Annotated in this window: 50 protein-coding genes, 1 tRNA gene and 1 pseudogene (2 of these 52 cut by a window edge); 33 read left to right on the top strand and 19 right to left on the bottom strand. The window is 59.5% G+C overall.

Annotated elements, in window-relative coordinates; genetic code table 11:
• A protein-coding gene (locus ACZ5K9_RS16355) for a methyl-accepting chemotaxis protein (RefSeq protein ID WP_464272378.1) crosses the window boundary here: on the bottom strand, positions 1–957 show its 5' end (the start). It extends 1,059 nt beyond the left edge of the window; 957 of the gene's 2,016 nt are visible here — the first part of the coding sequence; it begins with the start codon at positions 955–957; its stop codon lies off the left edge, out of view.
• A gap of 1,124 nt (positions 958–2,081) precedes the next feature.
• Entirely contained in the window at positions 2,082–3,077 is a 996-nt protein-coding gene (gene moaA / locus ACZ5K9_RS16350) for a GTP 3',8-cyclase MoaA (protein WP_464272377.1), read from the bottom strand.
• 441 nt (positions 3,078–3,518) lie between these two features.
• Here moaA and fbp point away from each other — a divergent pair, with 441 nt between their 5' ends.
• The 10 genes from fbp to mltA all read left to right on the top strand — a co-directional run bounded on the left by fbp (position 3,519) and on the right by mltA (position 12,864).
• Positions 3,519–4,541, top strand: coding sequence for a class 1 fructose-bisphosphatase (fbp, locus tag ACZ5K9_RS16345; protein ID WP_464272376.1), 1,023 nt, complete (start codon positions 3,519–3,521; stop codon positions 4,539–4,541).
• A 24-nt stretch (positions 4,542–4,565) separates the two neighbouring features.
• The gene (tsaD, locus tag ACZ5K9_RS16340; protein WP_464272375.1) at positions 4,566–5,591 is read left to right on the top strand and encodes a tRNA (adenosine(37)-N6)-threonylcarbamoyltransferase complex transferase subunit TsaD; all 1,026 of its coding nucleotides are present in this window, start codon (positions 4,566–4,568) and stop codon (positions 5,589–5,591) included.
• 7 nt (positions 5,592–5,598) lie between these two features.
• The gene (gene rsmA, locus ACZ5K9_RS16335) at positions 5,599–6,498 is read left to right on the top strand and encodes a 16S rRNA (adenine(1518)-N(6)/adenine(1519)-N(6))-dimethyltransferase RsmA (RefSeq protein ID WP_464272374.1); all 900 of its coding nucleotides are present in this window, start codon (positions 5,599–5,601) and stop codon (positions 6,496–6,498) included.
• Positions 6,491–6,859, top strand: coding sequence for a hypothetical protein (locus tag ACZ5K9_RS16330; RefSeq protein ID WP_464272373.1), 369 nt, complete (start codon positions 6,491–6,493; stop codon positions 6,857–6,859). Before rsmA ends, ACZ5K9_RS16330 begins: the two co-directional genes overlap by 8 nt.
• Positions 6,860–7,151: 292 nt before the next feature.
• Positions 7,152–7,997: a pantoate--beta-alanine ligase gene (panC, locus tag ACZ5K9_RS16325; protein ID WP_464272372.1), complete on the top strand. Its 846-nt coding sequence runs from the start codon at positions 7,152–7,154 to the stop codon at positions 7,995–7,997.
• A gap of 33 nt (positions 7,998–8,030) precedes the next feature.
• A complete protein-coding gene (panD, locus tag ACZ5K9_RS16320; RefSeq protein WP_464272371.1) occupies positions 8,031–8,408 on the top strand; it encodes an aspartate 1-decarboxylase in 378 nt (125 codons plus the stop codon).
• Entirely contained in the window at positions 8,405–9,103 is a 699-nt protein-coding gene (locus tag ACZ5K9_RS16315; RefSeq protein WP_464272370.1) for a DUF502 domain-containing protein, read from the top strand. Before panD ends, ACZ5K9_RS16315 begins: the two co-directional genes overlap by 4 nt.
• A 2-nt stretch (positions 9,104–9,105) precedes the next feature.
• Positions 9,106–10,287 carry a methionine adenosyltransferase gene (gene metK / locus ACZ5K9_RS16310; protein ID WP_464272369.1) on the top strand — a complete coding sequence of 394 codons (1,182 nt, stop codon included), beginning with the start codon at positions 9,106–9,108 and terminating at the stop codon, positions 10,285–10,287.
• Positions 10,288–10,340: 53 nt separating this feature from the next.
• Positions 10,341–11,597 (top strand): adenosylhomocysteinase, encoded by a 1,257-nt coding sequence (gene ahcY / locus ACZ5K9_RS16305; protein WP_464272368.1) that lies wholly within the window; start codon positions 10,341–10,343, stop codon positions 11,595–11,597.
• A 43-nt stretch (positions 11,598–11,640) separates the two neighbouring features.
• Complete coding sequence (mltA, locus tag ACZ5K9_RS16300) at positions 11,641–12,864, top strand: murein transglycosylase A (protein ID WP_464272367.1); 1,224 nt, start codon at positions 11,641–11,643, stop codon at positions 12,862–12,864.
• Here the strand turns inward: mltA and ACZ5K9_RS16295 are convergent.
• The gene (locus tag ACZ5K9_RS16295) at positions 12,861–13,178 is read right to left on the bottom strand and encodes a hypothetical protein (RefSeq protein ID WP_464272366.1); all 318 of its coding nucleotides are present in this window, start codon (positions 13,176–13,178) and stop codon (positions 12,861–12,863) included. The two genes, mltA and ACZ5K9_RS16295, sit on opposite strands and share 4 nt — an antisense overlap.
• 197 nt (positions 13,179–13,375) lie before the next feature.
• On the opposite strand from ACZ5K9_RS16295, the gene ACZ5K9_RS16290 reads away from it, so the two are divergent.
• The 4 genes from ACZ5K9_RS16290 (at position 13,376) to ACZ5K9_RS16275 (ending at position 19,073) form a co-directional block, all read left to right on the top strand.
• Complete coding sequence (locus tag ACZ5K9_RS16290; protein WP_464272365.1) at positions 13,376–14,926, top strand: DEAD/DEAH box helicase; 1,551 nt, start codon at positions 13,376–13,378, stop codon at positions 14,924–14,926.
• A gap of 38 nt (positions 14,927–14,964) precedes the next feature.
• Positions 14,965–15,882, top strand: a complete 918-nt coding sequence (locus ACZ5K9_RS16285; RefSeq protein WP_464272364.1) for a hypothetical protein — start codon at positions 14,965–14,967, stop codon at positions 15,880–15,882.
• A 120-nt stretch (positions 15,883–16,002) separates the two neighbouring features.
• Positions 16,003–16,206 (top strand): hypothetical protein, encoded by a 204-nt coding sequence (locus tag ACZ5K9_RS16280; protein ID WP_464272363.1) that lies wholly within the window; start codon positions 16,003–16,005, stop codon positions 16,204–16,206.
• Between the two features lie 122 nt (positions 16,207–16,328).
• Entirely contained in the window at positions 16,329–19,073 is a 2,745-nt protein-coding gene (locus ACZ5K9_RS16275; protein WP_464272362.1) for a M16 family metallopeptidase, read from the top strand.
• 179 nt (positions 19,074–19,252) lie between these two features.
• On the opposite strand, the gene ACZ5K9_RS16270 is transcribed toward ACZ5K9_RS16275, so the two are convergent.
• Together ACZ5K9_RS16270 and ACZ5K9_RS16265 are read right to left on the bottom strand one after the other, a co-directional pair.
• Positions 19,253–21,001 carry a YcaO-like family protein gene (locus ACZ5K9_RS16270; protein ID WP_464272361.1) on the bottom strand — a complete coding sequence of 583 codons (1,749 nt, stop codon included), beginning with the start codon at positions 20,999–21,001 and terminating at the stop codon, positions 19,253–19,255.
• A 72-nt stretch (positions 21,002–21,073) separates the two neighbouring features.
• Positions 21,074–21,976 (bottom strand): ribonuclease D, encoded by a 903-nt coding sequence (locus ACZ5K9_RS16265; RefSeq protein WP_464272360.1) that lies wholly within the window; start codon positions 21,974–21,976, stop codon positions 21,074–21,076.
• A 59-nt stretch (positions 21,977–22,035) separates the two neighbouring features.
• On the opposite strand from ACZ5K9_RS16265, the gene ACZ5K9_RS16260 reads away from it, so the two are divergent.
• On the top strand, positions 22,036–22,806 hold the full coding sequence (locus ACZ5K9_RS16260; protein WP_464272359.1) for a Smr/MutS family protein: 771 nt from the start codon (positions 22,036–22,038) through the stop codon (positions 22,804–22,806).
• Here the strand turns inward: ACZ5K9_RS16260 and ACZ5K9_RS16255 are convergent.
• The 7 genes from ACZ5K9_RS16255 to ACZ5K9_RS16225 all read right to left on the bottom strand — a co-directional run bounded on the left by ACZ5K9_RS16255 (position 22,696) and on the right by ACZ5K9_RS16225 (position 29,323).
• Positions 22,696–23,730: a DMT family transporter gene (locus ACZ5K9_RS16255; protein WP_464273991.1), complete on the bottom strand. Its 1,035-nt coding sequence runs from the start codon at positions 23,728–23,730 to the stop codon at positions 22,696–22,698. The two genes, ACZ5K9_RS16260 and ACZ5K9_RS16255, sit on opposite strands and share 111 nt — an antisense overlap.
• 90 nt (positions 23,731–23,820) lie before the next feature.
• Positions 23,821–24,282 (bottom strand): ferritin-like domain-containing protein, encoded by a 462-nt coding sequence (locus ACZ5K9_RS16250; protein WP_464272358.1) that lies wholly within the window; start codon positions 24,280–24,282, stop codon positions 23,821–23,823.
• 198 nt (positions 24,283–24,480) lie between these two features.
• Positions 24,481–26,241: an adenine deaminase gene (gene ade / locus ACZ5K9_RS16245; RefSeq protein ID WP_464272357.1), complete on the bottom strand. Its 1,761-nt coding sequence runs from the start codon at positions 26,239–26,241 to the stop codon at positions 24,481–24,483.
• A gap of 9 nt (positions 26,242–26,250) precedes the next feature.
• Positions 26,251–26,751, bottom strand: coding sequence for a bifunctional nuclease family protein (locus ACZ5K9_RS16240; RefSeq protein ID WP_464272356.1), 501 nt, complete (start codon positions 26,749–26,751; stop codon positions 26,251–26,253).
• A 62-nt stretch (positions 26,752–26,813) separates the two neighbouring features.
• Positions 26,814–28,199 (bottom strand): tRNA (N6-isopentenyl adenosine(37)-C2)-methylthiotransferase MiaB, encoded by a 1,386-nt coding sequence (gene miaB / locus ACZ5K9_RS16235; RefSeq protein ID WP_464272355.1) that lies wholly within the window; start codon positions 28,197–28,199, stop codon positions 26,814–26,816.
• The gene (locus ACZ5K9_RS16230; protein WP_464272354.1) at positions 28,181–28,984 is read right to left on the bottom strand and encodes a cyclic nucleotide-binding domain-containing protein; all 804 of its coding nucleotides are present in this window, start codon (positions 28,982–28,984) and stop codon (positions 28,181–28,183) included. The genes miaB and ACZ5K9_RS16230 overlap by 19 nt, the downstream gene beginning before the upstream one ends.
• 99 nt (positions 28,985–29,083) lie before the next feature.
• Positions 29,084–29,323 carry a DUF4911 domain-containing protein gene (locus tag ACZ5K9_RS16225; RefSeq protein WP_464272353.1) on the bottom strand — a complete coding sequence of 80 codons (240 nt, stop codon included), beginning with the start codon at positions 29,321–29,323 and terminating at the stop codon, positions 29,084–29,086.
• A gap of 244 nt (positions 29,324–29,567) precedes the next feature.
• On the opposite strand from ACZ5K9_RS16225, the gene ACZ5K9_RS16220 reads away from it, so the two are divergent.
• The 14 genes from ACZ5K9_RS16220 to purN all read left to right on the top strand — a co-directional run bounded on the left by ACZ5K9_RS16220 (position 29,568) and on the right by purN (position 44,814).
• Positions 29,568–30,902, top strand: a complete 1,335-nt coding sequence (locus ACZ5K9_RS16220) for a hypothetical protein (protein ID WP_464272352.1) — start codon at positions 29,568–29,570, stop codon at positions 30,900–30,902.
• Positions 30,899–31,456, top strand: a complete 558-nt coding sequence (locus ACZ5K9_RS16215) for a CDP-alcohol phosphatidyltransferase family protein (protein ID WP_464272351.1) — start codon at positions 30,899–30,901, stop codon at positions 31,454–31,456. The genes ACZ5K9_RS16220 and ACZ5K9_RS16215 overlap by 4 nt, the downstream gene beginning before the upstream one ends.
• Positions 31,457–31,527: 71 nt before the next feature.
• Positions 31,528–31,602: transfer RNA gene (locus ACZ5K9_RS16210), tRNA-Val, on the top strand.
• Between the two features lie 239 nt (positions 31,603–31,841).
• The gene (gene thrS, locus ACZ5K9_RS16205) at positions 31,842–33,788 is read left to right on the top strand and encodes a threonine--tRNA ligase (RefSeq protein WP_464272350.1); all 1,947 of its coding nucleotides are present in this window, start codon (positions 31,842–31,844) and stop codon (positions 33,786–33,788) included.
• A gap of 49 nt (positions 33,789–33,837) precedes the next feature.
• Entirely contained in the window at positions 33,838–34,350 is a 513-nt protein-coding gene (infC, locus tag ACZ5K9_RS16200) for a translation initiation factor IF-3 (RefSeq protein ID WP_464273990.1), read from the top strand.
• A 168-nt stretch (positions 34,351–34,518) separates the two neighbouring features.
• Complete coding sequence (gene rpmI, locus ACZ5K9_RS16195; protein WP_464272349.1) at positions 34,519–34,716, top strand: 50S ribosomal protein L35; 198 nt, start codon at positions 34,519–34,521, stop codon at positions 34,714–34,716.
• Between the two features lie 69 nt (positions 34,717–34,785).
• On the top strand, positions 34,786–35,139 hold the full coding sequence (gene rplT / locus ACZ5K9_RS16190) for a 50S ribosomal protein L20 (protein ID WP_464272348.1): 354 nt from the start codon (positions 34,786–34,788) through the stop codon (positions 35,137–35,139).
• A 5-nt stretch (positions 35,140–35,144) separates the two neighbouring features.
• Positions 35,145–36,155, top strand: a complete 1,011-nt coding sequence (pheS, locus tag ACZ5K9_RS16185; protein ID WP_464272347.1) for a phenylalanine--tRNA ligase subunit alpha — start codon at positions 35,145–35,147, stop codon at positions 36,153–36,155.
• Between the two features lie 114 nt (positions 36,156–36,269).
• A complete protein-coding gene (pheT, locus tag ACZ5K9_RS16180; RefSeq protein ID WP_464272346.1) occupies positions 36,270–38,681 on the top strand; it encodes a phenylalanine--tRNA ligase subunit beta in 2,412 nt (803 codons plus the stop codon).
• Positions 38,682–38,877: 196 nt separating this feature from the next.
• Positions 38,878–39,258: a PilZ domain-containing protein gene (locus ACZ5K9_RS16175; RefSeq protein ID WP_464272345.1), complete on the top strand. Its 381-nt coding sequence runs from the start codon at positions 38,878–38,880 to the stop codon at positions 39,256–39,258.
• A gap of 55 nt (positions 39,259–39,313) precedes the next feature.
• A complete protein-coding gene (locus tag ACZ5K9_RS16170) occupies positions 39,314–39,859 on the top strand; it encodes a manganese efflux pump MntP (RefSeq protein ID WP_464272344.1) in 546 nt (181 codons plus the stop codon).
• A gap of 26 nt (positions 39,860–39,885) precedes the next feature.
• Entirely contained in the window at positions 39,886–42,885 is a 3,000-nt protein-coding gene (locus ACZ5K9_RS16165) for an AIR synthase-related protein (RefSeq protein ID WP_464272343.1), read from the top strand.
• 214 nt (positions 42,886–43,099) lie between these two features.
• A complete protein-coding gene (locus ACZ5K9_RS16160; protein ID WP_464272342.1) occupies positions 43,100–43,924 on the top strand; it encodes a phosphoribosylformylglycinamidine synthase subunit PurQ in 825 nt (274 codons plus the stop codon).
• Positions 43,924–44,814: a phosphoribosylglycinamide formyltransferase gene (purN, locus tag ACZ5K9_RS16155; protein WP_464272341.1), complete on the top strand. Its 891-nt coding sequence runs from the start codon at positions 43,924–43,926 to the stop codon at positions 44,812–44,814. Before ACZ5K9_RS16160 ends, purN begins: the two co-directional genes overlap by 1 nt.
• Before the next feature lie 247 nt (positions 44,815–45,061).
• On the opposite strand, the gene ACZ5K9_RS16150 is transcribed toward purN, so the two are convergent.
• Positions 45,062–46,228, bottom strand: coding sequence for a DegT/DnrJ/EryC1/StrS family aminotransferase (locus ACZ5K9_RS16150; protein WP_464272340.1), 1,167 nt, complete (start codon positions 46,226–46,228; stop codon positions 45,062–45,064).
• Positions 46,229–46,444: 216 nt separating this feature from the next.
• Between ACZ5K9_RS16150 and ACZ5K9_RS16145 the strand changes: the two are divergent.
• Positions 46,445–47,220: pseudogene (locus ACZ5K9_RS16145) on the top strand (enoyl-CoA hydratase).
• A 719-nt stretch (positions 47,221–47,939) separates the two neighbouring features.
• Here the strand turns inward: ACZ5K9_RS16145 and ACZ5K9_RS16140 are convergent.
• Entirely contained in the window at positions 47,940–48,689 is a 750-nt protein-coding gene (locus ACZ5K9_RS16140; protein ID WP_464272339.1) for a YkgJ family cysteine cluster protein, read from the bottom strand.
• A gap of 466 nt (positions 48,690–49,155) precedes the next feature.
• Here ACZ5K9_RS16140 and ACZ5K9_RS16135 point away from each other — a divergent pair, with 466 nt between their 5' ends.
• From ACZ5K9_RS16135 to ACZ5K9_RS16125, 3 genes are read left to right on the top strand one after another with little or no spacing between them, the layout of a single operon-like run.
• Entirely contained in the window at positions 49,156–50,160 is a 1,005-nt protein-coding gene (locus ACZ5K9_RS16135) for an ABC transporter substrate-binding protein (protein WP_464272338.1), read from the top strand.
• Complete coding sequence (locus ACZ5K9_RS16130) at positions 50,157–50,927, top strand: ABC transporter ATP-binding protein (protein ID WP_464272337.1); 771 nt, start codon at positions 50,157–50,159, stop codon at positions 50,925–50,927. The genes ACZ5K9_RS16135 and ACZ5K9_RS16130 overlap by 4 nt, the downstream gene beginning before the upstream one ends.
• A complete protein-coding gene (locus ACZ5K9_RS16125; protein WP_464272336.1) occupies positions 50,924–51,703 on the top strand; it encodes an ABC transporter permease in 780 nt (259 codons plus the stop codon). The genes ACZ5K9_RS16130 and ACZ5K9_RS16125 overlap by 4 nt, the downstream gene beginning before the upstream one ends.
• Before the next feature lie 282 nt (positions 51,704–51,985).
• Here the strand turns inward: ACZ5K9_RS16125 and ACZ5K9_RS16120 are convergent, their stop codons facing one another.
• From ACZ5K9_RS16120 to ACZ5K9_RS16100, 5 genes are all read right to left on the bottom strand, one after another.
• Entirely contained in the window at positions 51,986–52,483 is a 498-nt protein-coding gene (locus ACZ5K9_RS16120; RefSeq protein WP_464272335.1) for a hypothetical protein, read from the bottom strand.
• Positions 52,449–54,887, bottom strand: a complete 2,439-nt coding sequence (locus ACZ5K9_RS16115) for an Hsp70 family protein (protein ID WP_464272334.1) — start codon at positions 54,885–54,887, stop codon at positions 52,449–52,451. The genes ACZ5K9_RS16120 and ACZ5K9_RS16115 overlap by 35 nt, the downstream gene beginning before the upstream one ends.
• Entirely contained in the window at positions 54,884–56,698 is a 1,815-nt protein-coding gene (locus ACZ5K9_RS16110; protein WP_464272333.1) for an Hsp70 family protein, read from the bottom strand. Before ACZ5K9_RS16110 ends, ACZ5K9_RS16115 begins: the two co-directional genes overlap by 4 nt.
• A gap of 13 nt (positions 56,699–56,711) precedes the next feature.
• Entirely contained in the window at positions 56,712–57,509 is a 798-nt protein-coding gene (locus tag ACZ5K9_RS16105) for a DUF2760 domain-containing protein (RefSeq protein ID WP_464272332.1), read from the bottom strand.
• 101 nt (positions 57,510–57,610) lie between these two features.
• Positions 57,611–57,671 carry the final stretch of a DUF401 family protein gene (locus ACZ5K9_RS16100; RefSeq protein ID WP_464272331.1) on the bottom strand. 1,241 nt of this gene lie beyond the right edge of the window, so only the last 61 of its 1,302 coding nucleotides appear in the window; its start codon lies off the right edge, out of view — the gene reads right to left on this strand; it ends in the stop codon at positions 57,611–57,613.

The raw sequence follows: 57,671 nt of genomic DNA, 5'->3' as shown, positions 1-57,671 counted from the left end.
TACCGATTTCATGCGGGCTGCGAAGGACGCACTGTCATGGGCGTCCTTATGTCCGAGTGTATCTGTGACTTCCACCACCTTGTCGAGAAGAAGCAAGGCGGTATTCCCTTTTTCGCTGGCCCGTGTGAACAGCTGATCCTGATACGCGTGCATGACGGAGACCGCCTGGTCCGCGATGGCATCGATGGCATCCATGTGTCCCGCAACTTCTTGGTGAGCCGCGCGCAGTTGGTTTTCAGCGACGTGGCGGGCTTCCTCTGTTTTCCCGGAACGCACCAGTTCTTTGACCTCATGGACAGCTTCGTGGAAGCGACGATGCGGCTCAACCACAGAGGAAAGAGTTCTTTGCAGTTCCGGATTGTTGGAGGAAAACTGGGAAAGCCACGGGCCGAACCGGCACGCCGTATGATCCTCACCCCCTTCAAAGGACTCACCGGTTAAAATCACGTCCAGTATTTTGGCTTGCAGAGCGTAATGATCCGCTTTGAACATGGAAATCTTGGATTTGAGCTCATACGGATCCATAATTTCCAGGGCATCAAAGGTTTTGGCCAAATCCAACGCTTTGTTGTTTTCCACCTTCCACGCTTCCAGGGCTGTCTTGAACCGGTTCCAGACTTCGGCTTCTTCCGGCTCTTTAGGTATAGTCTCATAGGCTTTCATCGCCGCCTCATAGCCCTCTCGGCGTCTGGCGATATTGTCGTATTGGCGTTGGCGCTCCGCCGGGTCCAATCCCGAAATGGCCAAGGTGTTCAAGCTTGCCTGGATGTTTTCCAGTTTCCTGATCATGGTGAGTGAGTAGTCCATGCTGGGCAAATGGATAAAACCGACGTCCTCCAAAGCCCCCTGGCCGCGGGATGTCGTGAAATAACCCACGGCAGCAAGAAGCGCGACGATTGCACACATCACGGCAGTGCTCAACGCCAACTTTTTTCTCACCGTCCATTGTCGACTCATAGCCGTTCCTCGTTGTGTTTTGCGTCTTTTGACAGAGAAAAACCGCTGCGTGAAGTTCCACCTGCCACCAGTTTCCCGTCAAGGCATGGCCTTCCGGGTCTCACCTGCCCTTAAACATCCATCCCTACCTCCTTTCCACATCCTGCACGACGATAGGCGACACCCCATCTTGACCATGGCGCAAGGGTAAAAAGCATGGTCAGTACAGGTCAATGGATGGCACACATTTGTCACAAATCACATGGAAAAGCCTAAATTGACTTCATTTCGTTTATAGAAATATCTTAAATGATATTTATGGAGGCAGGACAAAAAGAGGGTATAGTGAACTTTTTGCGGGTCCTCTAGAGTCCCGCCCCGGCCTGATGCGACATGTCCACCCCGATGGTCATCCGAAGGTCAGAGCGGAAAAACCCTCCCTCAGGCGCCACTGTGGTTAATCGTCTTTAAATCCTTGGGATTTCTGGCATCGGTCAGTTGTGGGGTGGTCGTGACGTGGAATTCAGGCCGGTCTCGGGCGACGATCCCGCAGGTTTCCGTGCCTGCCCTGAACGGTGCGTTCCATTGAATCAGGGCGGAGCCAGGGAGGGGGGACACCACTGGGGCGCCCCGATGAGGACCACAGCCCCGGAGATGGGGGCCGGCATGACGATACTCCTGAGTCCGTGGAATGACATGGCATCAGCTGACCTTCAGACGTCCGACTCCCTGCGCCTGCCATGTGAAAATGTGACAGGAAACCCCACGACATAAAAGAGATGTCAATCCAACATGATCTCTTCAGTAGACAGTTTCATGCGTGAACGCGGACTCAGGGATCAAGGTGATCTCCCGGCTGACTGTTCGAAGACTTCCAGAGTCCGCCGTCGAGGTCCTCCGCAAGGCATCACCACCTCAGTTTGGGGTTCGGAGGAAGACGTCGATCCGATGGAAGAATTTTCCCTTTGGAGGGCTGGGGCGAGCAACGTGGGGGAACTGTCGCGTGGGGAGAAATCCATGGGCGATGTGAAGACCGTGGGGCGACATCGGCAGTCTTTTATTCGCGACAAGCTTTTTTTTGAAGCCGGGGTTGACAAAAATCGGGTGAAAGAAACGTCTTCGGCGGGATGGATGATAAACTTGGGTCAGCCCCCGATGGAGGTCATGGGTCGGGACTGGCATTTGCGGTGCACCAGGGAACCGTCGCTCATCGGATGACTTTTGGGTTTTCTTCCCACGGCATGAAGGATAACCCCGGCGATCTCCTCGTCCGAAAAGCCGCCGCGCAGCAAGCGGCGCAAATCCACGTGCCTGTCGTCAAAAAGGCATGTTCGGAGAGAACCTTCTGCGGTGATCCGGAGTCGGTTGCAGGTGGGACAAAAATGATGGCTCATGGGACTGATCAAACCGATCTTTCCCGGGGCGTGAGGGAACTGGTAATAGCGGGCCGGTCCGTTCCCGTTGCCCGAATCCGTGGGGATCAGCGTTCCCACGGCCGACAGACGCTGCATCACCATGTCCGACGAGAGGTAGCGTTCTTCATAGGCTTCCGGGCGAAAGGGCATGAGTTCGATGAACCGCACGTGAAAGGGATAGACGATGGTGAGTTGGGCGAGGGCCTCGATTTCGTCGTCGTTGACACCTTTCATGGCGACCACATTGATTTTGACGGGAGAAAAACCGAGCTCCAGCGCCGTCTGCAACCCGCGCCACACCTGCCAGAAAGCGTCAACGCCGGTGATGGCCGCATATTTTGCCGGCTCCAAAGTGTCCAAGCTCACATTGAGGCGCCGCACGCCGGCGGCCCAGATCCTTTCCGCCAACGGCTCCAACAGCACCCCGTTGGTGGTGAGGCTCACATCGTGAATCTCGGGCATGGCACAGAGGCGCGCCAGGAAATCCACAATCCCCTTACGCACGAAAGGTTCCCCCCCGGTCAGGCGGACCTTGGAAATGCCAAGGCCGGCGGCGATGTGCACCAGCCGCAACAATTCTTCGTAGCGCAAGATGTCTTGGTGGGGGAGAAAGCAAAACCCTTCCGAGGGCATACAGTAGGAGCATCGGAGATTGCACCGGTCCGTGACGGAAAGCCTGAGATAATCCACGCGCCGGTGATGGCCGTCCAAAAGCTCTTGGGGCATGCGTCCCACCCTCAGGGTTCAGGTCCAAGGCGCCAAACCTCGAGTCTAGATAAACCGCCACCCCGCGTTATGTCAAGATATGAATAACGAAAACACGGGTTGGTGGCCGTCCACTTTCGGTGCTAAGATAGCCACGCTTTCCGCCTCGGCGGCTTCCCCGACGCCTCAGGTCGTTTGGCGGGCACCCGAAGACGGAGGAAGGGGGGCAGGGCGCGGCGGTTGTGATATCCGGTTCGCTGGGGCGGACGGCCGAGAGTGCGGGCGGAGGGGTTCGAACATCGTCCTTGGGTGGAAAACGGCGTCCCCACCCCCAACGGGCAGCTCGAGATGCGTGTCCACGGTTCCGGGTGAAAGAAGGCCGGATGCGGGAAAACCATCGGTGCGCACAGCTGTAACGGGAAGGACTTTCTTGGGCAACACCTGAAAAGGGAGGCAGCGGCCATGCAAGGGAAAAAAGTGGGTGTTACAGTGACCGAGCACCTTCTTCGCCAACAGCGGTTGACGCCTCAGGCGACGGGTGCCTTCACGCTCCTTTTCAACGAGCTTGTGGTTGCAGCAAAACTCATCAACCGGGAGTTGAACAAGGCGGGCCTCAACGACATCTACGGCGTGACCGGGGAGACCAACGTCTACGGCGAACAAGTCCAAAAATTGGACGATTTCGCCCATCGCGTGCTGGTTCGGCGCCTGAGCCAATCCGAACAGTTGTGCGCCATCGCCTCGGAAGAGGATGCCGATATCATCGAGATTCCAACCCATGTTCCCCGAGGTCCCTATATTCTCCTCATGGACCCCTTGGACGGGTCGTCGAATATCGATGTGAATGTGAGCGTGGGGACCATTTTTTCGATTCGGCGGCGGATTCGTGACGTGGGCCCCGTGACTCTGGATGAAGTGTTGCGGAAAGGGACCGAACAGGTCGCCGCCGGATATTTTATTTATGGTTCCAGCACCATGTTGGTTTATACGACAGGACAGGGCGTGCATGGCTTCACGCTCCACCCGGGCCTCGGAGAGTTTTTCCTGAGCCATGAAAACATCCGCATCCCCTCGAGAGGTAATATCCTCAGCGTCAATGAAGGCAACTACAACTATTGGGATGACGGGGTGCGGCGCTACGTGGACTTTCTGAAAACCCCCGATCCGGGCAAAGGCCGCCCCTACACGGCGCGTTACATCGGTTCTCTGGTGAGCGATTTCCATCGCAACCTTTTGAAAGGGGGCATTTTCATGTACCCGGCCGACCGCAAGGACCCCAAGAAACCCACGGGCAAATTGCGGCTCATGTTCGAAGCCGCCCCCATGGCCATGGTGGCGGAACAGGCCGGCGGGGCCGCGACGGATGGAATCCGCCGCATTTTGGACATCGAACCCGAAACCCTCCATGACCGCGTGCCTCTCTTTGTGGGCAGTCAGGAGGATGTTCAGGAGGCGGCCCGCTTCCTTCAGGGGGAAAGGCCTTAGGGGGGCGCTCAGGCGAAAGGGCGTATGCTGATTCTGGGGATTGAGACATCCTGTGATGAGACGGCCGCGGCCGTGGTCCGAGACGGCCGGGTTATCTTGTCCGACGTCGTGGCCAGCCAGATCGCTGTGCACAGCCCCTATGGGGGGGTCGTGCCCGAACTGGCCTCGCGCAAACACGTGGAAACCATCTTGGCCGTGATTTCCGAAGCCTTGAGTTCTGCGGGCGTGGAGCTTCGGGATGTGGACGCTCTGGCGGTGACCCAAGGGCCGGGCCTCGTGGGGGCGCTCCTCGTGGGATTGAGCGCAGCCAAGGGTTTGGCCTACGCCCTGAAAAAGCCGCTCATCCCCGTCAATCACTTGGAAGGGCACATGGAAGCCGCTTTCGTGGACACCCGGCGGCCGGACGAACCCTTCGTGTGCTTGGTGGTTTCGGGAGGCCACACGGCGCTTTACTTCGTGAACTCGGAAGACACCGTCCGGTGCGTCGGAAGCACTCGAGACGACGCCGCCGGGGAAGCCTACGACAAAGTCGCCAAACTCCTGGGATTGGGATATCCCGGCGGGGTCATCATCGACCGTCTTGCCCAGGGCGGCAACCCGGAGGCGTTTTCTTTTCCCAAAGCGCAGTTGGACAAGGGGTCGCTGGATTTTAGTTTCAGCGGCATCAAGACCGCCGTGGCCTACTTTGTGAAAAAGCACGGATCGCCGACGGACCCGTCTTCTGCGCCCACCTACCGGTTGGAAGACTTGGCCGCGAGTTTTCAAGAGGCCGTGGTGGATATCCTCGTCGAAAAGACCATGGCGGCTGTGGAGCGTTTCGGTGCCCGCCATGTGGCCGTCGCGGGCGGGGTGGCGGCCAACAGCCGTTTGCGGGCGAAGCTTTCGGAGGAAACGGCGTACCGTCGAGTCCACCTCCATTTGCCCGCGATTCGATACTGCACGGACAACGCCGTCATGATCGCCATGGCCGGCTATCGCCTCTGGAGACGTCGGGGTTTCCACTGGGACCCCTTGCAGCTCGATGCCGTGTCCCGATGGATGGAGGGGTGAGGTCCCCATGAAGGGGTTTCTTTCCCCGCAAGAATACTTCAAAATCTCCGGAAGACGCCCCAGGAAGAGTCTCGGGCAGCACTTTCTGACCCAACCCAAGACGGCCGAAAAAATCGTCCGTGCCGCGGAGATCCATCCCGAAGACGTGGTGGTGGAAGTGGGACCGGGTTTGGGGATCCTCACCGCCTTTTTGGCCGGCGCGTGCCGACGGCTCCACCTGGTGGAAGTGGACCCGGATTTGGCCGACGTGGCCGAGGCGGCCCTCACGGACAAAGGCGACAATGTCCGGGTGCATCGGGTGGACGTCCTTCGTTTCGACTGGACCGGGCTGGCGCAGGAAGTCAAAAGGCGGCTCGTGGTCGTGGGCAATCTTCCCTATCAGATCAGTTCGCCCTTGATGTTTCACATTCTCGAACACCGCCGGTCGGTCCACCGCGGTGTTTTCATGGTCCAGAAGGAAGTGGGGAGACGCCTTGCCGCCGCCCCGGGATCGAAAGATTACGGAGTGTTGTCCGTTCTCTTGAATCTTTACGGTCGGGTGGAGACGTTGTTTCCGGTGGGCCCCGGGCAGTTCTATCCGCCCCCAAAGGTGGACTCCCTGGTCATTCGCATGGATTTTCCCGAGGACCGATGCGATTTGCGCGACGTGGATTTCGGGCTGCTCAGGCGTGTGGTCAATGCCGTATTCCAAAAGCGGAGAAAAACCATGGCCAACAGCCTGATCGGATTTCAGGGATTGAACGCCGCAGCTGCACGGGAGGTTCTTGAAGCTGCGGGCATCGATCCGGGGGTTCGGCCGGAAGCTTTGGCCCCGGAGGCGTACGCCGTTCTGGCCCGTGTCCTCCGAGCTTCCCGTCTCCCGATCCCGGGAAGCTCCATGACCCAGGGGCATTTTTCGGATGTGTGATCAAGGCCGCCCTGTGACCTCCACTCTCGAAACCCAGCGCCGCCAGGCGGCGGACAGCCTGACGATCAACGAAATTCAGCTCCTCCTGGCGGAGAAAAGAACGTACCTGGCCTTGTTGCGCACAGGGATCGCCGTCATTGCCTTGCCGTTGAGCATCATCAGTTTTCTCATTGCCACATCCCAGCATTATCGGGTGATTCAGGTCTGGCCGTTGATGGTGCCTTTGCTTTTGGCCTGCCTCGTTCTTGGGGTTTTCGGGGTCATGATGATCCGGTCCGCCGTTATGAAAATGCGTCACGCGGAGCAGTTGATCCAAAAGCTGAAAGAGAAGAACACGAGGCTTTCGGAGTTCGTGGAATGAGCCTCCAGGGGGGTCCGGCGCAAGGCCGGGTGAGCGTGGGCGCAGCTTTCGCGGAGAGGGGGTTTTTCGAAGGCGACGGTCTTTATTGACTTTGTGTCTCGAGCTTGATAGGGAAGCTGCGGCATCTGGAAAGATGCCGACGCACGCCGCTCGGATCCTCGGGGGACCGAGACGGCTGCGGTGGACAGAGGTTGCGGGCTTAGTGGGAAAGGGTTGTTCACGAAGCCTTCTGGGCATGGGTCTCGGGGGCTTTTTTTGTGAACGATCCGAAAAGCCGACGAAAGGAGAAGCCATGCGCGTCATCGACAATGTTGCCGAGATGCAGCAGCAGGCGAACCAGTGGCGTCGTGAAGGTGTTGTCATCGGGTTCGTCCCCACCATGGGGTACCTCCACGAAGGCCATCTGAGCCTCATGCGGTACGCCAAAGAAAAGAGCGATCGGGTTGTGGTCAGTGTTTTTGTCAACCCCATCCAGTTCGCTCCCGGCGAGGACTATGAACGGTACCCTCGTGACGTGGAGCGCGACCTGGCGCTGATGCGGTCCGTGGGGGTGGACGTGGTTTTCGTCCCAACGGTAGGGGACATGTACCCTGAAGGTTTCCAAACTTACGTCGAAGTGGGAACCCTCACCCAACCCCTGTGCGGTGCGAGAAGGCCGGGGCATTTTCGCGGGGTGGCCACCGTGGTGGCCAAGCTCTTTCACATCGTCAAACCTCATGTGGCGGTTTTTGGGGAAAAGGACTATCAACAGCTTTTGACCATTCGGCGCATGGTTCGGGATTTGGCCATGGACGTGGACATCATCGGGCATCCCATTGTGAGGGAACCTGATGGGTTGGCCATGAGCAGTCGCAACGTGTACTTGTCCCAAGAGGAACGCCGTCAGGCGCTCCTGTTGTCCCAAGCGTTGGCGGAAGCGTCCCGGTTGGTGCGAGCCGGGGAACGCCGCGCCACCACCTTGGTTTCGGCGGTTCAGAAGGTCCTTGGGCAAGGGTCTCGGATCCGTATTGATTACGCGGAACTGCGCGATGCCGAAACATTGGAGGAAATGAGCACGTTGGATCGGCCGGGGGTGATGGCTGTGGCCGCCTATGTGGGCAAAGCGCGCCTCATCGACAACACCGTCCTTCGACCCTAAAGTTCACGGGATCCGTCTTGGGGAGGACACGCCATGCGACGCACCATGATGAAATCAAAATTGCATCGGGCTCGTGTCACCGATGCCAATCTGAACTATGAAGGAAGCCTGACCATCGACGCCCAGCTCATGGAACTGGCCGACATTTTGCCCTACGAACAGGTGAGGGTGTACAACGTGAGCACGGGGGCACGATTTGAAACCTATGCCATCGAGGGGCCTCCAGGCCGCGGGGATATCTGCCTGAATGGGGCGGCGGCGCGCATGGGGGCGCCGGGGGATCTTATCATTATCGTCACCTATGCCGATTATGAAGACGCGGAGGCCCGGTGCCACACGCCTAAGGTGGTTCTTTTGGATGCAGTGAACAAGCCGAAGAAACCGGAGTTGGTGCAAAATTGCTATTCTTGAAAAAGCTGAGACACCGTATCCGAGGCTATTTCATCACGGGACTGCTCACCGTGGTGCCGCTTTCTTTTACGATTTACGTGATCAGCATTGTCCTGAAAAATTCCGACAAAATTTTCAATTTGTTACCAGAGCCTTACAATCCAAAGCGGCTGATCCCCTTTCCCATTCCGGGATTGGGGATTGTCGTCGTGTTGCTGATCATTTTCCTGATCGGCCTTATGGTGAAAAATTACGTGGGCAGCCGGATTGTGGAATTCGGCGAGAGAATCGTCTATCAAATCCCGCTGGTGCGCCCCATCTATTCGGCGGTGAAACAGCTTCTGGTGGCGATTTTCAGTCAAACCGGCGAAGGGTTTGAGCGCGTGGTCCTCATTGAGTATCCCCGCCGGGGAATCTACGCCCTCGGATTCGTGACGGGAGTGGCGCGGGGTGAGGTGCAGCAAATGACGGAGCAACGGGTTCTTAATGTTTTCTTGCCCACCACGCCGAATCCCACTTCGGGGTTTTACCTTTTGGTTCCGGACACTGATATCATCCCGTTGAAGATATCCGTGGAGGATGCCTTTAAATTGATCATTTCGGGAGGGCTCGTGAGCTCTCAAGAGGGTCTCGCGTGGAATGGCGCCATGATCGCCTCGACCCCACCAGGCGAGGCGCAGGCGCTGATCGCCGTTGAAAAAGGGAAGGGAGAATAACCATGTCCATGAGTCGATTTTTGTTCACATCGGAGTCCGTCACGGAAGGTCATCCCGACAAGGTTGCCGACCGGATTTCCGACTCCATCCTCGACGCCATTATCGCCGAAGACAAGAGCGCTCGAGTGGCGTGCGAGACTCTGGTGACCACAGGGTTGGCGTTCATCGCCGGCGAAATCACGACGTCCGCATGGGTGGACATGCCTCAGATCGTGAGGGAATGTATTCGTGATATCGGCTATAACGACTCGTCCATGGGGTTTGATTGGGAAACCTGTGCGGTCATCTCGTCCATCGACAAGCAGTCGCCGGATATTGCCATCGGCGTCAACGAAGGGGAAGGTCTTTTCGACGAACAAGGCGCCGGAGACCAGGGCCTGATGTTCGGCTACGCCTGCACGGAAACCCCCGTGCTCATGCCCATGCCCATCTACTACGCCCATCGGATCACTCGAAAGCTCGCCGAAGTGCGCAAGAACGGCCTCTTGGGATGGCTGCGCCCTGACGGCAAGAGTCAGGTCACCATCGAATACATCGATGGGAAGCCCGTTCGCGTGGACACGGTGGTCGTGGCGGCCCAGCACTCCCCTGATGTGACCTACAAGACCATTCAGGAAGGGATCATCGAGGAAGTGATCAAGAAGGTGTTTCCCCCTGAGCTTTTGGACGCAAAGACCCGGTATTTCATCAACAGCACGGGCCGTTTCGTCATCGGGGGACCCATGGGCGATTGCGGCATGACGGGCCGCAAGATCATCGTGGACACCTACGGCGGTCAAGGCAGTCACGGAGGCGGGTGTTTTTCCGGGAAAGACCCCACAAAGGTGGATCGCAGCGCCTCTTACATGGCTCGGTATGTGGCAAAGAACATCGTGGCGGCCGGTTTGTGCGAGCGGGTGGAAGTTCAAGTCGCTTACAGCATCGGTGTGGCGGAACCCGTCTCCCTCATGGTGGACACCCACGGCTCAAGCAAGATCCCCGCAGACGAGATTGCCAAGATCGTCCGGGAAGTCTTCAGCTTCAAGCCGGCCAACATGATTCGACACCTGAAACTGCTCCGCCCCATCTACAAAAAAACGTCCTGCTACGGACACTTCGGCAGGAACGATCCTGATTTTACATGGGAAAAGACGGACATGGTGGATGTGCTCATCGAAAGGGCGGGCCGTTACGGGGCGTCCTGAGAGCGGCCGGCGATGGTGCGGAAGGAACGCCGTGTCGAGATAGAGGAGAATCCATGGATTATCATGTGAAAGATCGAGCTCTTGCGGATAAAGGAAAACTTCGGATCGAATGGGCGGCGCGTTCCATGCCCGTCTTGCGCTCCATCCGGGAGCGTTTCGCTCAGGAAAAACCTCTCCGAGGGTTGCGCATATCCGCCTGTCTGCACGTGACCACGGAAACAGCGGCCCTGGCGCAAACGCTTCAAGCGGGAGGCGCCGAGGTGCGGCTGTGTGCATCCAACCCCCTGAGCACCCAAGACGACGTGGCGGCGTCCCTGGTGGTCCATGACGGCGTTGCCGTTTTTGCCATCAAGGGGGAGGATACGGACACGTACTACGCGCACATCCACCAGGCTCTAGCCCACAGGCCGCAGGTGACCATGGACGATGGGGCCGACCTAGTGAGCACCCTCCATGCGGACAAAAAGGATCTCTTGGTCGGCATTCTCGGGGGCACGGAAGAGACGACCACGGGGGTTATCCGGCTGCGCAGCATGGCGGAGCAAGGTGTGCTGAGGTATCCCATCATCGCGGTCAACGACGCCAAGACCAAACACCTGTTCGACAATCGCTACGGCACGGGACAAAGCACCATCGACGGCATAATTCGCGCCACCAACCGATTGTTGGCGGGATCCACTTTCGTCGTGAGCGGCTACGGCTGGTGCGGGCGTGGTGTGGCCATGCGGGCGGCCGGCATGGGAGCCAAGGTCGTCATCACCGAAGTGGACCCGCTGCGGGCCCTTGAGGCGGTCATGGACGGCTATCAGGTGATGCCCATGGCGGATGCCGCGCGGATAGGCGATTTCTTCTGCACGCTCACCGGCGACATCCATGTGATTCGCCGGGAACACTTTGAAGTGATGAAAGACGGGGCCATTGTCGCCAATTCAGGGCATTTCAATGTGGAGCTGGACTTGGAGGCTCTGGAAAGCCTGGCCGTCGCCAAACGTGCCGTCCGGGACTTTGTGGATGAATACCGTTTGGCCGACGGCCGATGTATCTATGTGCTTGGGGAAGGGCGATTGGTCAACCTGGCGGCGGCGGAAGGGCATCCGTCCAGCGTGATGGATATGAGTTTCGCGAATCAGGCGTTGTGTGTGGAACATTTGGTCACACAGGGCAGCGCCTTGGAAAACAAGGTCTATGGGGTTCCTGAAGCCATTGACCGGGAAATTGCCCGACTGAAATTGGCGAGCATGGGTGTGGCCATTGACCGGCTCACAGAGGAACAGGAAAAGTACCTCCATTCTTGGGAAATGGGGACGTAGTCGGGGCGCGGTGAAGGCGGTTCCGGCCGTAAAAGTCCAGGGGATGCAAAAAGCACGTTTTCAGGCTCTTGTGGCGGGCATGGTGTGGATTGTCGCCGCGGTATGCCTTGTGGGCGGGTGCGGCCTGTTCAAGCCCCGTCCCAAGCCCCCGGAACGGTTCGTCAAGGTGGCGCCTGGGGACATCCCTGGGCTGCTGGACGACCTCCAAGGCGAAGGGCTGGAAAAGGCCTTGGAACAGTCGTTGGTCTATGTGGACCGTGTGCGCGATTTTCGCGCCGTGGACATAAACGACCGCTCGGTCAGTCGAGACCTGGTCCGAGAGACCCTGATCCTTTTTCTCGACCGGCTTCGATCGGGCCGGCTGGATGAAGCCACGCTCTCCAAAGACTTTGACTGGTACGTGGCAAGAGATGATTCCGGCGGTGCGGGCGCCATGCTCGTCACCGGCTATTACGAACCCATCCTTTCGGCGCGCCGTCAGCCCGACGACCGATACCGCTATCCCATCTACGAGCCCCCATCGGACTTGATTCGCGTGGCTCTGGAACGATTTCCCGCGGTCAAACTGGATCCCGCGGGAGTACGGACATTGGTGGGACGTGTGGAAGGGCGTCTTCTTGTCCCTTATCATTCTCGGGAAGAAATCGACGGAGGTGGAGCGCTCCTCGGCAAAGCTTCGGCCATGGCATGGCTGGATAACCCTTTTGACGTCTTCATCCTTCATGTGCAGGGCTCAGGACTCCTCCAGTTTGAGGACGGGACGCTCCAGCGGGTGGGCTATGCGGCATCCAACGGCCACCCTTACGTCAGTGTGGGAAAGATTTTAATCGACGAGGGGGTTATCCCGAAAGAAGAGATGTCGTTACAGAGTCTGCGCCGGTATTTTGCCGCCCATCCGGAACGGGTCCCGGAGCTTTTGGGGCGCAATCCCAGTTACATTTTCTTCCGCTGGGTGGATGTGGGGCCGGTAGGCAGCTTGAATGTGCCGCTGACCGCCGGACGTTCCGTGGCCTTAGACGCCGAAGTCTACCCAAAGGCGCTTGTGGGGTTCCTGGAGGGGACGCTCCCCGATCCCAAGGATGGCCGGCCGACGGCGGCAAAACGGCTGGGGCGCTGGGTGGTTCATCAAGACAGCGGTGGAGCGATTCGGGGGCCGCTCCGCCTAGACCTCTTTTGCGGCACAGGGCTGGAGGCCGAACAGGTGGCCGGGCGGCTCAAAAACTCCGGACGGTTTTACGTTCTTTTGAAAAAGGCCCCTCGCCCCTAGGAGGAGGGCGATGGAGCGGCCTGATCCACAAGCGTGTGGAAGAGAAGCACCATCTCGTCGAAGCATCGACACAGGGTCCGGGCGGCTTCCAAAGTTTCCGGCGCCCCGCCGGCTCCTTCGCAGAGGCCTTGGAACAAAAACTGCTGGGCCGAACGAAAACGGTCCGTGGCCCTTTCGGACAAGGCAAGGAGGTGGCGCAGGAGGAGGTCCGAGGACAGTTCTCGGGCAAGATCTTCCAACTCCCGACGTTTCGTGTCGTAATCTTTGGCCAGAGCTACAAGTTCCTCAAGTGCCGCCGTTGTGACGTCCGTCATGGGAAGGCCTCCGTGAACCTGGATGTGGGCGGGCGGAGACGTCGGGGGGCTGACTGACGCGCCCTTCGTGATTAAATGACAAGAAACACAGTGGAATTGACCCGGCGCATTTCACGGTATGCGCGCCTTGCAAATTCACAGCGTTTTAGTGTAAAATCTCCGAAAATCGCTAAGATCAAGGAGCCATGGGTTTCGTGATGAGAAAAAGTTATCCTTTGCGCTATCCTGAGCATGTATCTCGTGGTCTGCAGCATGTCTTCGAAGGCGGTGAGAATCCAATGGCGGCTAAGCTCCTCAAAATCCATGTGGCCGAGCAGGTTCGCTTCCCTGTGAGCGATGTGTCGCCTCAGGTCCTTCGAAAGATACAGGATCGGCTGGTTTTTACCAATCCCGAATATGAGCAGCGGCATTTGCGAGGGGAATGGATCGGTGGGATTCCCGCGCAGATCCACTGTGTTCGCAAAGTGGGTTCCACCTATGTGGTTCCCCGGGGCTTTTTGGACCAGCTTCTGGATTTGTGCCGCAAGTTCCAGCAGCCATACAAGATCTTCGACAATCGACGGGTGTTGGACCCGGTGCCCATGGAGTTCCACGGGCAGTTGAAGGAATACCAGCTTCAGGCGGCCGAAGAAATCCTGGAACGGGATGCGGCGACACTCCGTGGAGGGTACAAGAGCGGCAAGACGGTCATTGCCCTTTACGTCATTGCTCAGCGCATGCAACCGACACTGGTGCTCATCCCCCGCATGGACCTGCTGGAGGGGTGGTTGACCAAGATTGTCAATTTCCTTCAGATTCCTCTCGAGGAAGTGGGCCTGTTCGTCCAGGGGGTTCATAAGATCGGGGAGAGAATTACGGTGGCCCACACCGCCGAAATGATGAAGGTCTGGCGGAAGGTCAAGGACAGGATCGGCTTTGTCGTTTTGGATGAATGCCAGCGGAGCCCCGCGAAGGTCTTGACACAGCTCATTCCCAATTTCGACAGTCGCTACCTTTTGGGACTGTGCAACGCGACCCAGCGCTACGATCAACTTTCTCGGTTCATTTACCTGTACATGGGCGATGTGGTCTATAGCATCAATGAACAAGACGCACGGGAAGGGCGAGGAATCATCCGAGCCCAGGTGGTGGCTCGGGCCACGAGTTTCGACTACCCATATCAGTCCCGAGACGACTACGCGCCAATGCTGGAAGCGCTGATGGCCGACAAAGGGCGCACGCGCCTGATCGCGGATGATATTGAAGCCGAGCTGCAGTCGGCCGAAGGGCCGCTGGTGGTGGTTTCCGGAGGTGCGACGCAGAATGCCGCGCTGCAATCGGAATTGAGTGAACGGGGGATCCAGGCGGTCATTCCCGAATGTCGGTGCAGCGAAGATGCCCAGGAAGATGAAGAATCTGTTCCGGCGGATGAGGATCCTGTCTCCACTGGAGTGGACAATTTTCCTCAGGGTCCCGCCGTGGTGCTCATGAGTGCGGACGATCTCCTGCGGTGCTATCGACATGTGAGCACGGGCGTGCTCTTTCTGGCCGTGCCCCTTTTCTTCAAGAAGAATGTCACCCAAGCCATCCGCGGCCTGATCGCCCATGCCGGATCCAACAACGGCAGCGGTGCGGCGGCTTCGTCCAACGGCCGGCGTGTCAAGATCTACGATTACGTGGATCACAAGATCGGCCTGTTCGAAAACTACTTCCGCATGCGCAGTTACAACTACGGGGTTCATCCTGACGTCTTGCTCAACAACAATTGATCCGGTTTGCGTCACAAAGCCGCTGCGTGGAGCACACCATGGCGCGGGAAGCCGCGGCATCCCAAAGGTGCCGCGTGCCCCCGCAGAGCTCAGAGTGCGGGTGGAGGCGGGTGGTGAGCCGTCCTCAAGCCGTGGAAACGCTTTTTGTCGCCCTCGCCCCTTTCTTGGCCCACGACCCACGGGTGCTGACCCTCGGTGTGCGGCCGACCTTGGGGGATTACTCGGAACAGGAGCGGCGTCGGCTCAGGAGGGCCGCCTGCATCTTGTTTCCCACGGTGCGGTTTGCGGACGTCCTGGAAGCCGCAGGGTGCCGTTGTGTCCCTTCGGCAGCCACATACCGATACCAAAGATGGCGGCCCCTCCAGTGGACTCTGGCCGCTTTTCTCAACGTCCCCATGGCGCCCTTCCGCTTGGGCTATGGAGGGAAGGGAAAGAAGGAGATTTCCCGGAGGTTTTGCCCACCGTTTCGGGCCTTCGGGCCTCGGGCGGACACGGATTCCATTGTCCTTGTGGAGTCATGGGGCACCTGGGACGCCGTGGCAGGATCCACCAATCCCATCATGGTCAGCGATTTTGTGCCTTACCGATGGCGGGATGAGGTATGGGTGGCGCTCGGCAGGGTCGTGGCCTGGAGGAGGGTGCCGTGGAACGGCGTTGCCGGCCCGGCGGTTGGTCCATGGATGCGCCGGCGGGATGACCCACGGTGTGGCCCGATCTGTGAGCGAAGCCTCTGGGTGTGCCGACAGGCGCAGATCGATGAGGCGGTTCTGTGCTGGGGGCGTGCCGACGGGTCTGAAGAGTTTTTCTTCGAAGGGATACGACGGCCGCCGCCGTCCGCGAACCGCCAAGGCGAACTTATCCGTCGCCATCAGGAGATCTTTTCGGCTCTGCTGGAAGACTTGGATCCCTCGGGAGGTGAAGCCCCGCGCAGATTCCCGACGGGAGAACCACCTTGACTTCCCGGGCGATGGATGTTCAAAAGGGCGGAGCAACGAGCCAGGGGATCATGAAACCCTTTGGATGAGTGCGCAACCGAATAGACAACACGGATTCGTCGGCTGAAGAGGGATACCGCAATGGTGCACGATTGGGAGAAGGAATACGAAAAATCCGCACAAATGGCGCAGCGGCATTTTCGCAAGGATGTGTCCGCCTTTCGGGAAAGAAGGCTCCTTGAACTGGAGGATCTTTTGCGAACGGAGCAGGAAAAACCGGAAGACTTGAGGGACGAAGAAAAAATCCGTTGGATTCTTGACGAATTGCAGAGCATCAAGCAATAGCTATGGAGTTCACTACCTTTCTTCGATTTACCGTCGCCCGTCAATGGGCAACCCCGCAATCCGGATCGCCCTTCCGGAAGGAATTCCCGGCGTGATCGGCATCTTTCATGAGGTATGATTCCGTGCGAGGACATTTCCTGAGTTCCCGGTTTTTTCTCTGCCTGTGCGTCCTGTGGCTTGGGCTGCAGGTTTGTGGCCCGGCGGTTTATGCCGGGCAAGCCGGAGTATCCGATTCCCAGTTCGAACGCACCCTCCCGTCCCAAGGACGGGATGTTTTTGTGGTTCTGCGGAACGGCTTAACGGTTCTGATCCGTCCTCGAGACGACACGGACGTGGTGGCGGCAAAGATCTTCGTCCGGGCGGGATCCATTTACGAAGATGTGAAAATGGGTGCCGGATTGTCCCATTATCTGGAACACGTCGTCTCCGGGGGAACCACACGCTCTTTTACCGAGCAGGAGGCTCGGGAGCGGCTGGAAAAGTTGGGGGGAGCCACCAATGCCTATACCAGTCACGATCGGACGGTTTACTACATCACCACCGGTGCGGAGCACTGGCGCGATGCCCTGGAGCTGCTCCTGTCCTATGTGACCGAATGCACGCTGGAGCCTTCGGAAGTGGCTCGGGAAAAAGCCGTGATCCAGCAGGAATTCAAGCTGGGGGAAAACGATCCCCATCGGGAGCTTTGGAAACTTTTTATGGCGACGGCCTATAGAGTGCATCCGGCCCGGCACCCGGTCATCGGTTACGAGGATGTGTTTGTGCGCACGACGCGTGAGGACCTCGAGCGTTATTACAGTGTTCGATATCAGCCGCACAACATGGTTCTGGCCGTCGTGGGCCGTGTGGATCCCGATGAGCTGCTTGCCTTTGTCAAGGAAAAGACGGCCCATGTCCCCCGAACGGCCTTGGCCGCCGTGAGCCTTCCTCAAGAACCGGCCCAGACAGGACCACGTCGTGCGCAGAAAGCCCTTCCCTTGGCGCGCATGGTGCAAGCCATGGTGGGGTTCCGATCTGTTTCCCTCGACCACCCGGACCTTTACCCTCTGGACGTCCTTGCCATTGTGTTGGGGGACGGGCGCACGAGCCGCCTCTATCAGACCCTGAAGGACCGGGATCAAAAAGTGCTTCAGATCAACGCCTTCAATTGGACGCCGGCGTATGTTGAAGGACAGTTCGTCGTGTCCATGACGCTTGCGCCGCAGCACTGGCCTCATGTCCTCGCCGGGCTCCAGGAGGAGATCCGAAAGATCCAGCGCCAAGGCATCTCCGACGCTGAGCTAGAAAGAGCGAAAAAGAAGGTAATTGCGGCCCGCGTCTTCGGCAAGGAAACCACAGAGGAAATGGCAACATCGCTCGCGTCGTCCTATTTCGACACGGGTGATCCTTACTTTGAAGACATGTACGTGGAAAAGGTGCGACGGGTCCGAAAAGAAGATGTGCAGAGGGCAGCCAAGCGTTATTTGGTGGACGGAGCCATGACGGTGGCGGCGGTCACGCCCCAAGATGTCTTTTCCGGCCCGAATCAGGGTCCATCGGGTTCCGAAGGCGCCGTCCACGGGGCGCCGCAGACGTCGGTCCGGCAGGCCAGGTTGAGCAACGGTCTTCGCCTTCTGCTTAAGGAAGATCACCGTTTCCCCTTTGTGACGCTCCAGCTTTTCGGCATCGGTGGGGTTCTGTTGGAAGAACCGGGGGAAGAAGGCTATTCGGCCATGACGGCCTCGCTGCTCACGGCTGGGACCAAGCGGCGCACGAAGCTGGAAATCGCCGACGCGCTGGAATCTGTCGGCGGGAGTATCTCCAGCGGGTCCCAACATAACTCATATTCCGTGGCGGCCAAGGTCCTGAAAGAAGATTTGCCGTTGGCCTTGGATATTTTGGCCGATGTGGTGATGCATCCTGTGTTTCCGCCTCAAGAAGTGGAAAAGAAAAAGCAGGAGACCCTTCTGGCCATCAAGAAGCAGGATGAGAATTGGCAGACCGAGCTCGTGCGGTTGTTCAAGAAGAATTATTTCCTTCGGCATCCCTATGGGCACGACATTCTGGGGACGGAAGAATCCGTTCAGGGGATCACCCGGGAGAAGCTTTTGCACTTTTATACCAAAATGGTCGTCCCGCAACGGGCGGTTCTTGCGGTCTATGGGGATTTCGACGAACATCGGCTCATGTCTCACCTTCGGAAGGCTTTTGAGCCATGGCGTCCATCCGGACCTTCGGGCATGCCCGACATCCATGAAGAGGAAAACGTGCTGCAGGGTATTCGTGTGGTGGAGAAAAACAGCGACAAGACCTCGTTGGGTCTTTTCGTGGGCACACGGGGTTTGTCTCTGGACGATCCCAGGATCGCCGCTTTGGATGTGTTGGACGCGGTGATTTCCGGAATCGGCTATCCCGGAGGTCGACTCCATACCGCACTCCGCGGGGGCGACAACAATATGGTCTACGTGGTGCACGCGTTTCCCTTCAGTGGGTACCGTGCGGGATATTTCGGCGTGATCACCCAGACGACGCAGAAAAACGCGCAACGTGTGGAATCCATCATCCATGAGCACTTGGACCGATTGATGAAAGAACCCGTCGGTGAGGAAGAGCTTCAAAAGGCCAAGGACATGGTGACGACCATGCACCTTCTCGGACTGGAAAGCTTGGAAGCTCAGGCGCGCAGTGCCGCGATCAATGAACTTCTCGGGCTGGGCTATGATTACGCGTCCCGTTATCCGGATCTCATCCGCGCCGTGACGGCGCAGGATGTGCAAAAGCTCGCCGAAGAACTTCTCCAGGCGCGGCTTGTGGTCCGAACGGTTCCCGAGAACCCGGTGGAAGTCCTACCCACACAGGAGTTGCCGTCTCCGGAGCATATCCGATAGGTTTTTAAGAGATCCATGGGTGCCGCGTTCTGATGCGGCATCCGTGCCCCACGGCGGGGACGACGTGCAGGCAATAATTCGCAAAGGCCCCCCCGGAAAGCCTCCGGAGTGCGGGGCCTATGGGGTGCCGAAGCGCCTCGAGGGCCCCCATTCACGAGGGGACCCACGTGACACGTGGCTCAAGGGGATGCGGGCGTGAGGCGTTTTCGCAGCCGTTCTGCATTTTCTCGAGCAAACTCCAAGGAAGGGTCCAGTTCCAGGGCCATCTCGTAAAGACGCACAGCTTCCTGAAAATGGCCCAGCTCGCGCAGATTGGATCCGATGTTGGCATAGTCGATGGCGGATCCAGGGTCGATCTCGATGGCTTTTTCGAACGCCTCGATGGCTTCGTCATGCCTCTTGAGCTTGTAGAGACAAAAACCTTTCAGGTTGTAAATCTCTTTCAGGGTCGGGTTCCATTGTTGGGCTTCACCCAGAGCTGCCAAGGCGGCGTCGTAGCGGCCCAATTCCTTGCGGCATGAAGCGATGTGCACGTAGATGCTGGCGATTTCGTGCCGGTCGGGATTCTGGGTGAGAGCGCGCTCGAAAAGCTCCAGGGCTTCTTCGTACCGTTCCATGCGTTCCAGACTGTGGGCGGCAAAGAAGGTGAGGTCGAATCGCGGCCCGAACAGCTCCACAAGACGCTGGAGTTGTTCCAGAGCGTCCCGGGGTTCGAGGCTTCTGAGGATCGTCCGTGCCATGTGCTGGGCAAAATCGGTGTTGCGGGTGTGCTCCAAAAAGTGGGCTCCGGGAACGATGACATAAACGCTTGGGATCTGCAGGGCTTCGTGGGTCACATTGACCGCCAGGACAGGCAGGCCGATGCAAGAGAGGCCGTGGACGGCCCGCAGGATTTCCACTCGGAGGTTGTCGTGGCTCAAGTCGGGCAAAGACCCGATGGGCACGGTGCGTTCGGATTCCATGAGATATCGGGCTTCTTCCAATGAGCTGTACTTGGGCAGTGTGGGCCTGTAAGTCGTTCGGTTTTCAAAGTCTCCGGCCAGCTGGGCCACTTCCGTCAGTGCGCGGCACAGGGATGTGGCCGGCCGGGGCGTCGTCCCCGCCGTGAAGACAATCTCACTTTTGTGGGGAAAAGTTTCGGGGTCATAGGCCAACACGCCCACGGTCGGAATGCCGGTATTCAGAGAGAAGTCGTGGGCGTACAGGCGGATCCCACACCTCCGGAACTTGTCCACGAGCTCTTTCGCCGCCGGGTCCGCGACGCTTTCGAGGTCCACGGCCGGGGTGATCCGCCGCTCGTGGGAGATGATGGAGCCCACGTGTCGTTCCACGACCTCGCAGAGGGCCTGCAGCACGGCTTCTTCCATGGTGTTGCCGGCCGCCGGACCGTTGTATTCGTTGATGAGATAAAACCAATCGATGGGAATCCACTGATCCCGGTCTTCCGTGAGGTTCCGGGCGGGAACCCAGCGCAATGGGCAGCCCTGAAGGAAACTGAGCGCACGGGCAAGCGGCGTGTGGGAGTCGTGCACCGATTGGAGCAGCAGTTCGGGGGGAATGCTGGGTCCCACCAAATCCCCCACGCGGGCGCTCAGAAACCGTTCTGAGCGCATGAAGGAAAAAAAGCTGAACCGTTCCATCAATTCCATGAGCGCACTGGCTTCCGACTGAGCCGGTGTGGCCCCTTTGCCCATTTGTTTTTTGGTGCCTGTGACGGCCGTGGCATCGGCGCCGCACAAACTGATGTAGACGGGAATCCCCAGACGTCCTGTGTCGATGCGCAGCGTCTTGGCGAGAATGTTCATCTTGAACGTTTCCAGGCGCCGACGCACCCACAGGACGGTGTCTTCCGGAGCTCGCGTCTTTTCCTGGTCATATCGAAAGGTTTTAAAACAGTCGTGGAGGATGATGCGGGAATCCAGCAACATTGGGCATTCTCCTGGTTGACTCTAACCCATCGGTCAGCCCGTGGGACATGGATTGGGTTTCCTTGGGTGAATTCATGAGGATTGCGTTTGAGGGGCGGGAGTGCTTTGGGCTTCCACCATGGAATTTTGAATGACGTCCAGAAGCTGGCGGGCGTGAAGGCCCGATTTGAAAGACTGGGGTAACCCTTTGATGGAACGAAGCTCGTCCAAAGTTTCCGGCATTCGTTGGGCGAGGCGGATGAGGGCGTCGTTGGGCAGAACGCGAAAGGGTGCCCGGTCCTGCTTTCTGGCGGTTTCGTCTCGAAAAGCGTACAAGGCCTTGAGGACGACTTTGGCTTTTCGGGTGAGACCCCGAATGCCTTGTAACCGTTGATAGCCGTTGGCGGGAAATCTCTCTCGAGGAGGCCCCTGGTCGCACACTTTGGCAAAGGCTGCAGAAGCTTGATCCCACAAACCTCGGCGGATCAATTCTTCGGCCAGCTTGTCCCTCAAAGGGATAAGGTAATGGGTGTCCAATCGGGCGTAATGGAGTTGTGAGTCCTTCAGCGGGCGGACTCCCCAGTCGCAACGTTGCCATTTTTTGTCCAGTTGGACCTGGAAGTGAGTTGCAAGGATATGAGAGAGGCCCAGTTGCTTTTCGCCGAGGATTTTGCAGGCCACGGCGGTATCGAAGACATTGCGAAAGGTGAAGTTGAAATCTCTTTTCAGAGCGCCGATGTCGTTGGAGGCGGCATGAAAGATTTTCTCCACGGACGGGTCTTCAAAAAGGTTTGACAAACAGCCCGGGTCGGCGATGCTTAATGGGTCGATGATGTAGTCGTCGTGGTCCGTGGAAATCTGGATCAGGCAGATCCGTTCGAAGTAGGCGTAGTACCCGTTGGATTCCGTGTCCACCGCAATGCGAGGGCAAGTGCGCAGGCTATTCACGGTCTCATGCAGCATTCGATCCGATTCGATAAGGATATAGGGTCGCATGAAAAGGTGTCGTGGCTCCTGCCCTTGGAATATGTGCCGAAAATCTTTGGAGTGCGGCCATGAGCCGAAGAAAGAAACAATCTTGCCCGCCGTCTCCTATGATTCCTCACAAGTCGGTGCCCGCAAAGGGGCTGGGCTTCTATACTCCTTTCTCCTGCTTGGATCAATACAGGAAGCGTGAACCCGAAGTTTCCGCGAGCGGAGATCCGGTTCGTCCGGTGGAGGCCGATAACTCACGCGCCGGGAAAGAACTGTCCGATGACACCCGCCTTTTCATGGACGCCGTCTCGGATGTGCGTCCCTTGCCCGAAAACGAAAGGCGGCGTGTGGCGCCCAAAGGACCGACCCGTGGTTTTCCTCGGTTTGCCGAACGGGAAGATTGGGAAGTGCTGACCCACTTGGCGGATCTTGTCAGCGGTGAAAGGGGTTTTTCGGTGCATTATTCGGACGAGTACATGGACGGCGCCGTGGTCGGCCTTGCCCCCAGTGTCCTCAAGAGATTGCGCAACGGGGACTACAGCTACCAAGACCACGTCGACCTGCACGGACTGACGCGCCAGGAGGCTCAGGAGCGCGTGACGGAGTTTGTCCTGCGCAGTCACACCCGAGGGGCACGGTGCGTGCTGATCATCTGCGGTCGAGGGCTGAATTCCCAGGGCAAAGAACCCGTTTTGAAACGCGAGCTCCTGGGGTGGCTGACTCGGGCTCCGCTCAAACGTTTAGTGCTGGCCTTTGCCACTGCGAGAACGTGGGACGGGGGGGCTGGAGCCGTCTACGTGCTGCTGCGCCGCCGCAAGGGAAAGGCTCCCGTACGCTCGCCGGCTCTTTAACCCAAAGTACGGCAGGCGTTTGAGCATTCGGCCGGGCAGAAGGTCACCTTCTGCGCGGGTGCTAATCCGCACTCCCACGAGAATGAGGATCGCCCCCAGCACCTGCGGCCAAGACAACGCCTCATTCAAAACCATACGGGCGGTGAGCACCGTGACCACCGGGATGACGTTGATGAAGACGGCCACCTGAGAAGCCGGCAGAGCCCTCAAGGAAAAGTTGTAAAGCCAAAATGCGCTTAACGTGGCGAAAAAAGATAGAAAAAGGAGGCTTGCCAGAGCAGGGCCCGTTGGGGGAAGCGGCCGGGCGCCCGAGTCCTCCCAAAGTGCGAAGACGGCGAAGAACAGCGTGGCGAAAACCGCTTGAATCGTGGTCAAGGTCATGGGGCGGTAGCGGGCGCTCAGTGACCGGCTGACAATGGTATAGACCGAAGCACACAGCGCCGCCCCCGCGATGTAAAGGTTCCCTTTAAGGGGAGAAAGACCAAGCGGTGGAGCCTCCAAGTCCTTTTGGACCAAAAAGGCGATCCCCAGGACCGTCATGAACACGCCGAAGCCTGCTTTCGCTCGGAGGGGTTCTTTGAGAAAAACGGCCGCCAGAATCATGACCACCACGGGAATCGCGCCGATGATCAAGGAGGCCACCGATGCGCTGGTGTAGAGAAGCCCACGGGTTTCACACAAAAAGTACAGACCTGGCTCCATAATGCCCAAAAGACAAAAAAGGCCCAAATCCCTGAGCTGGAGTCTTTCCCTCCTGAACCCGAGAAAAGCCGGGATGAGGAAGACGGCCGCAATGGCAAAGCGCAAGGCCAAGAGCGTATAAGGGGGGAAGCTCTGGAGGGCCACCTTTGTGGCCACAAAGGAAACTCCCCAAATGACGCAGGCTGCCGTGGCCGCAGCGAATCCTTTTGCCCGGTGATCCATCATGAGCCGTTTGTCGTCTAGGCACAAAAAAGAGAACCCGGAGGGACGAACGGCCCGGGTTCTCCATTCCGTCGGTGTCACTGCACGGAATCAGTCCCAACTGAGGATCTGATCGTCGTAAATTTCCTCGATTTTCCGTTTATGCTTGATCTCCTCTTGGGCAAGCATCTCGAAGACCTTGGCCGTCTTTTCGTGCATGCACTTTTCTTTCCATGCACTGTAGAACGCGTGAGCCTTTTCCTCTTTTTTCATGGCCAGGGTCAAAGCTTCCTGATACGTCATGTCTTCTCGAAAGGGGACGTCCATCAGGTAGTCGCTGATCTTGAGATCTTCAACCTTGTCGAGCTTGAATTCCTCCAGTCCTACGGGATCCAGCCCCTTGAGCAGTTCGCGATGCTTTTTTTCTTCCTCAACCATTTCGAGGAAGAATTCCTTGATGCCGGGGTTCTTGGCCTTATCTGCGCACTTCTGATAGAAATCCATGGCCGCTTCTTCTTTCTTGATGGCGAAATTCACCACGTCATCGAAGGATCGACAGGTCAAGACGGACATGATGGCCTCCTCTTTCGGTGCGGTGGTTGGCATGTTTCTCCTCGGCGTCGAGCCGAAAACCTAGATTTTCATAGCAGAATGGCACGCTGGGAAGCAACCGGTTTCACGATCCAGGGCAAGGCCCAGGCCGGGCCCCGGTTGTCTCATGGGCCATCCCCGCATTTTCCCCGGTTGGGATGGAGGTCCCTGTGCGGGCGCTTACAGGAACAGGGGGACAATCTCGAACCTTTGGACATCCACGAGGCCTCTTGAGCTCATTTTCAGGGCCGGGATGACCGGTAAAGCCAGAAACGAGAGCGCCATAAACGGGTGTTTCAAAGGCGACCCCAATGCATGCGCAGCGTTCGTTACCGTTTCCAGGGCACGACAGACCTCGGCCAGCGGTTCCGCACTCATGAGCCCGGCAAGGGGGAGGGGCATATGTGCGATGACGCCCTCTGTGGAGCTCACACTGAGTCCGCCGCGGCTCTCCACGATGGCCCGCACGGCATGGACGATGGCTTCATCGCTGGCTCCTACGGCAATGAGATGATGGGAATCGTGGGCGACCGTGCTGGCAAGAGCCCCTTCGCGCAGGCCGAATCCCCGGACGAAACCCATTGCCGGTCGTACAGGATCGTCCTGGGGGGTGTAGCGGTTGTACACCGCGATCTTTAAAAGATCCCGGGATGGGTCGCAGACGGCGAAACCGTCGCGAACGACGGCCGAAAGCACCAGCGAATCCGTGATGAGACTGCCTTCGCGGATTCCGATCACCCGAAGCTGGGTCCCTGACGCGGGTACACGGAGATGGGCCGGATCGATCGTGGTGATGGCCATGGGACTGGGGAGGCTTTCCAAAATTTCGTCTTTTTTTTGAGCTGTCGGGCGGCAGAGGCGGCCGGTGCGGGCGGCTGGCACGCCGTCTTTGAAGACGATCTCGGGTTTCCACGGATTTAACGTCGGGCTCACGGAAAAATCGGCGACATATCCCGGCGCGATGGCCCCTCGACGGCGCAGAGCGAAAGTGGTCGCCGGAGTCCAGGAAGCGAGAGCGATGGCCCTCACAGGGTCCATGCCCAAGGCCATGGCGCGATTCACGATGTGGTCCATGTGCCCCTCGTGGATCAGGGCTGTGGGATGACGGTCATCGGAGACGAAGAGGCAACGCGGCCAGGTGGCATCGGTCACGGCATGGATCAAGGCGGCAAGATCCTTGGACTGGCTGCCTTCACGGATCATCAGCGCCATGCCCTTCGCGAGTTTTTCTTCGGCCTCCTCGACAACCGTGGTCTCATGATCGGATCCGATGCCGCAGGAGATATAGGCGTTGAGGTCGAGGCCGGAAAGCCCTGGGCAGTGGCCGTCCATCAAGACGTCCTGAAACAGAACAATCTTTTCCAAGACATCGGGATCGGCGTGGAGCACGCCGGGAAAGTTCATGACTTCCGCCAGGCCGAGGACCCGAGGATGTCCGGCGAGTGTTCGGAGATCCGCGGCGCGCAGGGTGGCTCCAGATGGGTCCAAAGGCGTTGCGGGGACACAGCTTGGAAGCATAAAGAAAAAATCCAGCGGCAGTCCTTCCGTCGCTCGGATCAAGGCTCGCACGCCCTTCAGGCCCAGCACGTTGGCAATTTCATGAGGATCCAAGACGACCGCCGTCGTCCCGCGAGGCACAACGGCGGCGGCGAATTCGTCAGGGCTCAACAGTGTGCTTTCCAGATGCAGGTGGCCGTCGATGAACCCCGGCGCCACAAACGCGCCATGAAGATCCATTTCCTGCCGGCCTCGATACGGACCCCAGCCCACAACACGGCCGCGGTGCACCGCGAGATCCTGGGAAACAATGTTTCCGGTCCACACGTTGATTATCCGAGCGTTTCGCAAACACAGGTCGGCGGGCAGGCGGCCGCAGGCTACGGCAATCCATTCGGCCAAAGTCTCGGTGTCCATCATGGCGGCAGGCCACTCGGCAGGCATGGAAAAAGCTCACATCTTGTATTTCCCGAAATCTTCAGGATCGAGTTTCTCCAACAGCTCCTCCAGATTTTCCTTGTCGTCCTGGCGGAACACGGGATGGGCCTCCTTGTCCGGGACCTTTTGGGAACGCCGCAGCACGTCCTCTTTCACGTAGATCGGAGCGTTGGTGCGCAGCGCTATGGCAATGGCATCGCTCGGGCGGGAGTCGATGGGGCTGAGCCCCACCTCGGTGCGCAAGTAGATGAGCGCGTAATACGTGTTATCCCTCAAGTCACACACTTCGATCTTTTCCACTTGGACATGGAGATGGTCCAGGAGGTTTTTCACCAGATCGTGCGTCATGGGGCGCGGAAATTTGATTTTTTCCAGTTCCGTGGCGATGGATGTGGCTTCCAGCAGACCGATCCATATGGGGAGATGGTCGTCCCCTTGAGGATCGTTCAAGATCACGATGGGCGTGTTGGTCTGCGGGTCCATGACCAGACCGGCGACCTTCATCAATCGATACATGGGGTCTCCTTATGCGAGAAAAGCGCGGGCTGAGCCCTACGGTTGTCGGCATGCGCCGAGGTTCACGTTTCCGGTTCGTCCGATTCGCGCTCTGGGAAGATCAGCCGGCCTTTGAGCGAGTGTGCATAGGCTTCTTCAATTTTGACCGGAACGATTCGACCTTTCAATGCTTCGGGTCCAGGAAAATTGACGATGCGGTTTTGGGGAGTCCGTCCACTGACCAGCCCTTGTCCCGACTTGCTTGGGGCTTCCACGAGGACTTCTCGGATTCGGCCCACTTCTTCCAGATTTTTTTCCTGGGTGATGGCCGCTTGCAGAGCCTGGAGTTCAATGAGACGCCGGGTTTTGACCTCTTCGCTCACCTTATCGGGGAAAAACCGCGATGCCGCGTAAGGGCGGTCCGAATAGCGGAAAGAGAAAAGGGTATCGAAACGGACGGTTCGGATCAGGTCCAGGGTGGCTTGAAAATCAGCTTCCGTTTCTCCGGGAAAACCCACCATGACGTCCGCCGAAATCCCGATATGGGGGCACGCCGCCCGCAGAAGCTCCACTTTCCGGTGATAGTCTGCAGCCGTATAGGCCCGGTTCATTCGCTGGAGAATCCGGTCGGATCCCGCTTGGAAAGGCAAATGGATATGCGGGCACAATTGGGGGAGATCGACGAAACATTGGATCAAGTCTTCACTCAGATCTTTGGGGTGTGATGTGGTGAAACGGATGCGGGCCACATCGGTTTCCTTGGCGATCCGGCGCAGCAGGTCCGAGAAGCGCGTCTGTTCTTCCAGTCCTTTGCCGTAACTGTTCACATTCTGCCCGAGCAGGAGGATCTCACGGGCCCCTTTTTCCACCAGAAGCTGAACTTCCCGAAGAATCTCGTTACTCGGGCGGCTTCGCTCCCGTCCCCGGACGTAGGGCACAATGCAGTAGGTGCAGAAATTGTCACAACCCTGCATGACGGTCACAGGCCCGACCACATCGGTCGTCCAGGCATCGGTTTGATCAAAGAGCTCCCGCCAGCCCTCCTCATCGTGATCCGGCAGATGGGCCACCCTTGGCCCACCGTGCCGCACAGCGCGCAGCAGGTTCGGGAGGGAACCCAGTGCCCGCGTTCCCACCACAATGTCCACGTAGGGGAAACGCTCCAGTAAGGCGCGTCCCATTTGTTGCGCCACACAACCGCCGACGATGATCACCAGAGAAGGCTTTCGGTTTTTCAGCTTCCGCAGTCGCCCCAGGAGCGAAAAGACCTTTTGTTCGGCCTTTGCCCGTACCGAGCACGTGTTGACAAATATGACGTCCGCCTCCGCCGGCTCGGACGTCAGAACATAGCCGTCCTGAGCAAGCACGCGCTCAACGCGCAGCGAGTCGTATTCGTTCATCTGGCAGCCGAAAGTGTAAACGAAAAGCCCCAAGGGCCGGGCTGCCTGGGCTAGACAAAGTCCTTCCATTCTCGTGACCTGATGTCCTGTTCCGTCAATCGAATATTGGCCAAAGAAAGGCGTCGGGCCAAAGTCCCGATGAGCTTGATGGCCAGTTGGGGATTTTCCGAAATGATCTGTTCCAGCCGCTGGGGGCGGTAAACCTGCACCAGGCTGTCCCCCATGCTGGTGACTGTGGCTTGTCGAGGAGCTTTGAGAAGGCAGGCCATTTCCCCGAAAAAATCCCCCGGACGGTCAATTCTGCCGATCTCGACACCTTTCAGGGTGACCCGCAGACCGGCATCGGAGGAAATGAGCCGATAAAACTCCTGACTTTCTTCGCCTTCATTGATGACAACTTCGCCATCCCGATAGTGGCGCACTTCCACGTCGCCCGCCACGACGAAAGCCTCCTCACCGTTTGCGGAAAGAGCGGCCTCCGTGAGCTGGCGGAGCAAGGACAGCACCAGTTCCCGGAAAGCCCTGGGGCGGGAATACAAAAAGTCGTCGAAGGCTTCGGCGTCATAGGCCATCACCCGGCACGGGGTCAACGCTCTCGCGGTGTACGGTGATTTTCTTTTGAAGACGATGGCTTCGAGGCCAAAGACGTCCTTTTCCCCAAGAACCCGGATCTTGCGATCCCCTCGGGATAAACGCACGCTGCCCGAGAGCACGACAAAGAACCCTTGGACGGGCTGCTCCTCCTCGATGATGAGCTCCCCCTCCTGATACGTCCGGGCTTCCATCGGGTAAGGCTGCGCGTCTTCGGAACCGTCCGGGATGCCGCCAATGGGAGGGAAGGGTGCCTCGCTCATGGTGCCACCTTTTCCTTCATGTCGTCTTTGTTCACAGCTGTTGTCTTCCGTCGGGGCACGGGTTGGCTGAACCCCTTTCCTCTTAGACGAACGAAAGCCTTATTGCAAGCGGAGGCTGTTTTGGATGGAGCGGATTTCCAAACGTTTTTGCTCACTGTGGAGGATATGCAAAAGTTCCACTTCCCGGCCCGGGGCCGCCGCAATGCGCACAAGAGCCAGTCGGGGATCCTCTGTGCTGACCACACCGAGCCCCTCGTACGCCTCGATGATGGAGGTGAGCAGGTGGATATTGCGCGGATGAATCCAGACGTCGAAAACCGGGCACCGATCTTGGGTCATGAGGCGGAAATCCTCCCACTTTCAACTTTGTTTTGGGTGTGGGCTTATGATAGCAATGGAAGAACCGAAGAGAAAAGAGGGGATGCAGGGGGAGATGGGACTGTCTGCCGGTTCGTCTGCACCCCACAGGGTGCGCTGGGGAGCGTTTCGGCACCCGGCACCATGGCAGGGATGGCTCAAGGCTGTCGAGTCCCGCGTCCATAGGAGCGGAGGGAGAGGGCGTGCGGGGTACGGTGAGGGATCCATGAAGAGAAATCCCGGAGTGCGGTGGGCCATCGGCGCATTATGTGTGATCCTTGGGTGTGGAGGGATGGTCCGGCCGAGCGTCGCTCAGGAACCACGGCAAACCTTTGTGGCGCAAGGGACGGCACCCCTCCAGCCGACCAATCGTGCCCAGTCCCGGGCTCAAGCTTTGGAAGACCTCCTTCGTCAAGCGGTTCTTCAGGCGGTTGGCGCTTTGGTTCCAGGACAGGCGCTGGCTCAGAAAAACAAGGAAATCCGCAGAGACATCCTTTCCCAGGCCGAACGTTATGCCCAGAGCTTCAAAATCCTCGAGGAATATGTGAATGGGGATCTCTACAGAATCCAAGGGGCCGTTGATGTGGCCATGGGCCCTTTGCGGGTGGATTTAGAAAAGTTGGGTCTGGTTTCCACCGGACCATCCCAGGAAGGAGAACCTGCACGGAAGGAAACCGAAGCGGCAAGGCCGCCGGAGGAGGTGGGAAGTGCCCCCACATCGGAAGCTCAAAAACCGGCCCCGCCCGCCTCGCCCCGAGGGCTGCCCGAACGGCGGATTCTGTGGGCTGTGGCGGAAAATTGGCACGGCTCCTGGTATGCGCCCACGGGGCGAGACCCCGCTCCTGAAGGGAGCTTTGGAGCGTGGGTTGCGGAAGAAGCCGCCGACTATCCCTGGACTCTTGAATTTCCGGCCGAGGCGCCGAGCTCTTTGCCCTGGGATGGGGAAAACCAGAAACGGATCATGGAACTGGCCCGCAGACAGGGCCAATCGCATGTGGCGGTAGGGACGGCGACACGGGCGGGGGAGACCCTGGAGGTGCACCTGAACGTGATGGAATCGAACTCGGGCCGTGTTGTCGGCACCGTGGACGAGCGCCTTTCGGGGACGGGGCGCGAACTCGCTGAAGGATGGCTGACTCTTTCGGCGGTCACAGCGGCCAAGATAGACACGATCCTTTCCGGTGGAGCCGGCTCCCCGTCACCTTCTCGACAACCGAGACCGCCCTCGGCTTCCCCGCCTGCAGCGCCGGGTGATGCGTGGGAGATCATCGTCAAGGGCGATGCCTCTTATGCCGCCTGGTTGTCCTTGGAAAAGCGGCTATCCGAAATCTCAAAAGATTTCCTCGTGGATTCGATAGCCTTGGAAATGGAAGCCGTGGTGGTGCGCGCAAAGTCCGTGGACCCCAATGCGGTGCGTTCCTTGGACGGCATGCGCTTCGGTATGAACTTCGTGGTTCGGGTGGAGGGGATCGACCCATCCACCCGCAGGATTACGGTCACGGCAGGGCCCGCGGGGACGGATGCCGAGGCTCCTCCGCCTCAAGAATCGAAGGCGCCATGACCATTCCCAATCTCCTGACGCTCATTCGTATTCTGCTGACGCCGCTACTGGTCTGGCTCCTTTTGAACGAAAAGCTTACAGGGGCGTTGGCCGTTTTCTTTTTTGCCGGAGTGACCGACGCACTGGACGGCTTGATCGCCCGCCTGTTCCATCAAAAGAGCCGGCTGGGGGCCTACTTGGATCCTTTAGCCGACAAAATCCTTCTGGTAAGCAGTTTTATCCTTTTGGGACATCTCGGCCTCGTTCCCAGTTCGTTGGTGGTCATCGCCGTCAGCAGGGATGTGTTGATCCTGACAGGAGTCATGACCCTGACGTTCTTTCAGATCCCGCTGGAGATTCGACCGAGCCTTCTCAGCAAATTGACCACGCTGGCTCAGATCGTCACCGTCTTGGTCACCCTGTCCCAGCCGCTGATGAACTGGTCCTCCTGGGTGCGCACCACCTTGTATGTCATCACCGGGGTGATGACCGTGGCCAGCGGTCTGCACTATACCCTTTTGGGTTTTCGCATCTGGGAAGGTGGGCGCCCGGCAGGCTCGGACCCTTCCCTGTAAACAAAGACCGGCTTGCAGCATTTTCCTTGACACGCTGGGGGGTCATTGGCTAATAGGAAGGCCAACTTCGTAGGCACGTAGCTCAGTGGGAGAGCGCTACCTTGACGCGGTAGAAGTCGGCGGTTCAATCCCGCCCGTGCCTACCATCCAACCCATGAAAAAGGGTTCGCAGGATCGAAACAGGGCAGAGGCCGACACACCGAAGGATGGTTTAAGGCTCGCGGGTGGAACATCACGCTGTACGGATATTTCCTTCCAGCGCCCAGACAGGTTGAAATGAGTGCAAAGCATCAGATCCGTCTTGAGGCGGCTGATGCTTTTTTTATGGGATGCGCCGAGCTCGGGCGACGAGCGGCGCCATCAGGAGAAGAGGAACAAAAACATCATGGCAGAGCAAGCGGGAAGCGTTCGTGTGCGGTTTGCTGATGGGACGTCAATTGAAGTGCCCTATGGAGCGACGGTTCAGGAGGCTTTGGCGGCGTGGAAGAAAAGCCAAAACGGGTGGGTGGCCGCCCGTTTGAACGGCCGGCTTCTGGATCTACGCGCACCGATTCAGGAAAGCGGCACCTTGGAGCCCCTTGGGGCGGACACTCCCGAAGGGCTGGAAATTCTTCGCCATAGCACCTCCCATATCATGGCCCAAGCCGTCCAGGAGCTGTTCCCCGGAACCAAGATCGCCATCGGGCCGGCCATCGAAAACGGCTTTTACTACGACTTCGATGGAACCCACTCCTTCAGCCCGGAGGATCTCGAAAAGATTGAAGCCAAGATGGCGGAAATCATTGCTGCGGCACTCCCGTTTGAACGCCAGGAACTCCCGAGGGAAAAGGCCATCGAGCTGTTTCGGGAGCGTGGGGAACCGTACAAGGTGGAGCTGCTGGAAGAGCTCCAGGAGCCTTCGGTTTCCATTTATCGCCAAGGGAACTTTGTGGACCTGTGTCGAGGTCCCCACATTCCCGATACGAGTTACGTCAAGGCCTATAAGCTGCTTTCGCTGGCGGGCGCCTATTGGCGGGGGGACGAACGCAATCCCATGCTCCAGCGCATCTATGGGACCGTCTTCCCTGACCGCAAGGGCCTGAAAAAATACTTGGATTTCCTCGCTGAAGCCCAGCGGCGGGATCATCGCCGCCTGGGGCGCGAGCTGGATCTTTTCAGCTTTTCGGACGAGGTAGGTGCCGGCATGGTGATCTACCATCCGAAAGGCGCCCTCCTGCGGCATATTTTGGAAACCTTTGAGAAAAAAGAGCACTTGCGGCGCGGCTACCAGCTCGTCATGGGACCGACGCTTTTGAAGACCGATCTGTGGAAGCGCTCGGGCCACTTCGATAATTATCGTGAAAACATGTACTTTACGGAAATCGAAGGGCAATCCTACGGGATCAAGCCCATGAACTGCCTGTCGCACATGCTCATCTACAAATCCAAGGTGCGCAGCTACCGGGATCTGCCCATCCGGTACTTCGAACTGGGCACGGTGCATCGCCATGAAAAATCCGGCGTGCTCCACGGCCTCCTGCGCGTGCGCCAGTTCACCCAGGATGATGCCCACATCCTGTGCACCCCGGAGCAGCTCCATACGGAAATTCAAGGCATTGTGGATTTCGTCATCGAAGTCATGGGGCTCTTCGGCTTCTCCTATGAAATGGAAATCAGCACACGGCCGGAAAAATCCATCGGCACCGATGAAGATTGGGAGCGGGCAACCAAGGCTCTTATGGCGGCGCTGGAAGACAAGGGCATTCCGTTCCAGATCTGCGAGGGCGAGGGCGCGTTTTACGGTCCCAAGATTGACGTGAAACTGCGGGATGCTTTGGAGCGCAAATGGCAGTGCGCGACCATCCAATGTGATTTCACCTTGCCCGAACGGTTTGACCTGACCTATGTGGGCCCCGACGGCAACCGGCACCGGCCGGTAATGCTGCATCGCGTGATCCTGGGGGCCATCGAGAGGTTCCTCGGGGTGCTCATCGAACACTATGCCGGGGCTTTTCCCACATGGCTGGCCCCTGTGCAGGCTGTCATCGTGACGGTGACGGACAAACAACTGCCCTTTGCCCGCACCGTTTATGAGCGGTTGCGGGATGCGGGCGTACGGGTGGAAATCGACGAACGCAACGAAAAACTGGGCTTCAAGATTCGGGAAGCCCAGATGCAGAAGATCCCTTACATGCTGGTCATCGGGGACAGCGAGGTGGAGGCCGGAGCGGTACGGCCGAGAAAAAGGGACGGGCAACAACTGGAGCTGATGCGTCCCGAGATGGTGGTGGAACTTATCCGCGACGAGTGCCTCGAAGGCTCCGGTGGGCGGATCGGCTTAGGGGCGGTGTAATCAGGCCGCGGCGAAAGACAGGAACACGCAACGAAGGGAGGACCGGACTCTGAAGAAAGAACAAGAAAACATCAATGAGAAGATCCGCGCCAAGCAAGTGCGCGTTATAGGAGCGGACGGGAGCCAGCTCGGGATCATGTCCTTGCAGGATGCCTTGGACGCGGCTCGGGAGGAAGGGCTGGACCTTGTGGAAGTGGCCCCCAATGCGGATCCCCCGGTCTGCAAGATCATGGACTACGGGAAGTTCCGTTACCAGCAGAGCAAGCGCTCCCAGGAGGCCAAGAAAAAGCAAACCGTTATTCAAGTCAAAGAAGTGAAGCTCAGGCCCAAAACGGATGAGCACGATATTCAGACCAAGCTGCGCCATATCCGCCGCTTCTTAGCGCAGAAAGACAAGGCAAAAGTGACCGTGATCTTCCGAGGCCGGGAAATTGCCTTCAAAGACCGTGGGGAGATGGTCCTCCAAAAGGTCTTGGATGAGCTCAAGGAAGAAGTGGTGGTCGAGATGCCGCCGAAGATGGAGGGGCGGAACTTGGTCATGATCCTGGCACCCAAATCCTGAAGTGTGCCGCGACCGATCGCAAGGCCCCACATTCCGATAAAACGCTTGACACCTTTAGGGCGTGTCAATAGATTACACGCTTCGATTGCCGGAACGTCCCGGCGGCAGGCGACGTGTGCCGAATCCCCGGGGGTGTGACCCATTGACGAGGAGATTGTGGAGGAATTCATGCCGAAATTGAAAACCAAACGCGGAGCCGCCAAGCGTTTCCATCGCACAGGCGGCGGTCTTTTTGCGCGGGCCAAAGCGGGCAAAAGTCACATACTGACCAAAAAAAGCTCTAAACGGAAACGGGCTTTGCGTCAGTCCGCCCTTGTGGATGGAGCGAATTTCCGGGCCGTGTCGCGCATGCTTCCTTATGCCTGAGAAGGCCGTGTTCACAGCGCCGTACCCCGTTAGCGGCGTCCATGACGAAAGAATGAAGGAGCCGGAACCATGCCTCGAGTGAAGAAAGCGGTGAAGTCGCGAGAGCGACGGAAGAAGATCCTCCATATGGCCAAGGGCTACCGGGGGGGCCGGAGCAAGCTGCTGCGTACGGCCAAAGAGACGGTGCAGAGGGCTCTGGTCTATGCCTACAGGGATCGCAAGGCGCGGAAGCGCGATTTCAGAAGCCTGTGGATTATGCGCATCAATGCTGCTGCCCGTCAGCATGGTATGAGCTACGGTCGGTTCATGGACGGGCTCAAAAAGGCCCAAGTGCTCCTTGACCGAAAAGTCCTTGCCGGCCTGGCGGTCCATGACCCCAACGCCTTCGCCAAGCTGGTGGCTTTAGCCAAAGAGGCCGCGTAAAACCCATGGAAGACAAAGCTCGGGCCCTGCTCGCCCAGGCACAAGAGGCCGTTGCTGCCGCCGGCGCCGATCTGAAAGCCTTGGAAACCCTGCGCGTACGATATTTGGGGCGCAAGGGAGAGTTGACGGCTCTCTTTAAGGCATTGGGTCAAGTGGAAGCCGCCGCGCGTCCGGCTGTGGGAAAAACCCTCAACGAGGTCAAAACCCGCCTGGAAGCCCTTCTGGAATCGGCGATCCAAAAGGCCAAAGAAGAGGTGGCCCGGGAAGGCTATTTTCTGGATGTCACAACCCCGGGACGTCGGCCCCTTCGCGGCCGGCTGCATCCCATCACCCAGACAGCCATGGAAATCGCCGCCATTTTCAACCGACTCGGCTTCGAAACCGTGGAGGGTCCCGAGGTTGAGTTGGACTATTACAATTTCGAAGCTTTGAACATCCCCAAAGACCACCCTGCGCGGGACATGCAAGACACCTTTTATATCTCGGATGAGGTGGTTTTGCGCACCCACACCTCCCCGCTGCAAGTTCGGACCATGGAGCGGAAGAAGCCCCCCATCAAGATCATCGCGCCGGGCAAGGCATACCGCTGCGATTCCGACGTGACACATTCGCCGATGTTTCATCAGGTGGAGGGCCTCATGGTGGGGGAGGGGGTCTCGTTCGGGGACCTCAAAGGGGTCCTGACGGTGTTCGTCCATCAAATGTTCGGCCCCGATGTGGGTTTGCGCTTTCGCCCGAGTTTCTTTCCTTTTACGGAACCCAGTGCAGAGGTGGACATCCAGTGCGTCATCTGTAAGGGCGTTGGATGCCGGGTGTGTTCCCAGACCGGGTGGTTGGAGATCCTCGGTTCGGGAATGGTGGACCCGGAAGTGTTCAAGATGGTGGGCTACGATCCGGAGCAGGTGAGCGGTTTTGCCTTCGGCATGGGCATTGAGCGCATCGCCATGCTCAAATACGGCATCAACGACCTCAGGCTCTTCTACGAAAACGATTTGAGGTTTCTGCGTCAGTTCTGATTCGACGACCGTGGTGCGGTCAAATCTCCGGACAAAGAAAGGGCACGACATGGTCGTGCCCTTTGTTGTAAAAAGACCGGGACGGCTACTGAAGCTTGTAGAGAGGGGAATTCCATGATTGTCAGCGGTGCGTGGCTTCGAGATTATGTAACGCTCACCATGGACATGGAGCAGCTGGCGGAACGGCTCACCATGGTGGGACTCGAAGTGGAAGCCGTAGAAAAGCCGTACGCCTATCTGGAAACGGTGGTGGTGGGGCGGGTCACGGCCGTGGAGCCTCATCCCAAGGCTGATAAACTGAAAATTTGCCGTGTCCACGATGGTCGGACCGAACGGCGCGTTGTCTGCGGCGCACCTAACGTGGCGCCCGGACAGTGTGTGCCTCTGGCCCTCTCGGGAACCACGCTCCCTTCAGGGCTTACCCTCCAGGAAGCGACCATCCGGGGGGAAGTTTCCCAAGGGATGATTTGCTCGCAGAAAGAGCTGAATCTGGGCGAGGACGCGTCCGGGATTTGGGTGTTGCCGGACGATGCCCCGGTGGGCATGTCCCTGGGCGCATATTTGGGAGTGGACGATGTGCGTTTGGATGTCTCGGTGACGCCCAACCGGGGGGATTGTCTGTCCATGGTGGGTATGGCTCGAGAAGCAGCGGCCATCTGCGGTACCTCGGTCCGCTATCCCGTCATTGCCTTCGAAGAAACAGGCCCCCCCATCGAATCGCTGGCGTCGGTGACGTTGGAAGATCCCGTGGGTTGCCCGCGCTACGCCGCCCGGCTCATCCAGGGAGTCACCGTGGGGCCGTCCCCGGCATGGATGAAAAGACGCTTGGAATCCGCCGGTATTCGGTCCATCAACAACATCGTGGATGTGACCAACTATGTGCTGCTGGAACTGGGCCAGCCGCTGCACGCCTTCGACTACGACCGGCTGCGGGAAGGTCGGATTGTGGTCCGCCGAGCCGCACCGGGCGAAAAATTCGTCACCCTCGACGGTGTGGAACGCACCCTATTTGACGACACCCTGCTCATCTGTGACGGCCAAGGTCCTGTGGCCATTGCAGGCATCATGGGCGGGCTGGAATCGGAAATCACCGAGAGCACCACGCGGGTGTTCATTGAAAGCGCCCATTTCCAGCCGCTGGGCATCCGAAGGAGCAGTCGCAAACTGGGCCTGAAAACCGAATCCAGCTACCGCTTCGAGCGCGGCGTGGATCCGGAAGGGGTGGTGCGCGCCGCCGATCGGGCGGCGCAACTCATGCAGGAACTTGCCGGTGGATCCATTGCCAAGGGCATTTTGGACGCCTATCCGGTGCCCATTCGCCGCCCCGTCATCACCCTTCGGGTCCCCAAAGTGAATCGTTTTCTCGGGATGGATCTGTCCATATCCGCCATGGCCGATGTGCTCAGGTCTCTGGAAATGGACGTGGCAACGGTCGATGAGGAGACCCTCCGGGTGACTCCGCCCTCTTTTCGGCCGGATATCACTCGGGAAGTGGACTTGGCCGAAGAAATCGCCCGCCTGACCGGCTACGACAAAGTTCCCGTCACCCATGCTCAGGTGCCGCTTTACAGCGATCCAGCGGATCCACACGCCTTAGCCCGTCAGGAACTCAAGAGGCTCATGGAGGGCGCAGGGTTTTACGAAGTGCTCACCTTTTCCTTCACATCGGAAAAAGCACTTCGGAGCCTGCGCTTGCCGGAGAACGACCCGAGACTCCAGCCCGTCCGGCTGCTCAACCCTTTGAGCGAGGAGCAGGCGGTGATGCGCACCACCCTCATCCCCGGGCTGTTGCAGACGGCGCGCCTCAACCTGGATCGCGGCAATACGGACGTGCGGATCTTCGAATTGAGCAAAGTGTTCATTCCTCGGGAGGGCGAGCTTCTGCCTCGGGAAGATCATCACCTGGCAGGGGTCGTGGTGGGACGTCGAGACCCGCGCCCTGTGTACGGCTCAGAAGATGCAGTGGACTACACGGATGTGAAAGGCATTGTCGAGGAAATCCTCGGTGCCTGCCGTCTGGAAGAGTCCCAATACGGGTTTTCGTCCGAAAATCTTCCTCACTACAGTGATCCGAGGTTTTCTGCGACGGTGCTCGTCAAGGGCACACCCGTGGGCTCTTTGGGACGGATTCACCCCGAGGTCCAGGAAGCATTCGACCTGAAGAGGGAAGCTTACTATTTCGAGCTGGACTTTGAGGCCCTCTGGTCGTTAAGGAATCCTCATCCGGGCTTCGTCCCGCTGCCCAAATTTCCTTCGGTGACACGGGACATGGCTCTGGTTGTGGACGCCAACCTTCCTGTGGCCGATCCTTTGGCCTTTATCCGTTCGTTGCCCGAACCCCTCATGGAATCGGTATCCATCTTCGACTTGTACAGGGGCAAACCCTTGGCCGATCATCAGAAGGGTGTGGGATACCGGATTGTCTACCGGGCGCCGGATCGCAACCTCACCGATGAGGAAGTCAACGCGCTCCATCAGCGCATCACGGAGCAGGTCCTGCAACGCTTTCAGGCGACCTTGCGTTAGGCGATGCAGGAAATTTACGAGACCATCGGGCGGTGGTTTCAGCCGGGGCGCTCGGAGGCGAGCTCATCTGCCCCGGGGGTGTCGGGCGCGGGCGGGCAACCAGGATGTCCCCGGTCACCGACGAGAGGCCTTTTCCGGAAGCTCCCAAGATTGGGCGCCGAGAACGGAAGACACGAAAACCTCCTGAGGATGGGGGATGTTGGGGAACGGAGTTGCCAACGACCACGGCGAAGAAGAACGGCCCAAACCGTGTCAGGTCATCTTCGTCCACGAATCGAGAAAGGGCTCGGGGCAGGCCGTGCATTTCAATGAAATCGGCATGCTGGTGCTCTGCCGGGATCCCGCGCCGCTCTCGGCTCGAGTGCGCATAAGCCTCCATTTCCCCGGGCTCAAGAATCCCATTGAAGTCGACGCCGAGGTGGTGTGGACGAATCCTTACGGGCCGGACGATTCGGTGACACCCCGGGGCATGGGAGTGAAATTCGTCGAATTGGATCCGACTGCGGCTCGGCTTCTTGCGGACTTTTCCTTTCGCTACCGGGTCTACGGGACGCAGTACGAGATTTTTTATACCTGAGGCGCCCACGGACCGGTTTGGCGCTCTACAGAGGACCTTCAACCCAAGATCTTTCATGAATCCCTTGGAAACCTTTTTTCTCGCCGTGGCTTTGGGCTGCGATGCCTTTGCTGTGGGGCTTGGCGTCGGCACCCGGTTCTGCTCACCCCGGCAAATCTTCCGCCTGGCCTTTCATTTCGGTCTGTTTCAGTTCGGCATGCCGCTCTTGGGGTGGGCCATGGGGCTCTACCTCGTCGGGTTGGTCAAAACATGGGGGCCGTGGGTCGCTTTTTTTCTTCTTGTTTTCATCGGCGTCAAAATGGCTTATGAAAGCCTGCAAGGTGAGGACTCCCAGGAGGTCTGTGCCGACCCCACACGGGGCGTCAGCCTCATTGTGTTGTCGTTGGCGACCAGCATGGATGCGCTGGGAGTGGGATTCAGTCTTGGGATCCTGGGACGCCGGTTGTTGGGGGCGGCAGTCTGCATCGGGGTCACCGCCGCTCTGATGACGTGGGCGGCCATGCGCATCGGTAATCGCCTCTCCGTGCTTTGGGGCCGGCGCATGGGCGTCTTTGGGGGCGTCGTCCTCGTGGGCATTGCCTTCAAATTGCTCTTGGGCTGACTCGATCCACAACCGATGGGAGTGCTATGGCGGTCAGATTGGAAATTGCACTGAAGCCCCACCTCTTTGATGCCGAAGGTTCCGAACTGTGCCGGAAGATTCGAGATTATTTCGGCTGGCACGTGGGCGCCGCCCGGGTCATCCGGGTGATCATGCTGGAGACCAGCCTGACTCAACAGGAACTGGAAGCGATCCGCACAGAGATTTTTACGAACCCCGTCTCCCAAGTTTCTTCCTTTCGGCCTTTGGCTGCGGCTGCCGACTTCCAGTGGGCCGTGTGGGTCGGTTATCGTCCGGGGGTGCGGGACACGGCCGGGAGCGTCGCTCTGGAAGCCATTGCGGATTACCTTCAACGGCCTCTGCCGCGGGACGCCGCGGCTTACACCTCGAAGATTTTTCTCCTCCAGAACGCGGCCTTGGAACGCCATCACGTGGAAACCATCGCCCGTGAACTGATGGCCAACGACATCATTCAACAATGGCGGATTTACCACTGCGACGAATGGGACCCGGACGAGGGTGTGGGCATGATCTTGCCCAAAGTGGAACTGCACCACACACCCACCGTGGAAAAGATCGCCATCGGCAGTGATAAGGAATTGAAAGCTTTGAGCGATGCGCGCAACCTGGCGCTGAATCCTCGGGACATCCCCGTCATCCGTCGGTATTTTCTCCGCCCGGAGGTGCTGGAGGAAAGGGCCCGGGTGGGTTTGGACCTCCCCACCGATGTGGAACTCGAAGCCATCGGCCAGGCCCGCAGTGATCATTGCAACCACAATACGTTCCGCGGCCGGTTTGTCTACAAGGACTTGGATACGGGCTCCGAAACCGTCGTCGACAACCTTTTCAAAACCTGCATCGAAGCCCCCACTCTGGCCGTGAAAGCCCAAAAGGACTGGGTCGTTTCCGTGCTCTGGGACAATGCAGGAGCCGCACGCTTTGATGACGACCACCTCTATGTGATCACAGGGGAGACGCACAACAGCCCGTCCAACATGGAAGCCTACGGCGGCGCCCTCACCGGCATCGTCGGTGTGTATCGGGACCCCATGGGCACCGGAAAAGGATCCCGACTCGTGGCCGGGCTGTATGGCTACTGCGTCGGGCCTCGACATTACCCCGGCCCGCTGCGGCCGCACCTGCACCCCAGGCGGCTCTTGGACGGCGTTGTGGAAGGTGTGCGAGACGGGGGCAACAAGCATGGGGTCCCCACGGTCTTCGGCAACCTGCTCTATCATCCGTCGTATCTTGGAAAATGCTTGGTCTTCGTTGCGGCCATCGGGATCATGCCTCGGTTCATCCACGGCGAACCTGCGGAGCAGAAGAAACCCGAACCCGGGGATATCATCATTATGGCTGGCGGCCGTGTCGGCAAAGACGGCATCCACGGCGTCACGGCTTCCAGTGAAAGTTACAGCGAGCACACACCGGCGGGCCACGTCCAGATCGGCGACCCGTACACGCAGAAGAAAATGCACGACTTTCTCCTGGAAGCCCGCGACGAAGGTCTCATCACCTTTATTACCGACAACGGCGGGGGAGGGTTGTCGTCGTCCATCGGCGAGTCGGCTCACATGGCCGGCGGCGCCTATGTGGAACTGGATCGCGTGCCCCTGAAGTATGAGGGCCTCGATGTGTGGGAAATTTGGGTGTCGGAGTCGCAGGAACGCATGACGGTGGCGGTGCGGCCCGAAAACCTCGACCGGTTCATGGCTCTTGCGGCTCTACATGAAGTGGAATGCACCGCCATCGGCCGTTACGACGCCACAGGAAAACTCCACCTCACCTATCGGGGCCAAACGTGCGCTTACCTGGATTTGAACTTTTTCAAGGAAGATTTTCCTCAGTGGGAGTTCGAGGCCCATTGGCGTTCGCCGGAATCCAGGGGTCTCACGGAACCCGTGATGAGCGATCCCAAGGATTTTGGGAAGCTCCTCAACGAACTGCTCGCATCACCCAACCTCTGCAGCCGGGAATGGATTCATCGCCAGTATGACCACGAAGTCCAGGGAACCAGCGTGGTCAAATTTCTTGTGGGCCGGCACCGCGATGTACCCAACGACGCTGCGGTGCTCCGGCCGGTGCTCACCTCCCGGCGCGGCCTTGCGGTCACCCAGTCGCTCCATCCCACTTATGGTCAGATCGACACCTACCACATGGTGGAAGCCTCCATCGACGAATGTGTCCGCCGGCTTGTGGCCGTCGGCGGCCGCCTTGATGAAATCGGGGGGGTGGACAACTTCTGCTGGCCTTCCATCCAATACGACCCGGAAATGAATCCCGACGGCCGTTATAAAGCGGCGCAGCTTGTGCGGGCCAACTGGGCCTTAAAAGACATGTGCCTCGCCTACGGCATCCCGCTCCTTTCGGGAAAGGACAGCATGTACGTGGACGGCCATCTGCCGGGGGCTTTCGGGGAACGTCATAAGGTGTCAGGCCTGCCGACCATGCAGTTTACGGCGACTACCGTCGTCGACGACATCACCCGGTGCCTGACCATGGATTTGAAGATGCCCGGGGACTGGATCTATGTCCTGGGAACAACCCGGCACGAATTGGGGGGCTCCGAATACTACGAAAAGTTCGGTTACGTCGGGCTTACGGTCCCTCAAGCCCATCCGGAGGCGTTTCTGGACCTTTACCGTGCGGTGGCATCGGCCGTTCAGGAAGGATTGCTGGCTTCCTGCCGGGCCGTGGGGCGGGGCGGTCTGGCGGTTCATGGGGCCCTCAAGGCCATTGCCGGAGAATTGGGGATGCAATGGGACTTGGGAGCCGTACCTGTCCATGGGAAGCTCACCCCGGCCGCCGTCCTTTTCAGTGAATCTCTCGGTCGGTTTTTGGTCACGGTGGCCCCCGACCGCCGCCAGGCCTTCGAAGCCCATTTCCGGGGCCTGCCGCTAGGGCTTCTGGGGAAAGTGTGTGAAGAACCGGTATGGGAGATCCGGGACGGATCGGGCCGGGAGATCCTTCGGGAACCTGTGGCGAATCTGGGCAAAGCCTGGAGGTTGGGATCCGTCGGGTCTTAAGAGGCGGGGGACCAAGGGACAATCCCTGGGAAGAGATCCGTTCGCGGGATCGGGCCGGAATGGTGTGGCGCCGACGATCCCCTCCGACCGGACGACGGATTCGGGTCCACGACGAGGTTGATGCTCGGACGGGTTCCAAATGGCGGGATGACATGAAGTCGACCCGGGGGCCGCGCGACCCCGGTGTTCCGGGTGTTTTGGTGTGGAGGCGTTCATGACGGAAGTGCGGGCGTTGGTACTCACCGGCTTCGGGCTCAACTGCGACTGGGAAACGGCGCATATCTTGACCCTGGCGGGGGCCGCAGCCGAACGGGTGCATCTGAACCACATTGTCTCGGGAACCACACGCCTGAGCGATTACCAGATCTTTGTCATCGGCGGGGGGTTCTCCTGGGCGGACGACCACGGGGCCGGCGTCATCCTCGCCATGCGCCTCAAACACCGGCTGCGTGAGGCGCTGCTCGCCTTTGTAGAAAACGGTGGATTGGTGTTGGGCATCTGCAACGGTTTTCAGGTGCTCGTGAACACAGGGCTGCTCCCTGGGTTCGAACCCGGACGGTTGTTCCGGCACGTGGCCCTCATCGACAACGACTGCGGCCGGTTTCGGGATCAGTGGGTGCACTGCGTTTTCGAACCGTCCTCACCGTGCGTTTTCACGCGCGGGTTGACCTCCATGGACCTTCCCATCCGCCATGGGGAAGGGAAATTCTTCGCCGAACCGGAGATCCTCCGGCGGCTCGAAGAGAACCACCAGGTGGTCCTGCGCTACGCGTTTCCTGACGGCCGGCCTGCAGCCGGGGCCTTTCCTGAAAACCCCAACGGATCCTTAAACGACATTGCCGGCATCTGTGACGCGACCGGGCGCATCTTCGGGCTGATGCCCCATCCCGAAGCGTTTCATCACTGGACGAATCATCCGGATTGGACCTTGGAAAAAGAACGCCGCCGCCGCGCCGGTGTGCCTCTGCCGGAAGAAGGCGCCGGCGTGCGCCTCTTTCGCAACGCCGTGGCTTACATCCAAAACCATGGAGCGCCGTGATGAGCTCAGGCTCCCGGGATCTCGATGGAAACAGCGCCACGACCCGAACGCCGTCCTCCCGGTCCTCGGGGCGGCTGCGCGTCGCCGTTCTCATTTCCGGCGGCGGAACAAACCTCCAAGCTTTGATCGACCGGGCCAGAGCGGGGCGCCTGAACGCCGATATCGTCTGCGTGGGTAGCGATCGGGAATCCGCTCAGGGGTTGGTTCGGGCCCGGAAGGCGGGAATACCGACGTTTGTGGTCTCCTATGAAAAGTATCTAAAAGGCCACGCGGCCCACGATGTGGACGAGTCCATGGTTGCCGCGGTGGATGCCCGTCAGCGGATACTTCGGGATTTGGAGCCGGACGCCCGCCGAGACCGCCTCATGCGGCTCATTGCGGCGGAAAAAGAAATCCTTGCCCATGTGGAATCCCACGGCGCGGAACTGGTATGTCTTGCGGGCTTCATGCGATTACTGACCCCGTTTTTCTTAAGTCGTTTTCACCGGGACGACCGTCCGGGGGTCGTGAATATCCATCCGGCGCTCCTGCCGGCTTTTCCCGGCCAACACGGCTACCGCGATACCTACCGCTATGGGTGCAAGTGGGGCGGCATTACCATTCATTTCGTCGATGAAGGCGAAGATACCGGTCCGGTGATCGCCCAGGCCGTCTATCCCATCTGGGATGAGGATGCGTTTGAGGACGTGCAGCAGCGCGGCCTTTATTTGGAACATCTCATGTACGCCCAGGTGGTCAATTGGATTGCTGCGGATCAGGTCCGCCTTGTTTCTCGACCGGGGGATCGGCCGCGCGTCCGTATTGATGACCCGGCCTACCGCGAAGTGGTGGGATCGTGGATAGAGGCGGCTTTTCGATCCAAGCCCGACGTGCATTACCGGCGGACGTAGGCATGTAGGTCCAGAAGTTGACGGGTCGCGGTGCCTGGAGTCCCACGGGTAAAGAAAAGACGCCCCGGACGTGCTCCTTGATGAAAAGCCGCTGCATGAGCATCCCGCCGGCTTTTTTGTCAGTCCCTTTCCCCCAGCGGATACGCTGAGAGGACAAGGGCTTTCCGGCGTGGGGTTCGGCCTGCCTTCACTCACCCGCAAAGGTGCGGGAGGTCCACAACGATGGAGTTCCCGCGGCCGGAGAGGGTCAGCTTTCCATCGTTCGGAGATGTTCGACGATGCGGGCTTGGACGTCCGGCTCCAGGTAGGGGTGCATGGGCAGGCTGAAAATGCGCCGGGCCAAGTCCTCACTCACGGGCAAGTCCCCGGACCGATACCCGAGATGGGCGAAGACCGGTTGCCGATGAAGCGGGATGGGATAATAGACGGCGGTGGGAATCCCTGCCTTGTGGAGCCGTTCGAGGATGGCGTTGCGCTCTTGGGATGTGGGCGCCACTATGGAAAACTGAGCCCATGCGGACTCCACCCCTTCAGGGATTTTCTGGACGGTCAGGTCGGGACGGACCTTTTCCAAGAGGGCCGCATAACGTGCGGCAACTTCTCGGCGCAGCCGGCATTCTTCATGGAAGATCGTCCACTTGGCCAACAGGACGGCAGCTTGTAACGTGTCCAGACGGCCGTTCAGCCCGAGGCGCACGTGCTCGTAACGATGGCTTCCTTGCCCATGCACGCGGATGGATCGAAGCCGGTCGGCCAATGCGTCGTCATCGGTGAAGCACATGCCGCCGTCTCCGTACCCTCCCAAAGGTTTGGCCGGGAAAAAGGATGTGGCCGCCCCATGTCCGAATCGGCACGCGGGAATCCCATGGAGTGTCGCGCCGAAGGACTGGGCGGCGTCTTCCAGGATGAAAAGCCCTTCCTCCTCGGCAAAGTTTTCCAGTTCCGGGTAGTCGGCGGGCACCCCAAACAGATCGACGGCGATGATCCCTCGCGCCGTGGTTCCCAGCGCGGCTTCCGGCAAGGGATACAGGGAACGGTCATGTCTCTTCAGGGCTTCTACGGCCAACCGAAGCTTATCGGGGTCCATGTTGAACGTTTCCGGGTCCACATCGACGAATACGGGGACAGCCCCGAGAAACGCGATGACTTCGGCCGTGGCGATAAAAGTGAACGGCGTGGTGAAAACGGCGTGGCCCGGGCCCACATCGAGGGCCATGAGAAGCATCAGGAGGGCGTCCGTTCCCGAAGCGCAGCCGACGGCGTGACGGGTGCCCACGTGTCGGGCGAGCACCTGTTCAAGTTCCTGCACCTCGGGGCCGAGAATATACCGCCCGTGGTCGAGAACCCGACGGAGGCGATCTTCCAGAAGTTCCCGAATCTGCTTTTGTTGGCTTTTGAGGTCGATAAAATCCATGGGCTCCGCTCGTCTCCAGGGGGTTCAACCGGGTGCGGACACCGGTGAGCTTTCAGCGCCAATCCCGAGCCTTTTCCCTGTGGCCATGAACGGTCAAAGGGCTGTTTTCCGGCCGGAAGCGTCATCGTGCACTTATGAGCGAAGGCCGGTTCCATGTCAACGCTTTCTCTGAAACGGGGACGGAAACGCCGAGAGTAGAAAAAGGAGGAGTGGACTATGCCTGCTGTGTTTGTGGAAAAAATCGGTCCCATTGCCCACTTGGTGCTCAACAGCCCGGAAACCCGAAACGCCTTGTCCCTGGAAGTCATCCACAGCCTCATGAGTCATTTGGAGGACATTGCCCGGGATCCGGATCTGCGCGTGGTCATTTTGCGGGGAGAGGGACCGGCGTTCTGCGCCGGCCACAACCTCAAGGACATGGTCGCCGAAGGCGCGGACATCCATCTCTATCGGGAACTGTTTTCCACATGTTCCCAGATGATGCTTCAACTTCATGCCTTGCCTCAGCCTGTCATCGCCCAGGTCCATGGGATTGCCACGGCCGCCGGGTGCCAGCTTGTGGCCGCATGCGATTTGGCCGTTGCGGAAACCGGGGCACAATTTGCCACGCCGGGTGTGAAAATCGGCCTCTTTTGCTCCACCCCCATGGTCCCGCTGGTGCGCCTCATCGGTCGTCGCCGGGCTTTGGAGATGCTCATGACCGGCCGGTTGTTTCTGCCCAGGAGGCTCTGGACTGGGGCCTCGTCAACCGCGTCGTTCCCAAAGATCAGTTGGCGGACGCGACCCGGCAGTTGGCTGAAGAGATCGCCCAATATAGCCGGTACACACTCGCTTTCGGCAAAGACGCTTTCTACCGTCAGGTGGACCTGGATGAGGGGGCGGCGTACAGCTTTGCCAAGGAAGCCATTGCCGTCAATTGCCTTGCCGATGACGCCCAGGAAGGCATGAGGGCTTTTGTGGAAAAGCGTCGGCCGGTCTGGCGGCACAAATAACACCGCACCGTGGAGGGTTCCGGCATGTCTTTGTGCCGTCGTGCATGGAAAATCTGCGAAAGGATGATGTAGATTATCGAAAGTCGCCTTGCCGGACAGTGATCGGAAAGGAAACGTTTTTGAACCTCCGGGGGGACAGGCCGAATCCGGTCCCTCCGGAATGTCCGCACCATTTTTAGACGGTAAGTTTTTCCGTGCGGACGGGTGTGCCCCCGGGATTTTTCCTCTCCAGCGCTTGCCGCACGACCGCGGAAAGCTCCATGGCCCCATAGGGTTTCTACAAGAGGCCGGAAAACCCTTGGTTGAGGCCCGTCTCTTCCAGCGCCTCTTCCCCATATCCGGTAGTGAGCACAATGGGCAGATCCGGGATACAGCGGCAGGGTCGGTGATGAGAATGCCCGCATAATTGTAACCCGCTGTTTTGAGGAGTTGGAAAGAAAACGTCGGTGCTGAAAAAGGGGTCCGATTTCTCCCAAGATCTACACAAATGTTTTGAGGGTGGGGAATCGTCGGTTGCCCGTTTTTCTTCTTCAACGACCGGATCCTGCCCCCTTCGCCGGAAAAGAACCTAGGCGGGAATCTTGAGATGGATTTCGAACGATCGGCGTTGCTTTGCCTTATTCAGGGCCTCAACTGAACCTGGGCTCCCCCGAGGCCGTCGTTCACGGCGAAGATCCCCCGGCGTTTGTGGGCTGTTGGCTCGGCGTCTGTGACGGCGGTCACACCCAAGGCTCAGGCTCGAAAGTCCCCTGATGCAGAGGAACGTCTTGGCGTCGGGCGCGGCAATCTTCAGCGTCAAAGGCCCGGCAGGGGACGGGCTTGATGGGATGAATGGAGCAGAAGTGGTGCATGGACCCTGGAGACTGAAAGAGAAAAGGGCAGAGCTGCTGATTGTCCAGTTGTGTGCCTTCCAGAAAACCGCGCCAATGAGACGGGTACACCACACCTTGAGGAGGCACCGCCGGCACACCGCCGATTGCGCAACATGTGCCGCACATGCGGCACCACTGTCCCGAAGGTGGAACCAGACGTCGGCCGTCCAGGGGAGGGGCCGAGGGGCGAAGCGACGCCAGGTTGGCCAAGTCTTCTCGAATGTGCAGAAAAGCTTTTGCGAACTGGGTCAAGTCTCTCAGCAACACCGGCTGCATTTCAGGACGCTCTTTGTCGATATAAAAGCGCATGCCGGTCACGTGGGCAAAGAGGGTCTTTCGGATCATTTCGGCGGGAAAGTACGGGTCCAGAAGCGCCTGAGTGAGGATCGTCGCGTGCTTCGAAGCGCCGGGCCACTGAAGCAGGCGTTGGACAGCCTCCATGAGGGCATCCGGACAGCATGCCCGGGCACCCTCTGCCGTAAGGTCTTTTTCTCGAGGGAGCCGGGGGCGGCCGCCGCCATCCTGCTGGAAAACGGCAAGCGTCTTGCGGCGAACGGCCACAAAGTTCAGAAAAAGGCTTCGAAAAGAAAGGCTCATAAAAATCTCCAGGACCCGCAAGACCTGTCCGGCATGGACGAACCTTGGATGTGTACCACGAATCGCCCGCCGTCACCACGTCCGAAACCCGTGACATCTGCGCGTGGAGAAAAGTATGGCCCGCCGGGGATAGCCAAGGAAACACGAAAATCGGCCGTCCACGGCCCATGGGCACTTCGGGCGCAACCCTGCGCCGAGCGGGCCGTTTTCGGAGGGCCCGCGTCCCGTGAATCCACCCCGCCGACGCCGTGCGGCAGGCTCCTCGTGGGCGCCTGAGCCGCCATGTTCCGTGGAGTGCACGGCCGGCCCGCGGATGCCACGGCCTGAGAACGACTGTTGGAGACGGTCGACGGATTTACTTCACGCGGCGCCCTCGATAAACCTTGGTCGTTGACGCGGATGTGCACCTATGGCAGCTTTGCTGCGCACGGGAAAACGAAATCGGCGTCGGAGGAGGCCCACGTTCATGACACCTCGGTGCTGCACCAAAAGACCGTTGAAACACGCTCCAAATAAAGGTTTCCACCTGTTATTCCGTGGTTTTCTTCTCGGGATTGTGGCTGGGGCACTGATTTTCGTCATGGGGGTTTACCCGGCCCACACGGCGGATCCACCTATACGACTGGGCATTCTTCCCGTCTTGGATACGCTTCCGCTCCAGATCGCCGCCACTCACGGTCATTTCGCCAAGCAGGGTTTAAATGTCGAACTGGTCTCCTTTGACAGCGCCTTGGAAAGGGACGCGGCCATGCAAGCCGGGCAGCTTGAAGGCTATTTCGGCGACATGGTGAACACGGTCCTTATGGTGCGCAGTGGGGTTCCCATGCGCATGGTCACCGTGGCCTATGCCGGCCGACCGGGCCAGAGGCAGTTTGCCTTGGTGGGACGACCGGGGATAGACGCCGCGTCCGTGGATGCCATCGCCTCGGGGACCGTCGGGCTTTCCAATGCCACCATCATGGAATACCTTCTGGACCTCATGGAGGAACGGGGTCTTATCCCGCGCGGCCGTTTGGAACGTCTGGAAGTGAAAAAGATACCCGTGCGCATGCAGATGCTCCTTGGAGGTCGGCTGGATTTGGCTATTCTTCCGGAACCTTTGGTGACCCTAGCGGAATCCCAAGGGGCACGCGTCTATGCCACCGATGAAAGCCTCCAGGTGCCCTTGACCGTCGTCGGCCTGCTCCAGCGGCTTCTCACCGACGATGCCCGGACCGGCGAAAGGTTTCTGGCAGCTTACAGAGAAGCCCTGACGGCCTTATCCAGGGATCCGGAAAAGTATCGGTCGCTCATGGTGACGTCCTGCCGCATCCCGGACCAGCTTGCCGCCACGTTCCGCATCCCGGCGTTTCCGGACGCCGGTTTGCCGCCCCAGGCGGAAGTGGAACGGCTTTTGACCTGGATGCGCGCTCGAGGACTTGTGACGGACGCTCTGAGCGCCACGGATCTCATGTGGAGTGCCAGGCCGTGAGGGACGGCGCGGTTCTGGAAGCGCACAACCTGGTGAAGAGTTACCCTCATCGAGGGGTTGTGTTATCCGGGGTATCCCTGTGTCTGGAGCGGCATGACACGTGCGCCGTGGTCGGGCCGTCAGGGTGCGGCAAGAGCACGCTGTTGTACCTTCTGTGCGGCTTGACCGCTCCCGATGCCGGAACCGTGACGTACTTGGGACATCCCGTGGACCGTCCAAGGCGGGATATCGCCGTGGTACTTCAGGATTACGGCCTGCTGCCGTGGAAAACGGTCTGGGACAACGTGGTTTTGGGATTGACCATTCAGGGGGTGTCCAGAACCGAACGGCGCCGGCGCGCGTCGGCCTGGCTGCGCAGCTTGGGGCTGGAAGGCCGGGAACGATGCTTTCCGGCGCAACTCAGCGGCGGAGAACAACAACGTGTGGCCTTGGCCCGAGCGCTTGCTGCAGAACCCGGCGTCTTGCTGTTGGACGAACCGTTTTCGTCTTTGGATGCCATCACTCGAGAACGGCTGCAACACACGGTTTTGGACATGTGGCTGCGGGTGCGCGTGCCCTATGTGTTGGTGACCCACAGCGTGGATGAAGCGGTTTTCCTGGGGCGCAAGATTTGCCTCATGGCCGGGCATCCAGCCCGGTTCGTCAGCGTCCTGGACAACCCCCATTTTGGAAACCCGAACGGGCGAAGGGATCCCGCCTTTTACGGCATGGTGCAGCACGTGCGCGCCGCTTTGGATCAAGCGGTCCAAGGAGACGGCGCTTCATGAAATCCCCCGGGATTCCTTTTCTGCCTCGGCTGTTTCGGTTCGGCGCGGCGGTGCTTGTTTTGGCCTTGGGCTGGTGGGCCTTGGCCGAAAATTTCCGGGGCGGCGATCTTCTTCCTGGGCCGGGAAAAGCCGGGACGGCCTTTCTGGAAGCTTTGGCCACCAGAGCCTTTTGGGACCATTTTCAGGCCAGCGCCCTTCGAGTGGTGTCGGCCATGGCGCTGGCCTGGCTTGTCGCGTTTCCCTTAGGCATACTCATGGGAAGTTCCAAACGACTGGATGCCTGGCTGGCTCCGCTCGTCTTTCTCACGTACCCCGTCCCCAAAATCGTTCTCCTTCCGGTGGTGCTGCTTCTTTTCGGGCTTGGGGATTTTTCCAAGATTTTCCTCATTGCCTTGATCGTGGGCTATCAGGTGCTGGTGGCCGTGCGTGACGGCGTCGCCGGCCTCAACCCCAAATACGTGGATTCTGTGAGGACCCTTGGAGCCGGTCCATGGCCTTTGTTTCGTCATGTCTTTCTGCCGGCCGCTTTGCCCCATGGGTTCACGGCCCTGCGCTTGGGGACCGGGACGGGCATCGCGGTACTTTTTTTCGCGGAATCCTTCGCCACCTCCCGCGGCTTGGGCTACCTCATTATGGATGCGTGGGGCCGGCTGGACTACGGAGGCATGTTTGTGGGCATTTTGGGCATGAGCGTGCTCGGGGCGGCGCTCTTTGAAATTATCGGGGCTCTGGAAAGGGGGCTGTGTCGCTGGCAGGCCGCTCGAACCCGCGTCTGACCGGGGGAGGATCACGTTGGAGAGACGGGCGCCTGCGCGTCCGGGCCGCATCGGCGTGGGGATTGACAACCTTCGGGGATCCTGCGGCCGAACCGGCGATACCCGGTTTTTTTCATTCCTGCGGCCCGCTGGCCCCCGCGATGCCCTCATCGGCCGGAACAACGGAACCCGGGGGCCTTTGCCCAAGGGCTGCGGAACGCCGAGGACTCTCATTCCGCCGAAGCGCCCGAGAGGACCGGGGCGACGGGTGGTGTTGTCACTCTAGCGAAGTGCCGGCGCCGGTCACGATGAGCCGGACGGCGAGGGGGAATCCCCGGGAAGGAGGCTCAAGCCCAGCGGGAGACTTTCGCCGAACAGCCAGCTTTCCTCGTCGGGACGCAGCGCACTTTCAGGCCGGTGCAGGCGTTCCCGGGACGCCTCCGCTCCCGGTCCCAAACCAGCCAACCACCGGTCGATCCTCTGGAACAGATCTTCAGGAACGTCCCTGGCGCGGTCTCCGGTTTTTCTCGCCAAATGCACCACCGTTTGTGCGACGGGTTCCGTAGGTTCTCCATGGACGTCCAGGATCCTAGACACCCACTCCGTGACCGTCTCCGGGGGCACCACCCGATCGGCAGGCCCGTAAAACGGCCTGCGGGCTCCAAGCCGCGTCAAGACCCAGAGATCCTGCGGCTTCGGTTTTCGGACGAGCACCCGTTCCAGCACGACGCGCCCCAAGGATTCCTTGATTTCTGCGGGCAGCCTTTCAAAGTTGGCCAAGGCCATCCACACTTCCGTCATTTCCTGAGGGAGAAGGCGGACGGCAGGTTTTTTTTTGGTTTTTTTCTTGGCATCGTCGGCAAGGAGGGCCTGGCAGGATCTGCTGGGCGATGTGCCATTGGCGGCCGGCGGAAAGGCCTCCGGCGACGCGCCGCCAAAAGACCCACCATTCCACGCGGCATTGCACCTGGCGCGGGAAGAAAAGTCCTTGGGGAAAGATCTTCCAGATTTCCTGAATGCGCCATTCGTCCACGGGATCACCATAGCCGGGCCGCAGGCAATACCCCAAAAGATTCAGCCAGCGGGCTTCGTGATGCGCGCTTCGGCTTCGACCGTCCCGGTGTTCCAGAAGGACATCGGCCAGGGTCCGGATGAGGCTGGTGGGCCATTTGTGCCGAGGCATTTCCAGGATGTCCGCCAGATCCTTCATGAGCTTTTCCGGCGAGGTCTGGAGGTTCCCAAGGGGTTCTGTCTTGCCAAAGGTGGCGGCGCACCGGTCCTTGGCTTTCTGGACGATGGCCTCCTCGACCGTTTCCGCCGACACCTCGGCCGGCACGGGCCCCTCCTGGGCCTGTCGGCGCACGTCGAAACGCAACCGCCATCGGTGCGGCGTGGTCAGGGACTGGCACCACAGTTCCAACGTGCCCACTTCGGTGAGTTTCATGGCGATCTGCACGGGAAGTTTTTGGGCCGTTGCGCGTTTGCCGAAGCGCAAGGCCGTGCGGATGGGGGGCAGGTCCGTGACTTCGTCCGGCCTGAGGGTCACCAGGTCGCCTTGGGCGTCCCCGAGCCGCGTGTGGGAACTGGAAATGTGAAATTCAGCGGGCTGGTTGGTGAGCACGGCGAAGGTGGGGGCTGAAAGCACGCTTTCAAAGCCTTCTTCCGTCCCGCGGGGGATGAGGCACACCGCCCGAATATCTTCCTCCGATGGGCGCTCGGACGGTTCCGCCGCCACATGGAGGTAATAGGCCCGGGGTGTGCCGGCCCCAACACGCACGCCGGCTCCCCCTGAACGGACCAGCCCGTAGTAGGCCGCCCCGACGGCTACGGCCAGATCGGGTCGGGGATTTTCCAATTCTTCCGGGATCCAGCCGGAACCGGCCCGGTCCTGAAACCACCGACCGAGGACTTCGCGGAGACGTCGTCGGATTTCCGCCGGGCTGAGGGCCCCGCCGTTAAAGAGGATGAAGTCCGGGTAGGGATGTTCCCGCCCCGTTTGTTCCCGCAGCAACGCCTCGTGCTGTCGCCAGAAAGCCGCGAGATGCCGAGTCACGGCCGGATCTTGAACATACGGCAGGCCGAATTCGGTGATACCCGACCGACGCCCTTCCTGGGGATTGTCCTCATAGGGTACGTGCGGGAAAAAGCCTTCGAGAATCCACTGGAAGACTTCTTCCCGCGTGAAGGTGCCTTTCAAGGTGCCGGCGATGAGCTTTCCGCCGGTGCCCATGAGGGTCACATCGAAGCGGTCTCTGGGCCGAGTTTCCGACAGAAGTTCTTCTTTGGCCCGGCGGCACCCGTGGCAGAGTTGGTGCCAGCGCTGGGCGTCCAGTTTGCCCGGGCTCCCAAGCAGGCTCACTTCCATGCGGCGGGCGAGGGTCAGGTCCATGTTGTCGCCGCCGAGCATGAGGTGGTCGCCCACGGCGAGCCGGTCGAAACGCAATCCGGTGCGTCCGGATCGGACGGCGATGGCCGTAAAGTCTGTGGTACCACCGCCGACGTCACAGACCAACACCAACTGACCGGGCCGCACGCGGTGTTCCCAGGTGTCTTCATGGGCGGCCAGCCAAGCGTAGAAGGCGGCCAAGGGTTCTTCGAGAAGGACCACTTTCTTCAACCCGGCGTGGGCGGCCGCTTCCACGGTGAGTTCCCGGGCCACCTCGTCGAAAGAAGCCGGCACCGTCAGGATGACCAACTGCTCTTCCAAGAGGTTTTCTTCGTCGTCCGGCCCCCGAGTCATCACATGGTTCCACGCTTCACGGAGGTGCTGGAGGTAGCGCGCGGAGGCGTCCACAGGGGACACCCGGGGCACATCCTGCGGTGCCCCCCAGGGCAGGATCGGGGCTTTCCGGTCCACGGCGGCATGGCACAGCCACGATTTCGCGGAAGACACCAGCCGTCCGGGGACCAAGGCGCCTTGTTCCCGTGCGAATTCTCCCACGGCGTAGGCCCGGGACGGATCCCACGGCAGCGCCGTGGCTCCTCCCGGCAGATCGTAGGGTCCAGGCAGATAGAGGAACGAAGGTAACAACGGACGACGGGCCGTTTCCCCGGCCGCGACGAGTTGAGGGACGTCGAAAATCTTGACGGCGGCGGACCGCCGACCTTCGGCGGCCGACTCGCGGTCCAGATAGGCCATGGCCGAGTTGGTGGTTCCCAGGTCAATTCCCACCACATAGCGGGACGGGAGATGTGCGGACATCATAGAGATTTGTCGGACTCCCGCAGATTGAACACGAGCTTCCACCGGCGGTTGGGATCATCGCGGTGGACGCACCACAGTTCCAATACCCCGGTTTCCGTAAAGGCGGCTTCCAGCCGAACGGGTACCACAGTGCCGCCGGTTTCCGTTTCCGTCGGGCTGAGGACGGTTTCCATGGCGACGACTTCGGTGATTTCACCCGCCCAGTCTTCCACCACTTCGCCAGGGGGGTCTTCCTTTCGGGTCGTGGAAGCCAACAAAGGAAACACGGCGGATTCCCCCACCACCAGTCCGAATTCCCGTTGTTCCAGTGTCAAGGTGCTGCCTTCTTCCAACCCGAAAGGGATGACACACAAGGCCTTGACCGGCGTCGGGATCCCGGGAACCGCCGGCATGGCCGATTCAATGCCGATGTAATAACTTCGAGAAGCGCCTGCACGAATGCGCAAGCCATGGCCGCGGCGCACGCGCCCGTAGGCCGCCGCTCCTTTGGCCACGGCGAGATCGAGATCTTCCGCGGGCAGTTCCTGAGGTGGTGCCTGCGGGTACCACCGCGCCAGCACGTGGAGCAGGCGGTCTCGCACGGTTCGGGGTTTCATGACCCCGCCGTTGAAAAGCACATGGGTAGGTGCCGCAGGGCCGTGTCCGCGGAGATGCCGGTTTAAAAAGGCCGCCAGATGCCGTGTGACGGCCGGGTCCGTTTCGTACGGCAGCCCCATCTCCCGCACGCCCACCTTCACCGTCTGAACCGGTTCGGTATCCAGAGGGCATTCGGGGAAAAAGCCGTCGAGGAGGGTGTGCTCCAGATCCCGGCGCGTCAATTCCGTACGCACCGTTCCGGCAATGAGGGACGTGCCGCGGCCGAGCACACTCAACGGGACGCTCTCCAGCGCCGGTGTGCTCAACAGTTTCTCCTTGGCCTGACGACATTGATGCCACAAGCCTCGAAACTGCCAGGCGTCCAAACGGGTTCCCGCAGCGGCCAACTTGCCCCGCACGGCATGGGCCAAGGCCAAGTCCATGTTGTCCCCGCCCAGGAGCAAATGATGGCCTACGGCGATCCGCCGAAGCCCCAGCGCTCCGTTTTCTTCGATGACTTCGATGAGGCTGAAATCCGTGGTGCCGCCTCCCACGTCACACACAAGCACGACGTCCCCCACGTGGAGGATATCCCGCCAGGTGTCTTCGTGGGCGGCCAGCCAGGCATAGACGGCCGCCTGGGGTTCTTCGAGGAGGGTCAGGTGTTCTAATCCGGCGGCCCGCGCGGCCTGCACCGTGAGCTCCCGGGCGACCGCATCGAAAGAGGCGGGTACTGTCAGATAGACGTCCTGACGCTCCATGGCGCCGTTTGGGTCGTTTCGGCCGATGGTGTGATTCCAGGCGTCTTTGAGATGCCGAAGGTACAGGGTGGAAGCTTCCACAGGGGAGACTTTCCGCACGTCCGCAGGGCTGTCCCAGGGAAGAATCGGTGCCGTGCGGTCCACCCCAGGGTGACACAGCCAAGATTTCGCCGATGCCACCAATCGATTGGGGATTTCCGCGCCCCGTTCCCGAGCGAACTGTCCCACGACCCACCCGGGATCTTCCGACCAGGGCAGGGCCAGGCTTCCCGGCGGGACATCGTGGGGCCCCGGCAGAAACAAAAAAGACGGGAGCAACGGCCGGGGTTTGACTTCGCCCGGGGCTACCACCTGGGGCACCGGAGCGATCTGAATCGAAGGTGTTCCTTCCGGGGTGGCGTCCCCCCCGGCCCACGCCATGACCGAATGGGTGGTGCCGAGATCGACACCGATGACGTACGGTGAATCCGACAAAACCGGCCTCCTTTTATTCTTCCACGATTTCCACTTCCGCGGGAGCCACGATCCTTTCCTTGCCAATCTGCGCCGTCAACTTGGGCAGGTGCACAGACCGGATGCGCCAGCCCCGATGGCGCAGGACACCGCGAAACGGAGGATCCCCCGAAACGTTCCCCGTCAGGCGGATGGCCGCCGGGTCAAAGCCGGAGGGGACCGTGACCACGGAACCTTCTTCCTGTGTCATCACGGCTTCCAGATGGACACATTCGGCCAAAGCCGCCTTGCAGGATTCGTGGATGGTGCGGACCGCAGCCCCGATTTGCGCGTCTTCATAGCGGCTGAGGTCCTCTTCGAGAAAATCGATAAAGCGCCCCTGCCGCTGAAGCACGGACAGCATCTGCACGGCTCCGACCGTTTTGGGATCCATGTCTCCCGGCAGGACTTCCGCATCGTGCGGCGTGTCTCGAGCGACCGGTGCTTTCGCCGGTGCGGCTTCCGCCCGGGACGCTGAGGCGGCTTCGTGCACGGCGCGTCGGCCGACGGCCTGGACGACAATCCAGAGAAACAGCGTCCCCATGGCCCCCAACCCGAAAATGACCCACGGTGTGTAGTGGCGCAGTTGCTGGATGAGGCCGTCCATGCGCGTCAAGGCCGTGGTCAGTTCAGGGGGTGCCGCGCCGGCCTGAGATCCCAAGAAGGGCTGGATGAAGGCCGAGAGACTCTGCAGCGCATCCCGAGCGATCCAGAAAAAGGCGGTGAGCACCACTCCTTGAAAAAGCAGACAGACGATGAGTGTCTGTAAGGTGAGCTTGGATTTCGGCGACATGGATGTCCTCCTCATCGTTCGTGATCACGGCATGGGACCCGAAAGCGGGACGCTGTACATTACAGAAAGATCCGAACCGACACAAGCCGTGCCGAGGCGGGTCACAAAAACTGCCGAAGGATGAAAAAATAGGCCGTGCTGCACCCTACGAGCACGGCACAG

Source organism: Desulfosoma profundi (assembly GCF_055387865.1).
The sequence above is the reverse complement of the archived record's forward strand: the minus strand, read 5'-3'. Positions and strand labels throughout refer to the sequence as shown.

Bases quoted from the DNA above. Each gene is read 5' to 3' on its own strand.
- ACZ5K9_RS16120 (WP_464272335.1), bottom strand. From the start codon at position 52,483: ATGACGGAAGTGTGGATGGCCTTGGCCAACTTTGAAAGGCTGCCCGCA.
- rsmA (WP_464272374.1), top strand. From the start codon at position 5,599: ATGAAGGGGTTTCTTTCCCCGCAAGAATACTTCAAAATCTCCGGAAGA.
- ACZ5K9_RS16165 (WP_464272343.1), top strand. From the start codon at position 39,886: ATGGCGGTCAGATTGGAAATTGCACTGAAGCCCCACCTCTTTGATGCC.
- ACZ5K9_RS16260 (WP_464272359.1), top strand. From the start codon at position 22,036: ATGAGCCGAAGAAAGAAACAATCTTGCCCGCCGTCTCCTATGATTCCT.
- tsaD (WP_464272375.1), top strand. From the start codon at position 4,566: ATGCTGATTCTGGGGATTGAGACATCCTGTGATGAGACGGCCGCGGCC.
- ACZ5K9_RS16250 (WP_464272358.1), bottom strand. From the start codon at position 24,282: ATGTCCGTCTTGACCTGTCGATCCTTCGATGACGTGGTGAATTTCGCC.
- ACZ5K9_RS16140 (WP_464272339.1), bottom strand. From the start codon at position 48,689: ATGAGCCTTTCTTTTCGAAGCCTTTTTCTGAACTTTGTGGCCGTTCGC.
- thrS (WP_464272350.1), top strand. From the start codon at position 31,842: ATGGCAGAGCAAGCGGGAAGCGTTCGTGTGCGGTTTGCTGATGGGACG.
- ACZ5K9_RS16125 (WP_464272336.1), top strand. From the start codon at position 50,924: ATGAAATCCCCCGGGATTCCTTTTCTGCCTCGGCTGTTTCGGTTCGGC.
- ACZ5K9_RS16285 (WP_464272364.1), top strand. From the start codon at position 14,965: ATGGCGCGGGAAGCCGCGGCATCCCAAAGGTGCCGCGTGCCCCCGCAG.
- ACZ5K9_RS16160 (WP_464272342.1), top strand. From the start codon at position 43,100: ATGACGGAAGTGCGGGCGTTGGTACTCACCGGCTTCGGGCTCAACTGC.
- metK (WP_464272369.1), top strand. From the start codon at position 9,106: ATGTCCATGAGTCGATTTTTGTTCACATCGGAGTCCGTCACGGAAGGT.
- pheS (WP_464272347.1), top strand. From the start codon at position 35,145: ATGGAAGACAAAGCTCGGGCCCTGCTCGCCCAGGCACAAGAGGCCGTT.
- ACZ5K9_RS16330 (WP_464272373.1), top strand. From the start codon at position 6,491: ATGTGTGATCAAGGCCGCCCTGTGACCTCCACTCTCGAAACCCAGCGC.
- miaB (WP_464272355.1), bottom strand. From the start codon at position 28,199: ATGGAAGGACTTTGTCTAGCCCAGGCAGCCCGGCCCTTGGGGCTTTTC.
- pheT (WP_464272346.1), top strand. From the start codon at position 36,270: ATGATTGTCAGCGGTGCGTGGCTTCGAGATTATGTAACGCTCACCATG.
- ACZ5K9_RS16220 (WP_464272352.1), top strand. From the start codon at position 29,568: ATGAAGAGAAATCCCGGAGTGCGGTGGGCCATCGGCGCATTATGTGTG.
- ACZ5K9_RS16115 (WP_464272334.1), bottom strand. From the start codon at position 54,887: ATGATGTCCGCACATCTCCCGTCCCGCTATGTGGTGGGAATTGACCTG.
- ACZ5K9_RS16265 (WP_464272360.1), bottom strand. From the start codon at position 21,976: ATGCGACCCTATATCCTTATCGAATCGGATCGAATGCTGCATGAGACC.
- ACZ5K9_RS16280 (WP_464272363.1), top strand. From the start codon at position 16,003: ATGGTGCACGATTGGGAGAAGGAATACGAAAAATCCGCACAAATGGCG.
- ACZ5K9_RS16105 (WP_464272332.1), bottom strand. From the start codon at position 57,509: ATGTCGCCGAAATCCAAGCTCACCTTACAGACACTCATCGTCTGTCTG.
- ACZ5K9_RS16230 (WP_464272354.1), bottom strand. From the start codon at position 28,984: ATGAGCGAGGCACCCTTCCCTCCCATTGGCGGCATCCCGGACGGTTCC.
- ACZ5K9_RS16170 (WP_464272344.1), top strand. From the start codon at position 39,314: ATGAATCCCTTGGAAACCTTTTTTCTCGCCGTGGCTTTGGGCTGCGAT.
- moaA (WP_464272377.1), bottom strand. From the start codon at position 3,077: ATGCCCCAAGAGCTTTTGGACGGCCATCACCGGCGCGTGGATTATCTC.
- purN (WP_464272341.1), top strand. From the start codon at position 43,924: ATGAGCTCAGGCTCCCGGGATCTCGATGGAAACAGCGCCACGACCCGA.
- rplT (WP_464272348.1), top strand. From the start codon at position 34,786: ATGCCTCGAGTGAAGAAAGCGGTGAAGTCGCGAGAGCGACGGAAGAAG.
- ACZ5K9_RS16255 (WP_464273991.1), bottom strand. From the start codon at position 23,730: ATGGATCACCGGGCAAAAGGATTCGCTGCGGCCACGGCAGCCTGCGTC.
- ACZ5K9_RS16175 (WP_464272345.1), top strand. From the start codon at position 38,878: ATGTTGGGGAACGGAGTTGCCAACGACCACGGCGAAGAAGAACGGCCC.
- ACZ5K9_RS16295 (WP_464272366.1), bottom strand. From the start codon at position 13,178: ATGACGGACGTCACAACGGCGGCACTTGAGGAACTTGTAGCTCTGGCC.
- ACZ5K9_RS16225 (WP_464272353.1), bottom strand. From the start codon at position 29,323: ATGACCCAAGATCGGTGCCCGGTTTTCGACGTCTGGATTCATCCGCGC.
- ACZ5K9_RS16150 (WP_464272340.1), bottom strand. From the start codon at position 46,228: ATGGATTTTATCGACCTCAAAAGCCAACAAAAGCAGATTCGGGAACTT.
- ACZ5K9_RS16240 (WP_464272356.1), bottom strand. From the start codon at position 26,751: ATGTATCGATTGATGAAGGTCGCCGGTCTGGTCATGGACCCGCAGACC.
- mltA (WP_464272367.1), top strand. From the start codon at position 11,641: ATGCAAAAAGCACGTTTTCAGGCTCTTGTGGCGGGCATGGTGTGGATT.
- ACZ5K9_RS16215 (WP_464272351.1), top strand. From the start codon at position 30,899: ATGACCATTCCCAATCTCCTGACGCTCATTCGTATTCTGCTGACGCCG.
- ade (WP_464272357.1), bottom strand. From the start codon at position 26,241: ATGCCTGCCGAGTGGCCTGCCGCCATGATGGACACCGAGACTTTGGCC.
- ACZ5K9_RS16270 (WP_464272361.1), bottom strand. From the start codon at position 21,001: ATGTTGCTGGATTCCCGCATCATCCTCCACGACTGTTTTAAAACCTTT.
- ahcY (WP_464272368.1), top strand. From the start codon at position 10,341: ATGGATTATCATGTGAAAGATCGAGCTCTTGCGGATAAAGGAAAACTT.
- fbp (WP_464272376.1), top strand. From the start codon at position 3,519: ATGCAAGGGAAAAAAGTGGGTGTTACAGTGACCGAGCACCTTCTTCGC.
- ACZ5K9_RS16135 (WP_464272338.1), top strand. From the start codon at position 49,156: ATGACACCTCGGTGCTGCACCAAAAGACCGTTGAAACACGCTCCAAAT.
- panC (WP_464272372.1), top strand. From the start codon at position 7,152: ATGCGCGTCATCGACAATGTTGCCGAGATGCAGCAGCAGGCGAACCAG.
- rpmI (WP_464272349.1), top strand. From the start codon at position 34,519: ATGCCGAAATTGAAAACCAAACGCGGAGCCGCCAAGCGTTTCCATCGC.
- panD (WP_464272371.1), top strand. From the start codon at position 8,031: ATGCGACGCACCATGATGAAATCAAAATTGCATCGGGCTCGTGTCACC.
- ACZ5K9_RS16290 (WP_464272365.1), top strand. From the start codon at position 13,376: ATGAGAAAAAGTTATCCTTTGCGCTATCCTGAGCATGTATCTCGTGGT.